Origin of the sequence: Verrucosispora sp. NA02020, assembly GCF_013364215.1 — a bacterium.
Lineage (GTDB): Bacteria > Actinomycetota > Actinomycetes > Mycobacteriales > Micromonosporaceae > Micromonospora.
On record NZ_CP054923.1, the window covers coordinates 6,812,171 to 6,869,841 of the forward strand.

Consider the following 57,671-nt stretch of genomic DNA (forward strand, 5'->3'; position numbering starts at 1 on the left):
CCGGCGGCTCGATCCGTCCGGGGCGCCACGAACGCGGCGGCGGCGGCCAGGGCGAGCGAGTCGGCTCCGCCGGAGCAGGCCACCAGCACCGGTCCAGGCCCGAGGTCGGCCAGCGCACGACGGACCGCGACCCGGATCGCGGCGACCGCCGGGGCGAGTGGGGCCATGCTCAGTCGGCGGGGGGCTTCGGCCCGACCGGACCGTGCACCCGGGCCACCCAGGCGTCCGGTTCGCTCAGCTCGGAGAGGCGGGGCAGGGTCAGCGGCGACTCGAAGATCCGGTTGAAGCCGGCCATCCCGACCCGGTCCACCACCGCGTGGACGAACTTGCGGCCCTCCGCGTACTGCCGCAGTTTGACGTCGAGGCCGATCAGGCGGCGGACCGCCTTCTCCACCGGGTTGCCGGCCTCCCGGCGCCGGTCGAACCCGGCCCGGATCCGCTCGACACTCGGGATGACCTGCGGCCCGACGCCGTCCATCACGAACTCGGCGTGCCCTTCCAGCAGCGTCATCAGCGCGGTCAGCCGGTCCAGCACGGCGCGCTGCCCCGGGGTCTGCACGATGTCCAGCACGCTGGACCGGCTCTCCGGGTTACGGACCACGTCGGCGAGCGTGCCCACGCCCCGGCGCAGCCGCTCGGCGAGGTGCTCACCCCCCTGCGAGGCGTCCACGAAGGCCTGCACCTCACCCAGGAAGTACCCGCGCATCCACGGCACCGCGGTGAACTGCGTCCGGTGGGTCACCTCGTGCAGGCACACCCAGAGCCGGAAGTCACGCGGCTCGGCGCCCAGCTTCCGCTCCACCTCGACGATGTTCGGCGCGACGAGCAGGAGCTGACCCGGATCGGCGGAGAAGACCTCGTACTGGCCGAGCACCCGACCGGACAGGTACGCCAGCACGGTTCCCGCCTGGACCCCGGTGACCCGCGACCCGATCGCCTCGGTGAACGCGCCGGGCTGCTTGTCCTCGGCGAGCCGGCCGACGAGCGGAGTGATCACCTCGCGCAGGCCGGCGATGTTGGTCGCCGCCCAGTCGCGCCGGTCGACCACCCGCACCGGCGGATGGGCCACCTGCGACGTCAACCCGGTGTAGTCGGCCACGTGCCCGGCCGCCTCGTCGGTCAACCGGCGCAGCTCGGCGACCACCTCGGTGGCCTCGGCGTACGACACCCGGGGGCCCGACTTGCCCAGCGCCCCCGCAGTAGCGGCGGCCAGATCCCAGTCCACGAACTGCGCCATGCCACCCACCGTACCCGCGCCGCGACACCCGTCCCCGGATCGCGCCGGGCGCACCGGCCGTCCTGGTCAGCGGCAACCGCAGGTGGCGAGCGCCGAGGCGATCCGGTCCAGCGCCACCCGGGCGGGTTCCATGCCGTCCGGCGACACCTGGTCGGTGAGCACCGCGAAGGTGAGCAACCGTCCCTCGACGGTGGTCACCACACCGGCGATCGCGTGCACCCGGGTCAGCGTGCCCGTCTTGGCGCGGACCACCCCCATACCGGCGTCCGTGCCCGGTGCCGAACCGTAGCGGTCGCGCAGCGTGCCGGACCAGCCGCCGACCGGCAGCCCACCGAAGATGCCGCCGAGTTCGGGCCGGTCCGGACCGGCCGCGAGCGCCAGCAGCTCGGTCAGCAGCGCGGGGCTGATCAGGTTCTTCCGGGACAGGCCGCTGCCGTCGGCGAGCGTCAACCCGTCCACCGGCAGGCCGAGTTCGGGCACCATCTCGGCCATCGCCGTGGCGGCACCGGCGAACGACGCGGGCTGGCCGCGGGCCAGCGCGACCTGACGGGCCAGTGCCTCGGCCACGATGTTGTCGCTCTCGCTGATCATGACGTCGACCAGGCGGATCAGCGGTGGCGAGTGCACCACGCCCAGCTCCGCGCCGGGCTCGGTGCCGCCGGTCGCGTCGACCGGGGCCACCGGGGCGGTGCCCTTGCTCACCGCACCGGCCGGTACGCCGAGCAGCCTGGCGAAGGCCCGTCCGGCGGTGAGGTCGGGTTCGGGTACCCGCTCGGCCCAGCTCCGACCCGCCTTGGGGTCCTTGCGGGCGCCGTCGAGCATCAGCGCGGTGATCGCGCCGCCGTAGCCGCCGGTGGGGATGTCGTCGTCCCAGCCCGGCCCGAAGACCGGCCCGGGATACAGCGAGGAGTCGACCACGACGCGGGTCGGCGGGGTGCCGCCCAGGGCGGTACGCACCTGCTCGGCGAGATTCTCCAGGCTCGCGGCACCGGTGTAGAAACCCTTGGCACCGGCGGTCAGGGTGGGATCCCCGCCACCGACGACGACCACCTCACCGGGCTGGGCGCCGGCCACCACCCGGGTCGGGATCCGGTAGCCGGGGCCCCGGGCGGTCAGCACGGTGACCGCGGTCAGCAACTTCGTCACCGAGGCCGGCACGGTGGCCTCGGCACCGCCCCGGTCGAAGAGCAACTGCCCGGTCAGGGCGTCGGCCACGGCGAGGTGGACCCGGTCACCGAGCGCGGGATCACCGATCAGCGGGTCGAGCACCGCACCCATCCCGTCGGCGCTGGGCACGGGCGCGCCGACGTCGGCGGCAGCCAGCACCGCGACCGGCGCGGGCTCCGGTGAGCCGGCGACCGTCGAGGTGTCGGGATCCTCGCCCAGCCACTGACCGACCGGTCCGGGGCGTACCACGGCCACGCCCACCCCGACCAGCACGAGCGCCAGCACGGCGGCGAGCACCAGCGGCAGTCGGCGGCGGACGGCGGACGGTGGCGCGGGAGGCGGCCCCTGGTCGGCGGGCGCGGCGGTGTTCCCGGGTGGGCCCGGCGGCACCGCGCCGGGGTCCGCCTGCGGACCGGCCGGCGCGTCGGCGGCACCGGACGCCGCTGCGGCCGCGACCGCCCCGGAACCGCCCGGGACGCTCACCCGCCCGGACGCGGTGCCGGACGGCACGGACGCGCTGCCGGACGGCACAGGTGACACCGAGGCAGTGCCCGGCGGTACGGACGCGGTGCCGGTGGCGGGCGGGGTCGGGCCGGGAGCCGGGCTCGTCGGAGCGGGGTCGGCGGATGTCGGTGACGGTGTCCGGAGCAGGTGCGCGTCGGGTACCACCACACGCCCGGTCGCCGGTGTGACCGGCGGTGTCGCGGGACCGCCCTCGGCGGCACCCTCCGGACGGTAGTGTGAATCTTCCCTCCCCACGACCCCCTCCTCCCCCACCGGAAACCGGCCTGGGTGACACTACTTCGGTCCGAAGACTATGCGGCGGCCGGACTCGGTGGGCGGGCAATCGCCCGTCCGGGCTGGTCGCCGGTTCCGTCAGGCCAGCGTGGGCGAACGAGGGAGCGTGCGAATGGATTTCGACGTCACGGTTGAGATCCCCAAGGGTCACCGCAACAAGTACGAGGTGGACCACGTGACCGGCCGGATCCGGCTGGACCGCACGCTCTTCACCTCCACGCAGTACCCGGCCGACTACGGCTTCATCGAGGGCACCCTCGGCGCGGACGGCGACCCCCTGGACGCCCTGGTGCTGGTGCCCGAGCCCACCTTCCCCGGCTGCCTGATCCGGTGCCGCACCATCGGCATGTTCCGGATGACGGACGAGAAGGGCGGCGACGACAAGGTCCTCTGCGTGCCGTACGAGGACCCCCGGCAGGAGCACCTGCGCGACATCCACCACCTCGGCGAGTTCGACCGGCTGGAGATCCAGCACTTCTTCGAGGTCTACAAGGACCTGGAGCCGGGCAAGTCGGTCGAGGGCGCGACCTGGGTGGGGCGTACCGAGGCCGAGGCCGAGATCCTGATCTCCTACCAGCGGGCCAAGGACGCCGAGGAGCGTGGCGAGACCATCCACTGACGCGGCCTCGCGACGGGCCCGCCGGACCGCTCAGCCGAGCAGTCCCCGGGCCCGTTCGTAGAGTCCGAGCACCGCGCAGGCGATCGGCACCACGGAGATCACCAGAGCGGTGTCGGTGAGGTCGGCGAGCCGCCCGACGTACGGCGAGACCGGCCGGTGGGCGTGACCGGTGCCGGCCGCCGCGACCGCAAGGCCGACCAGCACACCGCCGACCGCCAGGATCAGTGGTCCGGTCGCGGGGTCGACGGCGAGCACCGTGCCGAGGGCCGCGTACCCGGCCAGACCCGCGAGCACCGGCGGCACCCGGTGGCGTACCGCCGCGAAGAGCCGGGCGCGCAGCAGGAACACCGTCGAGGTCACCCCGACCAGCAGCCGACCGGTGACGCCGCCGGTGACGGCGAGGACCAGACCGGCCACGCCGCCCAGCACCGCGTGCCCGATCAGCATCCCGGTGAGCATCTCCTCGGTGCGCGCCACCGCCGCGTACACCCGGCCGCGATCGGGCAGGTCACGGGCCTGGTCCAGGTCGTGGTCGGCACCGGTCGGCAGGGTGGTCGGCGGCAGCGGCACCCGGCCCAGCCGGATCGCCAGCAGCGGGACCGCACCGATCGCGAAGGCCAGCACGCAGAGCAGGACGGCCGTCGCGCCGGCCGGGCCGAGCAGCATGTCGCCGAGGGCAGCCGGGACGCCGACCGCACCGACCGCCACCCCGGCCACGAAGACCCGTTGCCGGGTGGCCACGCCGAGCAGCCCGAGCACCGACACCAGCAGCAGCGCCACCGCCCCGGCCAGCGCCTCCTCCGCGCCGACCCAGCGCAGCGGACCGAGCGGCCCGACCGGGTCGCCCGAGCTGACCGCGAGGGCACCGGCCACGGCGGCGTACGGCAGCGCGTACCCGCCGAGGACGGCACCGGACGCGCCGTCGCCCCGGGCCCGCGAGAACACCGTGCCGGCGAGCACCAGCAGGACCGCGAGCAGGGTCGCCACCGGCCACACGGCCCGGTCGACGGGGCCGGTGGCGAGCAGGGCGACCAGGCCGACGCCGAGCGGCACTCCGGCACCGGCCAGCGCGGCGACCCGGGTGGCCTCGGGTGACCAGGCGGCACCCCGCCGTCGTGCGCCGTCGGCGATGGCCTCCACCACGTCGTCGTACTCGGGTTCGGGCCACTCGGCACGGCCCGGCACCAGGTGCAGCACCTCACCGTCACGGACGCCCTGGGCGAGCAACGCCTGCCCGGTGGCGAGCATGCTGCCGTCGGCCCGCCGCAGCAGCCAGCCGCCGTGCCGTTCACCGTCGTCGGCGAGCCCGACACCGGCGTGCCGGAGCACCTCGGGCAGCAGCTCGACGAGCGGGACCTGCTCGGGCAGGGCCACGTCGACCCGGCGCAGCGGCGAGCTGACGGTGACCCGGGCCAGCCCGATCGTCATCGACTGATCTCCCTATCGAGCGGGGTGCGGGCCTGCGCGGACGGAAGGACTTTACCTACCATGAGCCAGGCTCGGGTCACCGTGCGTCGTCGGGAGGTCGAGTGTCCACTGTCGTCGTCCGGCGGGCGGCCCGACGTCCGGCACCGGAGATCCCCGTCGGCGAGGTGCCGGTGCAGGCCCCGCCGGAGATCCCGGCCGTCACCGGTGGCCGCTGGCAGCAGATGCTGATGGTGCTGCCGATGCTCGGCGGTACGGTCGCGATGGCGATGATGTTCGGTCGGGGCGGCGGCGCGTACGCGTACGTGGTCGGCGCGATGTTCGGCCTCTCCACGCTGGCGATGCTGGTCACCTCGTGGGGCAGCGCCTCGGGCAGTCCCCGCAAGTCCGAGATGATGGCCGCCCGACGCGAGTACCTGCGACACCTGGCGACGTTGCGGCGGCAGGTCCGGCAGACCGCGGCACGACAGCGCAGCGGCCTCTGTTACCGGCACCCGGATCCGCAGGGCCTCTGGTCGACGGTGGAGAGCCACCGGGTCTGGGAACGTCGTCCCACCGATGCCGACTTCGCCGTGGTGCGGGTCGCCGTCGGGCCGCAGACGCTTGCGACTCCGCTGGTCCCACCGGTCACCCGGCCGTTGGAGGAGTTGGAGCCGATGACCGCCGGGGCGCTGCGCCGCTTCCTGGACGCGTACTCGGTGGTGCCGGAGCTGCCGGTGGCGGTGTCGCTGCGGAGCTTCGCCCGGGTGTTCGTCCGGGCCGCGCCGGCCGGTCCCGCCGGGTCACCGGCCGCGCAGTCGCTGGTCCGGGCGATGCTCACCCAGCTCGCGGTCTTCCACTCCCCCGACGAACTGCTGATCGCGGTCTGCGCCGGGCCGGAACGGCGGGCGACCTGGGAGTGGGTGAAGTGGTTGCCGCACACCGGTCATCCGTCCCGGGTCGACGCCCTCGGCCCGGTCCGGCTGGTCGCGAGCGCGGCGGTGGACCTGGAGAAGCTGCTCGACGAGGTGCTGGACAGCCGGTCCCGGTTCAGCCCGGCCGGGCCGGTCACCGAAGGGCCGCATCTGGTGGTGGTGCTCGACGGCGGCGACCTGACCGGCGCCACCGAGCTGGCCGGGGACGGCGGTATCGACGCGGTCACCCTGATCGACCTGAGTTCCCCGCCGCCCCGCCTGCTGGACCGCTTCGCCCTGCTGCTGGAGGTGCGGGGCGGCCGGCTGCACTCGCACTCGGCGGACGGGCCGGCCGAGGTCGGCACGGCCGATGCGCTCAGGATCGCCGAGGCCGAGGCGGTGGCCCGCCGGTTGGCCCCGTTACGCCCGGCCGCCGTGCGTGGTCCGGACGCCGCGACCGGTGCCGAGCCGGGCCTGCCGGAGCTGCTCGGCATCGGCGACCCGGAGGGCTTCAGCACCGAGCAGGGCTGGGCGCCCCGGTCGGCCCGTGACCGGCTGCGGGTGCCGATCGGCGTCGGGGTGGACGGTATCGCCGTCGAGCTGGACCTGAAGGAGTCGGCGCAGGACGGCATGGGTCCGCACGGGCTGTTGATCGGCGCCACCGGCTCAGGCAAGTCCGAGCTGCTACGGACCCTGGTGGTGGGGCTGGCCGCCACGCACTCCTCCGAGCAGCTCAACTTCGTCCTGGTCGACTTCAAGGGCGGGGCCACCTTCGCCTCGTTCGACCGGCTGCCGCACACCGCCGCCGTCATCACCAACCTGGCCGACGCGTTGCCGCTGGTGGACCGCATGGTCGACGCGATCAACGGCGAGTTGGTACGCCGGCAGGAACTGCTGCGTCGCGCCGGCAACTTCGCCAGCCTGCGCGACTACGAGCGGGCCCGGGCGGCCGGCACCGCGCTGGCCCCGCTGCCGTCGCTGCTGCTGGTCTGCGACGAGTTCTCCGAGCTGCTGTCGGCCAAGCCCGACTTCGTCGACCTCTTCGTGCAGATCGGCCGGTTGGGGCGGTCCCTCGGGGTGCACCTGCTGCTGGCCAGCCAGCGGTTGGAGGAGGGGCGGCTGCGCGGGTTGGACACCCACCTGTCGTACCGGATCGGTCTGCGTACCTTCTCGTCGCTGGAGTCGCGCACGGTGCTCGGCGTGCCGGACGCGTACGAGCTGCCCCGCTCGCCGGGTCACGGCTACCTGCGCTTCGGCACCGAGCCGCTGGTGCGTTTCAAGACCGCGTACGTCTCGGGGGCGGTCCGTCGACGCCTTGTGGCGGCCGGTGCGGCCGGGTCCGAGCGCCCGCGCCTGCTCACCTTCTCCACCCATTTCACACCCGAACCGGAGCCGCCCGCCCCGCCCGTCGAGGAGGACGAGGAGCCGGGCCAGGAGACCCTGCTGGACCTGCTGATCACGCGCCTCGCCGACCAGGGGCCGCCGGCACATCGGGTGTGGTTGCCGCCGTTGGACGGCGCGCCGGGGCTGGACGAGGTGGTCGGGCCGTTGACCGTGCACCCCTCCCGGGGGCTGACCTCCGGCAATCCGGAGCTGCACGGGGCGTTGCAGGTGCCGGTGGCGCTCGTCGACAAGCCGTACGAGCAGCGGCGCGATCTGCTCTGGCTGGCCCTGGACGGCGCCGCCGGGCACGTGGCCGTGGTCGGCGGTACGCAGAGCGGCAAGTCCACCGCGCTGCGGACGTTGATCTGCGCGCTGGCGCTCACCCACACTCCTGCCGAGGTGCAGGTCTACGGTCTGGACTTCGGTGGCGGCGGATTGGCCGCGCTGCGCGACCTGCCGCACGTCGGTGGGATCACCGGTCGCGCCGACCCGACCGGCGTGCGACGCACCGTGGGTGAGATGGCCACCCTGCTGGCGGACCGGGAGCGCGCCTTCGCCGAACTCGGCGTCGAGTCCATGGCGGTCTGGCGGCGTCGGCGTGTCGAGCAGGCCGCCGCCGGTACGCCGGACACCGACCGGTTCGGAGACGTCTTCCTCGTCGTCGACGGCTGGACCACGCTGCGCGGCGAGTACGACGACCTGGAGCCGCTGATCACCGACCTCGCCACCCGGGGACTCTCCTACGGCGTGCACGTGGTGGCCACGGCGGTGCGTTGGCTGGACTTCCGACCGGCCATCCGGGACCTCTTCGGTTCGCGACTGGAGTTGCGGCTCGGTGACCCGTCGGACTCGGTGATCGCCCGGCGGGCGGCGGCGGACGTACCGGAGCGAACGCCGGGTCGCGGCATCACCGCCGGGAGCCTGCACTTCCTCACCGCCCTGCCGCAGGTCGCCGACGCGGACACCGCCGCTCTGGTGCGGCGGGCGGCGGAGAGCTGGTCCGGTCCGCCGGCACCCCGGGTACGGCTGCTCCCGGCGGTGCTGCCGTACTCGGAGATCGACCTGACCGGCACCGCCGGGTTGCGGATCCCGGTCGGGATCGCCGAAGCGGACCTGCGGCCGGTGGTGCTCGACTTCGCCACCGAGCCGCACTTCGTGGTCTACGGCGACGCCGAGTGCGGCAAGTCGTCGTTCCTCCGCGCGCTGGCCCAGTCGATCGTCACCCGGTTCACCCCGGAGCAGGCGCGGGTGATCCTGGTCGACTACCGCCGCAGCCTGCTCGGCGCGATCGAGACCGAACACCTGATCGGGTACGGCACCGCCGCCGCGCACACCGCCGACCTGGTGGAGTCCGCGGCCGGTTACCTGCAGGGCCGTACGCCCGGTCCCGAGGTCGGGCCGGCGCAGTTGCGCGACCGTTCGTGGTGGACCGGCCCGGAGTTGTTCGTGCTGGTCGACGACTACGACCTGGTGGCGAGCGGGCCGGCGAACCCACTGCGGGCGCTGGAGGAACACCTGCCGCACGCCCGCGACGTCGGGTTGCACCTGGTGCTGGTCCGCCGCTGCGGCGGTGCCGGCCGGGCCCAGTACGAGCCGGTCGTGCAGCGGCTGCGTGAACTGTCCACCTCGGGCCTGGTGATGTCGGGCAGCCCCGAGGAGGGCGCGTTGGTGGGTGCGGTCCGGCCCGGCCCGCTGCCGCCCGGACGCGGTCGACTGTCCACCCGGCGGGAGGGTGTCCGCCTGGTGCAGTTGGCATACCTGCCGCCACAGTGACGTCGAGTCCACGGAACGTCCCGTAAAGGGGAGGCGAACCGGTAATCTCCGATCGTCATGTGTCCCTGCGACGAATGGCGGAGGATGTGACCAGGGTGCGGCAGAGCGGCCCGCCGGGGCCGCGACGGTTCGCGCATCGGGCGCTGCTGGCGGCGGCCACGACGCTGGCAGCCGCGGTCGTGGCCGTTCCGGCCGCTGCCGTGCCGGTCGCCCCGACCTCCTTCGGCGTGCCGGTGGCCTACGCCCCGGACACCGCCGAACGCGCCGACCAGGTTCGTGACGAGCAGTGGCAGCTCGACAAGCTGGGCGCGCAGATCGCCTGGCGTACCTCGACCGGGCGTGGCGTGATCGTCGCGGTGATCGACTCCGGGGTGGACGGTTCGCACCCGGACCTGGCCGGTCAGGTGCTCCCCGGTCTCGACCTGGTCGCACCGGACGGAGCCGCCGAACCCGATCCGGTCGGGCACGGCACCACGGTCGCCGGACTGATCGCCGGGCGCCGGGACGACCGCCGGGGCGTGGTGGGGCTGGCCCCCGACTCCCGCATCCTGCCGGTCCGCGTACTCGACGAGGAGAACCGGTACGACGACGCGTTGATCGTCGCCAAGGGCGTCCGGTGGGCGGTCGACAACGGCGCCAAAGTGATCAACCTGTCGCTCGGCGGCAACGGCGACAGCCCCGCCCTGGCCGCCGCCATCGACTACGCCTTCGCCAAGGACGTGGTGGTGGTCGCCTGCACCGGCAATCTCGCCACGTCACCGGAGGCGAAGGTGTGGTATCCGGCCCGGGAGCCGGGCGTCATCGCCGTCTCCGGGCTGGAGCGCAACAGCGACAACCTGTGGAGCGGCGCGATCACCGGTCGCGCCACCGTCCTCACCGCCCCGGCCAGCGGCCTGGTCGGCGCCCGGCCGCCGCAGGGGTACTGGCGGGTGCAGGGCACCAGCTTCGCGGCCCCGCTGGTCGCCGCCACCGCCGCCCTGGTCCGGGCCCGCTACCCGCAGATGTCCGCCGGGGACGTGGTGAACCGGCTGCTGGTCACCGCGAAGGACATCGGGCCCACCGGCCGCGACGACCGGTTCGGGTACGGCCTGGTCGACCCGATCGCGGCACTGACCACGGACGTACCCCCGGTCGGCGACAACCCGCTGGACGACAACGACTCGCCCGGGGTGACCGGCTTCGGCCCGGCACCCGGCTCGGTGCCGGTCGGCGACCGCGACGCCGAGCAGCTCGGTCTGACCGGATCGCCGCAGGAGACCCGGTGGCGGGCCCGCGCCGCCGGGGCGGCGGAGGACACCGGTCCGGTACGCCTCTGGGCCGGCTCGGCGATCCTCGTCGCCCTGGTCACCGGTGCGGCGCTGATGGTGCGTCGGCTGCGGCGACGCTGAGCGGCACCGCCGGGCAATCCGGCGATCCCGGGTCTTCGATCCTGCTCGGCGGGGTACAACCATCGGCGTGAGTGCCTCTGGCCGGCGCACGACGGCGCCCCCGTCGGTCCGCGACCCGTTCGGTCCTGCGGACGGTCCGTCGGGCCTGCGCCCCGGCCCCACCGCCTCCGGCCTGTCGATGCTCGTGCCGTTCGCGCTGCTCGCCACGCTGGTGATGGGCGACTGGTCGCCGCTGCGGCGGCTGGACGCGGCGATCACCGCCGACCTGCACGCTGTCGCCCACGACCATCCGGCCTGGGTGTCGGTGATGCGCCTCTGGACGGACGTGTTCGCACCGATGCCGCTGCGCGCCGGGGCGCTGTGTCTGGTGGTCTGGCTGGCCTACCGGGGTGCGCGGCGGCTGGCCGTCTGGGTCGCCACGACCATGATCCTCGGCGGTCTGCTCGGGCCGCTGCTCAAGCTCGTGGTGGGCCGTCCGCGACCGGATCTGCCCGAACCGGTGGCACTTGCCCCCGGCCTCTCCTTCCCGTCCGGCCACGCGCTGAACGCGGCGTTGGCCGCCGGGGTGCTGCTCGTGGTGTTCCTGCCCCGGACCAGGGCCCGATCGGCGGCCCGGGTGGCGGTCTGGGCCGCCGCGCTGGCCATCGCCCTGGTCACCGGGTTCAGTCGGGTCGCGCTCGGGGTGCACTGGTCCAGCGACGTGGTCGCCGGATGGCTGCTCGGCACGGCGGTGGTCACCGCGACCACTGCGGTCTTCGCACTCCGGGCCCGGCGGTCACCGTCGGCCGGGTGACCGTCAGGTGCACTCGCCGGTGCCCACCTCCCGGGTGCGTTCCGCACCGGCCAGCGCCACCGGCCGGGCCTCGGCGGCGGTCACCGCGAAGCCGGTGTTCGGGTCGTACGCGGCCGCTGCGAAGATCACCCCGAGCACCAGGCCGTTCGAGGAGACCAGCGGCCCGCCGGAGTTGCCGCTGCGCACCAGGGCCCGGATCGTGTAGATCTCCCGGGTCACGTCCCCCGACGAGTAGATGTCCGGGCCGGTGATCCGGTCGACGTCGCGGATCCGCGCCGACTGGGCGTTGTACGGCCCGTCCAGCGGGAAGCCGAGCACGATGGCGTCCGCGCCGCTGGTGGTGTTGCCGGCGGCGAACCGCATGGAGGGGCCGGGCAGGTTGGGCACGTAGAGCACGGCCAGGTCGCGGTCCGGGTCGTAGACGACGACGACGCCCTCGTACCGCTCGCCGCGCAGTTCCACCGCGACCGAGTCGGTGCCGGCGACCACGTGCGCGTTGGTCATCACCCGGTCGTCGGCGTACACGAAGCCGGAGCCCTCGATGCGGCGGGAGCAGCTCTTCGCCGAGCCGAGCACCTTGACCACCGACTGTTGGCCGTTCGCGACCACCGGCGATCCGGCCAGCGCCGGGTCGGGCGGCTCGACCTGCCGTGCCTGGGAACGGCGCAGGCCGTCGAAGACGTCCGGGAAGCCGTTGGTGTCGACGGTGTCGCGCAGTGCGGTGGAGAGCTGCTGGGCCTGGTCCGGCAGCACCTGGTCGACCACGTTGAGCAGCGCGCTGCTGCGGACCGAATTGGCGAGCCAGGGCAGCGAGGAGGAGCCGAGCGGCACCGCCACCAGCCAGGCGACCAGGAGCACCGCGAAGAGCGAGACGAAGGCGCCGCCGATGTCGTCGAGCCGCCTACCCGTGTCGCTGGCGATGGTGCGGCGCAGGTGGGAGCCGAGCCATCCGGCGAGCGCCTGGCCGATCACCGCCAGGCCGAAGATGGCGACGAGCGAGATCAGCACGCGGGTGCCGCTGTCCACGAACTGCTGGGCGAACATCGGCCCGATCTGGAGCCCGATCAGCGCACCGAGGAAGAACCCGGAGAACGAGAGCACCCCGATGACGAACCCCTGCCGGTATCCGCTGATCGCGAACACGAGCATGAGCAACAGCAGAACGAGATCAACGGCCGACACGGGTCAAGCGTACGGGCCGGGGGCTCGTGGGATGACGACCGCTTGCGGAAGGTGACCGCGCGGTCAGCGGATCGCGCTCTCGTCCACCTCGTCGGTGCCGGCCGAGGGGGCGGGCGACGCACCGGACGGGGGCAGGTCGATCACCCGGCCGTGCGGCCACGGTCGGCTCCAGCCGCCCATCTCCAGCAGCGCGGCCAGCACCCCGGCGGTGAAGCCCCAGACCAGCATGCCGCGTACCGAGAAGGCGGGGCCGACCCAGCCGCTGGAGTGGCGTACCCGGACGCGGTTCTCCGGGTCGACCAGCTCGGTGACCGGCAGCCGGGCCACATGCGCCACCTCGGCCGGTTCCCGGGGGTGCACCCAGTGCGGCGTGTGCCACCAGGCGAGCACCGGCGTCACCACGAACTCGCTGACGGGGATCCACAGCCTCGGTAGTTGCGCCAGTACGGTGACGCTCGCCGGGTCGAGGCCGACCTCCTCGTTGGCCTCACGCAACGCGGTGGCGGCGGCGTCGGCGTCGCCCGGGTCGGCGGCACCGCCCGGGAACGCCGGCTGACCGGCGTGGTTACGCAGCGTCGCGGCACGTTGGAGCACCAGCACGTCCGGACCGGTCTCGGGGTCCTCACCGAGCAGCACGAGTACGGCGCTCTCCCGGCCGCCCTGCTCCGGCGTGCGTACCTGGGTGAAGTCCTCGATGCGGGCGGTGCCGAGCCGGACCAGCAGCGGGTCCAGCCAGTCCGGCACCGGCCGTGGCGCGTCGGACGTCCCCGGGCCCGAGGTCATCCTGGCGGGCACCTCGCTCACGCCGGTACCACGATGTCGAGGTGCTGCCGGACGAGGTCGGCGAGGCCGGCGTCGTCCAGGGCACCGGAGGTGTCGATGTGCCGGACACCGCCGTCGGCGCCGACGAACACCGTCATCGGGAACGCGGTGCGTTCCAGCGCCCGCTGGAACGCCTTACCCTGGTCGAACAGCATCGGGAACCGCACGCCGAAGTCCTCGCCGACGGACTGCGCGGCGCTGCGACTGTCCTGGGTGTTCACCCCGACGACCCGCAGTCGTCCCTCGGTCTGCTCGCTGAGCCGCTGGAAGGCGGGCAGTTCCTTGCGGCAGGGCGGGCACCAGGAGGCCCAGATGTTGATCACGGCCGGGCCGGGGATGTCGCGCAGCGCGACCGGGGTGCCACCGGTGAAGCAGGTGAGGGTCAGCTCGGGCAGCCGATCACCCTGCGGGGTGCCGGTGTCCACCGCGCCGGGCTCGGCGACGAGGGAGGTGCACTCCTCGAACGGCGACGGCCGGCTGGTGCTCGTGTCCGCCCCGGTGGCGGCGGGCCGGTCGGTCTCGGGCGTACACGCCACGGTGCCGAGCAGCAGCAGCGGCAGGGACATCAGGGCCAGTCGGCGGATCACGGCGCCTCCGCCCGGACCGCCTGCACCGGCACCAGGTCGGGGTCGACTCCGGCGGCGACGGCCAGGTCACGGGCCCGGGGGCCCTTGAGCAGCTTCGCGGCGGCGGCTGCCTCGGTCGGGCCGGTGCCGTACGACGGGCAGAGCTTCGCCAGCGTGCACGCGCCGCAGGCGGGCTTGCGGGCATGGCAGACCCGTCGGCCGTGGAAGATGATCCGGTGCGACAGCATGGTCCAGTCGCGCTTGGGATACATCGCCCCGATGGCGTGCTCGATCTTGACCGGGTCGGTCTCGGCGGTCAGTCGCCAGCGCTGGACCAACCGCTGGAAGTGCGTGTCGACGGTGATGCCGGGCACGTCGAAGGCGTTGCCGAGGATGACGTTGGCGGTCTTGCGGCCGATCCCGGGCAGGGTCACCAGGTCGGCCAACCGCCCCGGGACCTGGCCGTCGTACCGCTCGACGAGGGCCTGACCGAGGTGGATCAGCGAGCTGGTCTTGTTGCGGTAGAAGCCGGTCGGCCGGATCAGCTCCTCCATCTCGTCCCGGTTCGCCCCGGCGTAGTCGGAGGCGCTCGGATACCGGGCGAAGAGCTTCGGCGTGACCTCGTTGACCTTCTTGTCGGTGCACTGGGCCGAGAGGATGGTGGCGACGGCCAACTCCAGCGCGTTGCCGTGGTTCAGCTCACAGTGGGCGTCGGGATGTGTCTCGGTCAGCACGCGGCCGATCCGCCGCGCCCGACGCGTACGACCGAGGTCGGTCTCGGTGGCGCTTCTGGTCACGACGGCCAGCCTACGTCGCCGCGCCGACGCTCCGGTCGGCCCACACGTCTCGGACCGGCGATCAGCCCTCGTCCGGCGGACTGATCTTGCCCGCCTTGGTGAACTGGGCGCCGGTCTCCGGGAAGTCGAGCTTGGTGAGTTCACGGAGCAGGCCGAGGCCCCGGTCGTCCGGGTCCGTGGTCGGCTTGCCGATGCCGTTCATGTACGTCGAGACGAACGACCCGCCGGACCAGGTGCCGTCCGGTTCGAGGGTCACCTTGAGCACCCCGCCCCAGCCGAGGCGGCCGTTGTTGCTGAGCATGCCGCCGCCCCCGGCGAAGTTGCCCAGGCTGTACGCGATCAGTCGGCCCTTGTAGAACTCCATGCCCCGCAGCACGTGCGGGCCGTGGCCGACGATCAGGTCGGCGCCGGAGTCGATCATCGCGCGGGAGAACTTGATCGGGTCGCCCCGGTTCTCGCCGAGGAACATCTCGGTGCCCGGGCGGGTACGGGTCATCTCCGAACCCTCGGCCCCCATGTGCACCTGCACCACGACGATGTCGGCCATCGTGGCGGCCTTCTCGACGACCTTCTTCGCGGACGGGATGTCGACCAGGCTGTTCGACCAGCGGTACGACGAGAAGCCGGCCACCGCGACCTTGACGCCGTCGGCCTCGACCACCGTGATCTGGTCGGGCGCGCCGGTGTGCGCCAGGTCGTGCTCCTCCAGCGCCTTCTGGGTGTTCTCGTACCCCTTGGGCCCGAAGTCGTAGCCGTGGTTGTTGGCCTGGTTGAGCAGGTCGAACCCGGCGTCGGCGAGGTGCGCGGCGTACTCCGGCGGCGCGCGGAACTGGAAGCACCGGGTGGAGTCGGCCCCGCACTTGCCGGTGCCGGTGTCCACCGTCAACGGCTCTTCCAGGTTGCCCATCGCCACGTCGGCGGAGATCGCCTTCTTGACCGAGTCGAAGAAGCCCTTCCCGCCGTCGGGCGGCAGCCGGTTGGGCGCGTTGCCCATCACGATGTCACCGGTGGCGGAGAGCGAAATGGTCTTGACCTTGGGCGGGGTCGACTCGACCGGCCCACCGGTCCCACCGCCCGCGCCCGGCTGCCAGACCGGCTCCTGACCGAGATCGGCACAACCGGCGAACAGCAGCATGGCGAGCAGCGCACCGAGCGCGGCCAGGGAACGGCGTGGACGCGCCGCGAGAGCGGCGTGGGGGCGCGGACGCGACGCCGTGGAGGCACGGCGGCGTGGACGCGACGCGAGGGGGGCGCGAGCATACATCGGGGGCGACCATACCGGGCGGGAAACGCCGCGACGACGGCCGATCGGGTGGAGGATTCAGCCCTGGAGCCGATCCGACCATGGGACGACGGTGTCGGTGCCGACCGCCGACACCGCGGCGTGCACCGCGCGGGCCAGCGGCGCTCCCCAGGTCGAGCGCGGGCCGCCGTACGCACTGACCGGCCCGTCCGGTGGGCAGAGCACGGTGACCGCGTCCGTCGGGGTGCCGGTGCCGGGCAGCCCGAGGTCCGCGATCGCCTGCGCCTTCGCCTCGGTCGCCGTGGCCACCGCGTTGACCAGGGCCGCGTCGCCGAGCCGGGCCGGGACGTACACCACGATGTTGACCGTGCCGACCCGCTGGGCCGGGGCCGCCACGTCGGGTGCCGCCGCCGGCACCGGGGTACCCAGGCCGACGGTGGCCCAGACCTGCACGCCGGTGTCGACCCGAGCGATCACCTCGGTCACGTCGACACCGGTCAGCAACCCCACCCCGGGTCCGTCGAGGCCGAGCCGCCGGGCCATGCCGGCCAGGTGGTCGGCGGGGTCGTCCCGGTCGTACGACATCGGCACGGTCGCGTTCAACACCCACCGCCGTACGCCGAGCCCGCCGCCGAGCGGGCCGGTGCCGACCGTCCGCAACGGCCGCACGGCGCGCCACACGAGTAGCGGAATGTCCCTTCCGTCCTCGTGTCGGGTGGTCACCTGCGGCTCACTCAACACGCCGTGACCCTACGGCCGACGGCCCTGCCGGTCGTCGGCGGCCCGCGCGGGCGAGCGATGGTACCGGGCGACCGACACGGGAAGGTTACGCCCAACGATCAAGATTCCAGGGGTGCACCTCTGATTCCTGCTCACGTGCGCCTAGACTGGGCGGCGCGCGAGGGATCAGCGGACGGCGGCCCGGCCGACAGACGGCACGCGCAACCGGAGGTGCGCGATGGACGAGGTACTGGCCCGCAGCGGGATCTTCCAGGGAGTCGACCCGGAGGCTGCCGAGGCGCTCGCCAAGGAGATGGAGACGATCGAGGTCCGCAAGGGCGAGGTCGTGTTCAACGAGGGCGAGCCCGGCGACAGTCTCTACATCCTGCTGTCCGGCAAGATCAAGGTGGGTCGCCGAGCGGCGGACGGCCGGCAGAACCTGATCGCGGTGATGGGGCCGTCGGACATGGTCGGCGAGCTGTCGCTCTTCGACCCGGGTCCGCGTACGGCGACCGCCACCGCGGTGACCGACAGCCGCCTGGCCCGACTGCGCAAGCAGGCGCTGCGTCCGTGGCTGAACAACCGGCCGGAGATCGCCGAGCAGCTGCTGCGCGTGCTCGCCCGCCGGCTGCGCCGGACCAACGACGCCCTCGCCGACCTGATCTTCACCGACGTACCCGGCCGGGTCGCCAAGAACCTGCTCCAGATGGCGGGCCGCTTCGGCACCCGGGACGGTGGCGTGCTGCGGGTGACGCACGACCTGACCCAGGAGGAGATCGCCCAGCTCGTCGGCGCCTCCCGCGAGACGGTCAACAAGGCGTTGGCCGACTTCGCCTCGCGGGGCTGGCTCCGGTTGGACGGCAAGAGCATCATCATCCTCGACCCGGAGCGCCTGGCACGCCGCGCCCGGGTCTGACACCCCTGCTCCCGACACCGCCCGGCCGCCACTCGCGGCCGGGCGGTGTCGTGTCCGGGCGGCCGTGTCCAGGCGGCATCGTGGCCGGACGGGGCCTTGTCCGGGCAGAGTCGTGTCCGGCCGGGCGGGGTCGGGTTCGGGTTCGGTGACCGACTCGTGCGGCACAGCGTCCTGAAAAAAGTCAGTCTTGACTGTTTGTTTTCCGGGCGGCAGGCTGTGCCCGTGCCTCCCGCATCGACCCGCGTCCCTCAGCAACAGCGCAGCCGTGCCACCCGGGCTCGGCTGCTGGAGGCGACCGTCGAGTGCCTGGTCGAGCATGGCTGGTCCGGCACCACGACCACGGTCGTGGCGGCCCGGGCCGGAGTCTCCCGAGGCGCCCAACTGCACCACTACCCGACCCGGGCCGCCCTGGTCACCGCCGCCGTGGCACACCTCACCGAACGCCGGGCGGCCGAGCTGCGGGCCGAGGCGGAGGCACTGCCGGCCGGCCCCCGCCGGCTGGACCGGGTGGTCGACCTGCTCGCCGCCGCCTTCACCGGGCCGCTCTTCGCGGCCGCCCTCGAACTCTGGGTGGCCGCCCGCACCGACGCCGAACTGCGTGCCGCGTTGCTGCCGCTGGAGACCCGGGTCGGGCGCGAGATGCACCGCCTGACCGTCGAGCTGCTCGGCGTGGACGAGCGACGGCCGGGCGTACGCGAGGCGGTGCAGGCCACCCTCGACCTGCTCCGGGGCCTCGGGGTGGCCAACCTGCTCAGCGACGACTCGGCCCGCCGGGCCGCCCTGCTCCACGCCTGGAAACACCAGTTCACCACCCTGCTCACCCCCGCCGACGACCTGCCGGAAGGCGAGCGGGACTGATTCCCACCGGAGGCACCATGGTCGACCTGGCCGTACTCCTCACGGATCTGGCCGCCGAGTCCGCGCAGCTCGACGCGCTCGTCGCGACCCTGCCCGCGACGGAGTGGGAGCGCCCCACCCCGGCAGCGGGCTGGACCGTCGCCCACCAGATCGCCCACCTGGCCTGGACCGACCACGTGTCCCACCTGGCCGCGACCGACCCGGACGCGTTCCACGCCTCGGTCGCCGCCGCGCCGGACCCGGCCCGTCTGGTCGACGCCGGGGCGGAAGCGTTCCTCGCCCCGCCGGACGCGCTGCTGAACCGCTGGCGGGACGGCCGCCGCACGCTCGCGGCGTCGCTCGCCGCCGCACCGGCCGGACAGAAGCTGCCCTGGTACGGCACCCGGATGTCGCCCGCCTCGATGGCCACCGCACGGATCATGGAGACCTGGGCGCACGGCGAGGACGTGGCCGACGCGCTGGGTGTGTCCCGGCCCGCCACCGCCCGGCTACGGCACATCGCGTACCTGGGCTCCCGGACAGTCGGGCACAGCTTCGCCGCGCACGGCCGGGCGGTGCCGACGGCGCCGGTCCGGGTCGAGCTGCTGGCGCCTACCGGCGACACCTGGGCCTTCGGCCCGCCGGACGCGGGCGACCGGGTCACCGGCGCGGCGCGCGACTTCTGCCTGCTGGTGACCCGACGCCGGCACCGGGCCGACACCGCCCTGGTGGCCGACGGACCGGTGGCCGACGCGTGGCTGGACGTGGCGCAGGCGTTCGCCGGCCCACCCGGCCCGGCCCCCACGCCCCGGTCGCCGGGCGACGACCGTGCCGGAGCCCGCGCGTGAGCGCGCCCGACCGGCGGCCACGCACGGATGACGTGCTGCGGGTAGGCAACGCGTCCGGCTTCTACGGTGACCGGTTCTCCGCCTGGAGGGAGATGCTCGACGGCGGCGAACTGGACGTACTGACCGGCGACTACCTGGCCGAGTTGACCATGCTGATCCTCGGCCGGGACCGGATGCGCGACCCCGACCTCGGGTACGCGAAGACGTTCCTGCGGCAGCTCGAAGGATGCCTCGGCACCGCGCTGGACCGCCGGGTCGCGCTGGTCACCAACGCCGGTGGACTCCACCCGGCGGGGCTGGCCGCCGCGATCCGTGCCCTCGCGGAGCGACTCGGGCTGCCCGTGCGGGTCGGGTACGTCGAGGGCGACACCCTGGCCCGCCCGGACGCGCTCACCGCGAACGCGTACCTCGGGGCGTTCGGTATCGCCGCCTGCCTCGACGCCGGGGCGGACGTGGTGGTGACCGGCCGGGTCACCGACGCCTCCCTGGTGGTCGGCCCGGCCGTGGCCCACTTCGGCTGGACGCACGACGACCTGGACGCGCTGGCCGGCGCCACCGTCGCCGGGCACCTGATCGAGTGCGGGGCCCAGGTCACCGGCGGCAACTACAGCTTCTTCACCGAGCTGCCCGACGGCGGCCACCGGCCCGGCTTCCCCGTCACCGAGCTGCGCCGCGACGGTTCGTCGGTGCTCACCAAGCATCCCGGCACCGGCGGCGCGGTCACCGTGGAGACGGTCACCGCCCAACTGTTGTACGAGGTGGCCGGGCCCGCGTACCTCGGGCCGGACGTGGTGACCCGGCTGGACACGGTCGCGCTGCGCCAGGACGGGCCGGACCGGGTACGCGTCTCCGGTGTCCGGGGCACGCCACCGCCGGAGACGCTCAAGGTGGGCGTCAACAACCTCGGCGGCTTCCGCAACTCGATGACGTTCGTGCTCTGCGGGCTGGACATCGAGGCGAAGGCGGCCCTGGTCCGGACGCAACTGGAGGCGGCGGTCGGCACCGACGGGCTGGAGTTCCAGGTGGCCCGTACCGACCACCCGGACGCGACCGACACCGAGGTGGCGAGTGCGCTGCTGCACGTACACCTGCGGGACGGTGACAGGACGCGGGCCGGACGGGCGTTCTCGGCGGCGGCGGTGGAGCTGGCACTGGCCTCCTATCCCGGCTGCACGCTGACCACGCTGCCCGGCGACGCCACCCCGTACGGCGTCTTCACCACCGACACCGTGCCCCAGGACGCGGTCACCCACGTCGCCGTACTGCCCGACGGCACCCGACGCACCATCCCCCCACCCCCGGTGCGACGTAAGGAGGGGTCCCCTGTACGACACCAGGCGATAGCAGGGGACCCTTCCTTACACCTGAGGGCGGGGACGCGGCGGGCACCGCTCGGGGAGTTGGTCGGGGCGCGCTCGGGCGACAAGGGCGGGGACGCGAACCTCGGCGTGTGGGCGCGTACCGACGCGACGTGGGCCTGGCTGCGCGGGTGGCTGACCGTGGCCCGGCTCGCCGAGTTGCTGCCGGAGACCGCCCCGCTGACCGTGCGGCGCTACGAACTGCCGAACCTGCGGGCGGTCAACTTCGTGATCGAGGGGCTGCTCGGACCAGGGGTGGCCGGTTCGACCCGTTTCGACCCACAGGCCAAGGCGCTCGGTGAGCTGCTCCGCGCCCGGCTGGTCGACCTGCCGGCGGAGTTGCCCACGGGTCCGGCCCCCACCGGGAGGTCGGCGGGATGACCATCGTGGACACGCCGGAGCGGCGTCAGTTGCGCGAACTGACCCGGGCCTTCGTGACCCGGGAGGTGCTGCCGTACCTGGCCGACTGGGAGAGGGCCGGCGAGGTGCCCCGCGCGCTGCACGTCACCGCCGCGCGGACCGGGCTGCTCGGCGTCGGCTTTCCGGAGTCGGTCGGCGGCAGCGGCGGCGACCTGCTCGACTCGATCGTCGTCACCGAGGAGATCATCCGCGCCGGCGGCTCGTCGGGGCTGGTCGCGGCCCTGTTCACACACGGCATCGCGCTGCCGCACATGGTCGCCGCAGCCGGCGGTCGGCTCGGCGGCACGCTCCCGGGCGCGGCCGGGCCACCGGTGCCGCGCACGCCGGCCGATGACGACCTGGTCGACCGGTACGTCCGACCGACGCTCGCCGGCACCACGATCGGCGCGCTCGCCGTCACCGAGCCGGAGACCGGTTCCGACGTCGCCGGGATCCGCACCCACGCCCGCCGCGACGGCGACCAGTACGTCGTCAACGGTGCGAAGACGTACATCACCAGCGGTGTCCGGGCGGACTTCGTGACCACGGCGGTCCGCACCGGCCCACCGGGCGGCGGCGAGTTGAGCCTGCTGGTGATCGAGAAGGGCGCGCCCGGGTTCACCGTGGGGCGTCGGCTGGAGAAGCTCGGCTGGCACTGCTCGGACACCGCCGAACTCTCCTTCGTCGACGTACGCGTCCCGGTGACGAACCGGATCGGTGAGGAGGGCACCGCCTTTCTCGCGATCATGCAGCATTTCGCCGCCGAGCGGCTCTCCCTGGCCACCCAGGCGTACGCGATCGCGCAGCGCTGCGTCGAGTTGAGCGTGCGCTGGTGCCGGGACCGGTCCACGTTCGGTCGTCCGCTGGTCGGTCGACAGGTGGTCCGGCACCGGCTGGCCGAGATGCACACCCGCGCCGAGGCCGCCCGCGCGTACGTGCACGAGGTGGCCGCCCGGGTCGTCGCCGGGGAGCCGGTGGTGACCGAGGTGGCGATGGCCAAGAACGTGGCCGTGGCGGCGAGCGACTGGGTGGTCGACCAGGCCCTGCAACTGCACGGCGGGTTCGGCTACCTGCGCGACGCCGAGGTGGAGCGGCACTACCGGGACGCCCGGATCCTCGGCATCGGGGGCGGCACCACCGAGATCATGAACGAGATCGTCGCGAAGGGCATCGGTCTATGACCACGTTGGAGAGCACGGTCGACCTCACCTCACCGCCCCACCGGGCCAACCGGGAGGCGTTGCGGGACCGGATCGCCGAGCTGGACGCCGCGCTCGACCAGGCACGTGCCGGTGGTGGCGAGAAGTACGTGACCCGCCACCGCGCACGCGGGAAGCTGCTGCCGCGCGAGCGCATCGAGCTGCTGCTGGACCGGGACGGCCCGTTCCTGGAGCTGTCGCCGGTGGCCGCGTACGGCACGGACTTCCCGGTCGGGGCCAGCGTGGTGACCGGGATCGGGGTGGTCGAGGGCGTCGAGTGCATGATCGTGGCGAACGACCCGACCGTACGCGGCGGTGCGGTGAACCCGTGGTCGCTGGCGAAGACCCGGCGGGCCGGGGAGATCGCGCTGGCCAATCGGCTGCCGATGGTCAACCTGGTCGAGTCGGCCGGCGCGGACCTGCCCACCCAGGCGGAGATCTTCATCCCGGGCGGCCGGGTGTTCCGTGACCTGACCCGACTCTCGGCCGAGAAGATCCCGACGGTCAGCGTGGTCTTCGGCAACGCCACCGCCGGTGGCGCGTACGTGCCCGGGATGTCGGACTTCACCATCATGATCCGGGAGCGTTCGCAGGTCTATCTGGCCGGGCCGCCGCTGGTGAAGATGGCCACCGGGGAGGACGCCGACGACGAGTCGCTCGGTGGTGCGGCGATGCACGCCACCCGTAGCGGCCTGGCCGACTTCCTCGCCGCCGACGAGCGGGACGGCATCCGGCTGGCCCGGCAGTGTGTCCGCCGGCTGAACTGGCGCAAGCAGGGGCCGGGGCCGCGTACGCCGCACCCGCGCCCGCCCCGGCACGACCCGGAGGAGTTGCTCGGCATCGTCAGCGCCGACCTGAAGGTGCCGTTCGATCCACGTGAGGTGCTCGCCCGGCTGCTCGACGGCAGCGAGTTCGACGAGTTCAAACCGGCGTACGGCACGGCCCTGGTCACCGGGTGGGGCGAGCTGCACGGGTTCCCGGTCGGCGTGCTGGCGAACGCCCGGGGGGTGCTGTTCAGCGAGGAGGCGCAGAAGGCGACGCAGTTCATCCAGCTCGCCAACGCCGCCGACACACCGTTGATCTTCCTGCAGAACACCACCGGCTACATGGTCGGCACCGAGTACGAGCAGCGCGGCATCATCAAGCACGGCGCGCTGATGATCAATGCGGTGTCGAACTCGACGGTGCCGCACCTGACGGTCAACCTGGGCGCCTCGTACGGGGCCGGAAACTACGGCATGTGCGGCCGGGCGTACGAGCCGAGGTTCCTGTTCACCTGGCCGAACGCGAAGTCCGCGGTGATGGGCCCGGCCCAGTTGGCCGGCGTGCTCTCCATCGTGGCCCGGCAGGCCGCCGCCGCCCGGGGCCAGGAGTTCGACGAGGACTCCGACGCCGCCATGCGGATGATGGTCGAGCAGCAGATCGAGTCCCAGTCCGGCGCGCTGTTCCTCTCCGGACGGCTCTACGACGACGGGGTGATCGACCCCCGGGACACCCGTACCGTCCTCGGGCTCTGCCTGTCGGCCGTGCACAACGCGCCGGTACGCGGTGCCGCCGGCTTCGGCGTCTTCCGGATGTGAACCCCCGTGAGCGCGAGGAACGCAGCGCAGCGGAGTCCCGCAGTCGCGAACGAAAGACCAGCCCGATGAGCGCGAGAAAGGCTCTGCTGCCATGATCACCAGGCTTCTGGTCGCCAACCGGGGCGAGATCGCCCGCCGGATCATCGCCACCTGTCGGGTGCTCGGCGTCGAGACGGTCGCCGTGCACTCCGACGCGGACGCCGACGCGCCCTTCGTCACCGAGGCCGATCGGGCGGTACGCCTGCCGGGGAACACGCCCGCCGAGACGTACCTGCGGATCGACCTGATCCTGGCGGCGGCCCGGCGGTCCGGCGCGGACGCCGTGCACCCGGGCTACGGTTTCCTCGCCGAGAACGCCGACGTCGCGGCGGCGGTGACCGACGCCGGGTTGACCTGGGTCGGCCCGTCGGCGAAGGCGATCGCCGCGATGGGCGACAAGCTGGCCGCCAAGGCGTTGCTCGCCGAGGCGGGCGTGCCGATGCTGCCCTCCTGGACCGACGCCGCCCAGGTCACCGACTTCCCGGTGCTGGTGAAGGCGTCCGCCGGTGGTGGCGGTCGCGGCATGCGGATCGTCCGGGACGCCGACGGTCTCGCCGAGGCGGTGGCGGGCGCGGGCCGCGAGGCGGCGTCGGCGTTCGGCGACGGCACGGTCTTCATCGAGCGGTACGTCGAGCGGGGCCGCCACGTCGAGGTGCAGATCGTCGGGGACCGGCACGGCACCGTGCTGGCGCTCGGGGAACGGGACTGTTCGATCCAGCGCCGGCACCAGAAGATCGTCGAGGAGGCTCCGGCGGTGCTCGCCCCGGAGCTGCGGGACCGGCTGCACGCGGCGGCGGTGGCCGCCGGCCGGGCCGTCGACTACGTCGGCGCGGGCACGGTGGAGTTCCTGCTCGCCCCGGAGGGCGACTTCCACTTCCTGGAGATGAACACCCGTCTCCAGGTGGAACATCCGGTCACCGAGGCGGTCACCGGGCTGGACCTGGTCCGGCTGCAACTGCTGGTCGCCGAGGGCGAGCCGCTGCCGCTGACGGTGACGCCGCCGGCCGAGGGCCACGCGATCGAGGTACGGCTCTGCGCCGAGGATCCGGCCCAGGGTTTCCTGCCGGCCACCGGCACCCTGCACCGGTTCACGGTCCCCGAGGTGGTCGGCGAGTTCGTTCCGACGCGTGGGCTGCGGCTCGACTCGGGCGTGCGGGACGGCTCGGCGGTGCAGGTGCACTACGACTCGATGCTGGCCAAGGTGATCGCCTGGGCGCCCACCCGCGCCGAGGCGGCCCGTACGCTGGCCGCCGCGCTGGCGCGGGCCGAGTTGCACGGCGTGGCCACCAACCGGGACCTGCTGGTCCGGGTGCTGCGGAGTCGGGAGTTCGGCGCGACGGAGGTCGACACCGGCTTCCTGGACCGGCATCCCGGGGTCTTCGCCCCGCTGCTGCCGCCCGGCGAGGTGCCCCTGGTCGCGCTCGCCGCCGCGCTCGCCTCCGCGGCGGCCCGCCGTGCCGCCGCGCCGGTGCTGGCCGGGCTGCCCTCGGGGTGGCGCAACGTGCCCGCCTTCCCGCAAGTCGCCCACTTCTCCGGCCCGGACGGGGAGGTCGAGGTCCGGTACCGGCTGGACCGCGACGGCGGCATCGCCGAGTGGTCGACGTCGCCGGAGAGCGAGTCGCCGGAGGTCACGCTGGTCGAGGCGGGCCCGGAACGGGTGGTGCTCGACGTCGACGGGGTGCGCCGGGCGTACCGGGTGCACCTGGTCGGTGCGTCGATCTTCGTGGACGGCCCGGACGGCGCGGCGAGCCTGACCGAGCTGCCGCGCTTCCCGGCGCCCGGTGCGGAGCTGACCGCCGGGTCGCTGCTCGCCCCGCTGCCCGGGGCGGTGGCCCGGGTCCACGTGGAGGTCGGCCGGCGGGTGGCCGCCGGTGACCTGCTGCTGACCCTGGAAGCGATGAAGTTGGAACACCCCGTGCTCGCCCCGACCGACGGCGTGGTCACCGAGCTGCCGGTCGCGGCCGGCGGCCAAGTCGACACGGGTGCGGTGCTGGCCGTGGTCACCCCCACCGAGGAGGCATCGTCATGAACTTCGACCTCAGCCCGGAACAGGAGCAGCTCCGCGACGCGGTCCGGTCGCTGGGCCGGCGGTACGGCCACCGCTACTTCGTGGATAAGGCCAAGGCCGGCGAGCACACCACCGAGCTGTGGCACGAGGCCGGCCGGCTCGGCTACCTCGGCGTCAACATCCCCACCGAGTACGGCGGCGGGGGCGGCGGCATCACCGATCTGGCCATCGTCTGCGAGGAACTGGCCGCCGCCGGCTGCCCGTTGCTGCTGCTGGTGGTCTCCCCCGCCATCGCGGCCACCATCATCGCCCGGCACGGCACCGAGGACCAGCGCAAACGCCATCTGCCCGGTCTGGCCGACGGCTCCCAGAAGATCGTCTTCGCGATCACCGAGCCGGAGGCCGGGTCCAACTTCCACCGCCTCGGCACCGTCGCCCGTCGCGACGGCGACGACTGGGTCCTCTCCGGTCGCAAGTGCTACATCTCCGGCGTCGACGAGGCCGGGCACGTCCTCGTGGTGGCCCGCGCCGGGGACGACACCACCACCGACGGTGCCGGGCAGCGGCTGAAGCCGGCCCTGTTCATCGTGCCGACCGACGCGCCCGGGTTGACCCGGTCCAAGCTGGACATGGAGATCCTCTCCCCGGAGAACCAGTTCCTGCTCTACCTGGACGAGGTCCGGCTGCCCGCCGACGCGCTGGTCGGCGAGTCGCTCGACGCCGGACTGCCGGCGTTGTTCTCCGGGCTCAACCCGGAACGCATCACCGTCGCCGCGATGGGCGCCGGCACCGGCCGGTACGCCATCGAGCGCGCCTCGGAGTACACCGCGACCCGCACGGTCTGGGGCGGTCGGACCATCGGCACGCACCAGGGCGTGTCGCATCCCCTGGCCCATGCGGCGGTGCAGGTGGAGCTGGCCCGGTTGATGATCCAGAAGGCGGCGACGCTCTACGACGCGGGACGTGACCTGGAGGCCGGCATCTCCGCCAACATGGCCAAGTACGCCTCCGGTGAGGCCGCCGCGCTCGCGGTCGACACCGCCGTGCAGGCGCTCGGCGGTGCCGGCATGACCACCGAGTACGGCGTGGCCACGCTGCTCGGGGCGGTACGGGCCGGTCGTATCGCCCCGGTCAGCCGCGAGATGATCCTCAACTTCGTCGCCCAGCACGTGCTCGGCCAGGACAAGTCGTACTGAGCCCGGGGCGGGTGGGCGCTCACCGGCAGGCGGCGTCCACCCGGTGCACCGGGCGTACCCGCCGGCCCAGCCCTTCCAGCAGTGAGTCCTCGATGTGGAAGTCGTGGATCCAGAGCCGGTAGCGGGGCAGCTCCTCCTCGGAGGGGCAGAGCACCTGTTCGCGTACGTGGTCGACGGGCACGTACCGGACGCCGCCCCGGTCCTGGAGGATCACCGTGTGCACGTCGTCGGTGGTCACCACGTGCCCCCGGATCTCCTCGGTGGCCTCGGCGGAGTCGCCGACGGTGGTCACGGTGAGCGGCAGTACCGGTGTGCTGATCACCGGCAGCGCCGCCCAGACCAGCACCACCAGCACGGCGGCCTGACTCAGCGGGGCGAAGGCCCGGAGCACCACCCGGGGCAGCGGCCCGGCGACGAAGATCGCCAGCAGCGGCGGCACCACCAGCAGCGCGATCGGCAGCGGCTCGGCCTGCCGCCACGCGTCGCGCAGCGTCGGCAGGAGCAGCCACAGGTAGCCCGCGTACGCCGCAGTGATCATCAGGATGCGGACCGCCGGGCGCTCGTGCAGCCGGACCGCCGTGAGCCCGAACGCCGCCGCCAGGGTGGGCAGCAGCAGCGGGAGGTACAGCAGCGGCCAGGTGAGCAGGGCCATCAGGAAGCTCGCCGCGATGAACCAGCTCGGTGTGACGTCCATCCAGCGGGCGAAGAGCGAGCGGCGGGCGGTGGCCTCCCGGCTGGCCGCGAGCACTCCGCCGAGCGCGAAGACCGCGACCAGCGCGGTGCAGAGCAGGCGGGCCGCCGTGGTGAGGAAGCCGGCCAGCATGTTGACCGGTCCCACGTTCGCCACCAGCAGCAACGTGGTCTGCAACTCGCCGCCGGCCTCGACGCCGAGGCGGAGCACCGAGAAGATCGCCGGTACGCCGACCACCGCCGTCCAGAACGACTGGCTGGACCGCGCTCGGCGCTCGGTCCGGTCCCCGCCGACGTCCGCGGGCCCCTCCGACGTGGCAGGCCCGTCCTGCCTGGCGGGAGCGTCCCGTGGCGGCACCGCCGGCTCGGAGGGCGTCACCTGGGACGGCACCGGCCGGTCGGCGTCCGGGGCGTTGCCGGTGGTCGCCGCCGGCGTGCTCATCGGCCCGGCACCTTGTCGTCGAAGTCGACCAGTCGGGGCACGTCGAGGGGCTGCGGTTGCCGCTTCTCCGTCCGCAGCCACGGACCGAGCGTCCGGTTGTACGCGACCTGCCACGGGCTGATCTCCCCGTTGCGACCCTGGCGGTAGCTCTTGTCGAGGAAGTACGCCACCAGGTCGCGCAGCGCGGGGTCGCCGATGGGCACGCCGATGCCGAGCAGTTCGCTGGTGCCGAAGGGCATGTCGACGATCTCGAACTCCGTCGGATACCGGGCCACGAAGCCGGCGAGGATCGTCTCGTCCGAGCTGACGGCGTCGTACCGGCCGTCCAGGATGCCCTCGACGCAGTCGCCGACGTCCTTCACCACCACCGCGCGTACCTGGTGCTGTTCCAGCTCCGCCTCGGTGGTGGAGCCACCGCTGGTGCAGATCTGGAACTTCGGGTTCCGCAGGTCCTCGATGGTCCGGATGGTGTCCCGGTGCCGGCTCGGGACCATCACCTCCTGTGTGGTCACCAGGTACGGCCCGGCGAAGCTGACCTCCTTCTTGCGCTCCTCGGTGATGGAGAAGCTGGACACCACCAGGTCGACTATGCCGCCCTGGAGGGCGGGGATCCGGTCCTCGGTGGAGACCGACACGAACTCGATCCGCTGGTCGCCCTCGAAGCCGAGCGAGGCGGCGACGTAGCGGGCGATCTCGACGTCGAAGCCGACGTGTCCGCCGTCGCGTACGTCGCCCATCAGCGGCTCGTTGACCGCCACACCGATCCGCAGCACGTTCTGTTCCCAGACGTGCGACTCGCGGAGCTTCTCCTGCACCGAGGGCAGTTCCGGCTCCTTCTGACTGTCACAACCGGCCGCTGCGCCCAGGAACAGCGTCAGGGCGACCGCGAGGGTGGTGGCCACCGAGCGGAACCGGGTGGTGGAGAACCGACTGACCATGGATCACCTCGCTACCTTCCGAAGTTGTCATGACACTGAAAGTAGCGAGTGTCTGCCAGTCGGTACCGTCGTGAAACGCACCGGGGTGCGGCGGGCATCCGACTGCCCGCCGCACCCCGAGGGTGTGTCGCGACCTCAGCGCGCCGTCAGCGCGCCGATCCCCGGCATCGGCACGACCACCGGCGGGAGCTGCTTGGGCGCACCGCGGCGCGGTGCACCCTTGGCCGCAAGGTCCTCCTTGGAGGTGTCGACCCGGGCGCCTGCCGCCGACTCCGGCAGTTCCTCGAACGGCTGGATGTCGCCGTGGCAGACGGTGCCCTTCTTCGGCAGCGTCAACCGCAGCAGGTAGGCGTCGATGGCGCCGGTCGCGCAGGCCGAGGTGCCGTACGCGGTGTGACCCCAGTTGTCGCTGGAGAGCAGGCGGCTGTTCGGCAGCAGCTTCGCGGAGGCGACAGCGCCGTTGTAGTTGGTCGCCGGGTCCCAGTGGTTGCCGACGACCAGGACCGGGTTGACGGTCCGCCGGTCGAACGGGCCGGTGAAGCGGTCCTCGTCCCGCACCGTCCAGGTGTCCCGGGCACAGGGTGCGGTGACCCAGGTCCAGTACCGACCGAAGTACGGGTCGCGCTTGTCGGCCTTGGCGGCCCGAGCCGCCCAGGAGGCCGGGTCCTTCGGGTGGTTGGCGTCGGTGCAGTCCACCCCGAGGAAGGTCTCCAGCCCGTTCTCGTACGGGAAGTCGTAGGCGCGTGCCTGCTCCCGTGCCTTCTCGGCCCGCTGGAGCAGCGAGGTACGTGCCTGCGTCCGTGACGCGGTCGCCGCCGACGGGTCGGTCAGGACCAACAGCTCCTGGGTGAGGTAGGCGACGTCCAGGTAGCCGAACGGGCCGTAGAGGGAGCCCGCGATGATGGCGACGAAGTCGGCGTAGGTGAAGGTGTACTCGCCCAGGTCCGGGTCCTCCAGCACCAGCGGCGTGGCCTTGAGTCGCTTCGCCACCAGCTCGAACAGCGCGGCCGGGTCACCCGAGGCCAGCGGGCAGGCGTCCACCCCGGCGGTCTTGCAGCGCTTGAGGATCTCGCGGAGCGCCAGGTACGCGCCCTGCGCGCTGCGCATCCGGTCCTCCTGGCCCAGGTTGCCGGCGGCGCCCGCGCCTAACCACGCGGTCGGGTCCAGTACGCCGTCGATCGCCAGGGCGCGCACCCGGTCCGGGAACATGTTCGCGTAGTACTGCCCGAGCACGCTGCCGTAGCTGAAGCCCACGTAGGACAGCAACTTGTCGCCGACCGCCCGCCGCAGCACGTCCATGTCGCGGGCGACCTCGGCGGTCGACATCGCGCCACTGAGCGGCTTACCGGTGGTCGAACAGCCCTTGCCGATCCGGATCGCGGCGGCGACGTACGCCTTCTCCTCGGCCTTCGTGTACGGGAAGGCGACGTTCGCCCCCTCGTACGCCCGGGTCTGGTCCTTCACCGACCGGAAACACCGGAGCTGCTCGCCGGAGCCCACCCCGCGCGGGTCCACGCCGACGATGTCGAACCGGTCGAGCACGTCGTCACCGAAGACGTACGGCGCGGCGAGGGCGAAGCTGGTGCTCGAACCACCGGGGCCACCCGGGTTCACGAAGAGGCTGCCGATCTTGCGCTTCTGGTCCCGCGCCTTGACCCGCAGCACCGCGATCTCGGTCGTCGCACCCCTCGGCTGGTCGTAGTCCAGCGGCAGGTCGACGGTGGCGCACTCGGCGTAGTCGTAGCACTCGTACCAGTCCAGCTTGGGCGTGGGCACACGGTCGACGCGCAGCCGCTCCAGCGGGCTGGTGCGGTGCGAGACCGTGGCGGTGCCCCCGCCGATCGTGGTGGGTGCGGCGCTGGCGGGCACGACCGCCGCTCCGGCGAGGAGCGCGCCGATCAGCCCGGCGGCGGCGAGGTTCCGGATTGGTCGTGGCATGTGGACGCCTTCCGGTGGGAGACGGGACACGTCGAGTCGGGCTCGACCTCCGTCACTCTAGAGACGTCGGACGATGCATGCGGTCCGATGAACAGCAACATGTCCGACAATGCAGGCGTCAAGGTCGTGCTTTCGGCATCCCGTAAGGTGGAGTTGTCAGATGTTACGCAGGCGCTCGACCGTCTGCTGTTGACAGATCGGCAATCTCCGACATTCTGGACGCGTGAGACGCATCCCCGGACCTGACGCGCGCACCGTGGCGGTGCTCGCCGCACTCGGATCGCTGTGGCTGCTGGTGGCACTGATCGTCGGGCCCCGGCAGGACCTGCTGGGGGTCGCGATGGCCCTGGGCTGCGTCCTGCTCGCCATCGTCACCGGGGTGGCGGTCACCGCCGCCCGGCAGGCCGCCCCGGTCGACACGCCACCTCCACCCCCACCGGTCCACCCGATGGCACAGGCGCCCGGCATCGACGCGGACACCCTGGAGACGCTCGGCGACCGGGAAGCCGTCCGGGCGATGCGGGACCGCTACCGCCGCGACGCGAGCCACTGACCCCGGTCAGCTCCCGGTGAGGGTGGGGGACGCCAGCCCGTCCAGCCCGCGCCCGGCCAGGCAGCGGTAGGTCGCGTCGTTCTGCGCGTCGGCCGGCGGCAGCACCTCCAGGTTCCACCCGGTGGGCTTGTCGATGCCGCTGACCAGGCGGAACGTCTCCGTGTTGCAGATCTTGCGGACGGCCGGATCCGCCACGATCTCGTCGTGGTCGGCGTCGCGCAGCGTGGGGGGCAACTCCCCCGCGGCGTAGCTCTCCCAGGTGTGCCGGGTGTCGCACGGCACCTGGCTGGCCTCGGCCCGCTGGGCGCGCACCTGCACCGGGCCGAAGCACTCCAGTTCCTCCGCGCAGCGGGCGCCCTCCGGCAGCGCCTCGGGCAGGGCGGCGCAGCCGGGACGGTGCACGCCGGTCGTGATCTGCCGGGTCGGGGCGGTGGGCTGGCCGGACTGAAGCCCACCGGCGGCCCAGGCACCGACGCCCGCCGAGGCGGCCAGCGCCACCACGCCGGTGGCACCCAGGAACCAGCGCCGTCCCCGGCCGCGCTCGGTGGAGGCGCCGGTGTCCCCGGCGTCAGGTGTCGCACCCGCCGCCCGGACACCGCCGTGGTATCCGCCGCCGAGCAGGCCGATAGGCGGACTCGGCGGGCCGAAACCCTCCAGTTGCAGGCCGACGAGCATGTCGTGCAACTGGACGACGGAGGGGCGGTCCGCCGGGTCGTTGGCCATCCCGGCGCGGAGCACGTCGAGCAGCTCCTCCGGGATCCCGGGGATGCCGGGGACCGGCTGGTGGAACATCTCCAGCACGGTGACCAGGCTCGGGTTGCGTTCGGTCTGCCAGCGTGGCGGCCGACCGTGCATCACCGCGTAGAGCGTGGCGCAGAGCGCGTAGACGTCCACCGCCGGTGAGGGCGGACTGTGGCTGAACATCTCCGGCGGGGCGTACGCCGGGGTGAGCACCTCCAGGGCGACCGTGGCGTCACGCATCTCGGCGACCACGGCCAGCCCGAAGTCGGCCAGCACCGCCGAGTTGAAGTGCGAGTAGAGGATGTTGGCCGGCTTGACGTCGCGGTGCAGCACCCCGGCCGCGTGCGAGTGGGCGAGCGCGTCCGCGATCTTGATGCCCAGGTCCCGCGCCTCGGCGGCGCCCAGCGGCGAGGTACGCATCCGTTCGGCGTACGACCCGTCGCAGAGCTCCATGATCAGGTAGGGGTGCTGGTCGATGGTGACCCCGACGTCGAAGAGGTCGACCACGTGCGGGTGCGACGACATCCGACCGGCCGCACGCGCCTCGCGCAGGAAGCGGGCCTGGTCCCGGTCGCTGGCGAGAGTGCGGTTCTCGACCTTGACCGCGACCTCGCGGTCCACCGAGATCTGGGTGGCCCGGTAGACGGTCGCATAGCCCCCTCGGGCAAAGACCCGCAAATCAGTCAGACCAGGCACGATGGGCGTCGGCAGGGCGCCGGGCGGGGTGTCGGTCACGGTTTCGAAAATACCCAACTGGACCGGCGGCTCAGTGAACCGCATCGGCGGGCGACGGCTCCGGCGCGGTCTGCGCGGCGCGCCGGGAGTCCCACCACAGGCCGGCGGCGGTGGCCAGAGCGCCCACACCCTCCCAGGCCGCCACGCCGAAGAACCGGCCGGGCGCCACGTCGGCCAGCACCGCGAGAGTGAACACGGTGAACGTGACCAACCGGAACACCACCGTGAAGCGGAAGAACGCGCGCCACTCGGTGGCGGTGGCGAGCAGGTAGTAGACCCCCATGTTGAACGAGGCCATCGACGAGGCGGTCACGAACACGCCCGTGTAGTCGCCGGGCGCCCGGGTCGCCGGGATCTCGAAGCCGAGCATCCCGAGCAGCACCTCCGGCCAGATCAGCCCGACCGCACCCATCACCAGCGCCAACACGCCGAACACCGCGACCGTCCAGCCGGCGACCGAGCGCGGCAGCCTCATCTGAGCCCTCCCCCTTGACGGCACGACCGCCCATGTTGACCGCCGCGTGCACCGTGCACGCTATCGGTCGGCCCCGACAGCCCACATCACCGGAACCGACATACCCGGCCCCACCGCACCACGTCGGCAGGCCGACGGGTCGGCTCAGCGACCGTCGCGCAACCGGGTGTACAGCGCCTCGGCGTCGGCGCGCTCGCTGCGCTGCTCGGTGGCGAACGACAGACGGACCGCCTCCTCGGCACTGGTCAACGCCTCCGCCGGCCGGCCGCAGGCAGCCAGCGCCTCGGCGCGTACCCGGGCCGCGACCACCTGGCTGCGGACGTCCTCGGCCGGCGTGCCCGCCGCCCGACGGGCCCAGTCCAGCGCCTGCTCGTACTGCCCGTGCGCGAGCAGTGCCGAGGCGTAACGCGCCATCGACTGCCGACGGGAGAACAACAGCGACGGCGAGGTGGCGGCGGCGGTGGCCACCGGGGCCAGCAGGCCGACCGCGGTGCCGGAGTCACCGGCTGCCAACCGGGCCGTCGCCAGCAGCACCCGAGGCCCCACCTGCGCGGGCGCCTGCGGATTGTGCGGCTCCACACTGGTCAGCACCGCTCGCGCGTACCGCTCGGCACCGGCCACGTCGCCCATGTCCAGCGCCACGAAGCCGCGCAGCGTGCCGGCCATGCCGGTGAGCAGCGGATGGGCGGTCCGACCGGCGTACTCCAGGGCGTCGGTGAGCAGGTCGGCGGCGTGTTCCGGCTCGCCCAGGCCACGGGCCACCACACCTCGGACGACAAGCGCGAAACCCTGCCCCCACTCGTCGGAGGCCGCGGCGAACTCGCGGTACGCCCGACGGGCCTCCCGGTCCGCGTCGAGCAGTTCGCCCAGCTCCGCGTTGGCGTACGCGTCGACCGCCCGGAGCGTGCCCACCGCCCACGCCTCGCCGACCCGCTCCCCGAAGGGCAGGAAGATCCGGGCCAGCCGACGCGCCTCGCTCAGTCGACCGGCCAGCAGCCGGGCGAAGGCGGTGGTGCCCCGCAGCCACGCCCGCCCGTACGGGTCCTTGAGTTCGGCGAAGAGTCGGGCGGCCCGGCCGAGCACCGCGTCCGTACCCGCGAAGTCGCCCCGGGTGGTGGTCACCCAGGCCAGGTTCTGCAACGACCACGCCTGCCCCCGACGGTCCTGCACCGCCAGGCTGACCTGGTACGCGGCGGCCAACCGGCTGCTCGCCTCGCCGAGCCGGCCGGCCAGGAAGTCGGCCATGCCCAGCCGACGCATCGCCGAGGCCCGCAGGCTCGGCAGGTCCGCGTCGGTGGCCACCTGCAACGCCTCCCGCCAGCAGGTCTCGGCCCGCCGCAGGTCACCCATGGCCTGCTGGGCCTGCCCTGCGAGCAGCAGCGCGCTGATCCGGGTGGTCGCCTGGTCCCCGGCGTTGGCGGCGATCTTCTCGGCCGACGCCAGCGCGTCGGCCACCCGCCCGACCTGGAGCAGCGCCCGCGCGTGCACCACCCGGTCCTGCGCCGGTACGCCGTCGACGCGGGCCAGTTCGGCCGCGCGTTCGGCGTACTCGACGGCGAGGGCCGGCTCGCCCTCGTGCAGCGCGCGCCGGGTGGCCCGGCCGAGCGCGGCGACCCCCAGCGGGGCGACCGCCCGGGCCGGCGCGTCCGGACGCAACGTGACCGCGTCGGCCAACGCGGTGGCCCGCTCGACGTGCTGCGCCACGAAGTCGTCCCGGGCCGCCTCGGTGAAGCCGCCCGGACCGACCGTGGTGCCGGTCGCGACCAGGTCGGGGCCGCCCAGGCCGCTGGTGACGCTGGCCGCCGGGCTCGCCCACCGGGCCAGCGCGGCGTGCCGTTCGGCCAACTCCGCCTTGCTGACCCCGGCGTACGCGGCCTCCCGCATCAGCGGGGTGGCGAAGGCGTACCCGGTGCGCGTGCGGTGCAGCATGCGGCGTTGCAGCAGTTCCTCCACGGCCCGGTCCAGTTCGAGCGCGACCACGGCGGCGGGTCGACCGTCGCGCCCGGCCCGCTGGTCGCGCAACGCCTGCAACGCACCGTCGGGCACCGTGTCGCCGACCACCGCCGCGTCCCGCAGCACCGAGCGGGCCTCGGCGGGCAGCGCGTCGATCCGGGCCGCGAGCACGGCCGCCAGGTCACGGGAGAGCAGCCGGCTGCCGAGCGAACCGGGGGCCAGCCGCCAGTCGTTGCGCGCCCCGGCGGTCAGCGCGCCGCGCTCCATCAGCAGGGTGATCAGCTCGGCCAGATAGAACGGGTTGCCCTGGGCGGTGGCGAGCAGCCGGTCGGCGTCGGCCTGCGGCAGCCGCCCGCCGCCGAGGTAGCTGGTGAGCAGGCGGGACGCGTCGGCACCGCGCAGCGGCGGCAACGGCTGCACCTCGGCGTCCGCGACCCGGGCCAGGGTGCCCGCGGTACGCACCAGTTCCGGCCGCCCGAGCAGCAGCACCAGGACCGGCCCGTCGAGCCGGGACAGGGTGATCTCCAGCGCGCCGATGGTCTCCGCGGTGGCGTCGTGCAGGTCGTCCACCACCACCATCAGCGGCGCCTCCTCGGCGAGCGCGCTCAGCAGGGCGGCCACCGCGTTCGGCACCGCCTCGGCGTCGGGTGGCGGTTGCGCGGCGGTCCACTCGCTCTGGTCGGTGTGCGCGGCGGCGGGCAGCTCGGCGTACCCGAGCAGGGCCAGCAACTGGTCGACGGCGACCGGGGCGGGCGCGGTGCGGGAGCGGCTGAGGCGCTGCCCGAGGCGGCGCAGCCGCTCCTCGACGGCGGCCCGGGTGACCGCCGTGGCCGTGTCGTTGGGCAGGCCGGCGGCGGCGCGCACCAGGTCGGCCAGGGGGGCGAGCCGACGGCGCTCGCCGAACGCGGCGCAGCGTACGGAGAGGACCCGGGCACCGGTGTGTGCCGCGTACCGTCCGGCTCCCACGTCGTAACCGGCGGCCAGGCGCTCCACCTCGGCGGCGAACCGGGACTTGCCGATCCCCGCCTCGGCGGTCATCAGCAGCACCCGGGGCTCGCCCCGGTCGATCACCTCGGCCAGCCGGCCGGCGACCCGGCCGATCTCGGTCTCCCGGCCCACGAAGGGCGCCTCGTCGCCGAGGCCGGAACGGGTGCCCGGCGCATCCAGCAGGCCGAGCAGCTCGTACGCCTCGACCGGCTCGCGCTTGCCCTTGAGCCGCAACGGCCGCAGCGCCCGCCAGCTGGCGACGTGGCGGGTGGCCGCCGCGGTCCGCGCCCCGCCGTAGACCGCGCCGACGGCGGCGGCGTCGGCCAGCCGTGCGGCGGTGTTCACGGTGTCGCCGATGACGGTGTACTCGATGGCGGCCTGGATGCCGGCGATCACGTCACCGGTGTTCAGCCCGACTCGCAGCCCCAGCGGCGCACCGCCGCCGCGCTCGTCGTCGAGCACCCGGCGGACCGCCCGCTGCATGGACAGGGCGGCCCGGACGGCGCGTTCGGCGTCGTCCTCGTGCGCGACCGGAGCGCCGAAGACCGCCATGATCCCGTCACCGGTGAGTTTGTCGACGTGCCCGCCGAAGGTCTTCACCGCGCCGGCCAGGGCGGCCAGCACGCGGTCGGTGACCGCGCCGACGCGTTCCGGGTCGAGGTCCTCGGACCAGGAGGTGAAGTCGGACAGGTCGCCGAAGAGCACGGTGACCACCCGCCGCTCGGCGGCGGGCAGGGTGGCGGCGGCCGGCAGCGCGGCGCCGCAGTTGTGGCAGAACCGGGCGCCGGGCACGGCGACGGTTCCGCACACCGGGCAGGTCACGGTCGGTCCAACCTCGCGGCGTCACCCTCGGATTCCCGGCCCAGGTACTCCAGTTGGGCGCGCACGGACCACTCCGCCGCCCACCAGAGCGACCGGTCCACGTCGGCGTAGACGACGGCGACCACCTCGGCCGGGGTCCGCGCCCCACCGTCGCGCGCCGCCCGGACCTGGTCCAGGCGGGCCCGCCGGTGGGCCAGGTAGAAGTCGGCGGCGGCGCCGCAGTCGGCCAGCGCCGGCCCGTGGCCCGGCAACGCCGGGATCCCCCGGTACGTGGCGAGCAGTTCCAGGCTGGCCAGGTAGTCGCCGAGGTGGCCGTCCGGATGAGCGACCACGGTGGTGCCCCGCCCGAGAATGGTGTCGCCGGTCAGGACCACCTGCCGGCCATCGTGCTCGACCAGGAAGCAGACCGAGTCGGCGGTGTGCCCGGGGGTGGGTACGAGCCGGATCGTCAGCCCGTGCCCGTCCACGTCTCCGGCGGGATCGAGTGCCGGACCGCCGATGCTGTGCGCCGGGTCGGCGGCGCGTACCGGTGCACCGCCGAGCATCTCGTGCAGGCGCGGCGAGGCTTCGGTGTGGTCCGGATGCCCGTGGGTGATCAGCACCAGGCCGACCGGTCCCCACTGCGCGATCGCGGCCAGGTGGTCCTCGTCGGCCGGCCCCGGGTCGACCACGACGCCGTACGCCGCGCCCGGGGCGCGCAGCAGCCAGGTGTTGGTGCCGTCCAGCGTCATCGGCCCCGGATTTGGTGCCCGCAGCAGCGTCACCCACTCCGGCAACTCGCTGGCGAGGGCGCTCACCGCCCCCGTCACATGCCCTCCCATGGCTGCGATCGTACGACCCCGGGCACGCACCTCCGCGATCTTGCAGTTCTGGTCCCCGATTCGCCCTCGTTAGGGGCCTTCGTCCGGCCGGAACCACAAGATCGCGACGGTGCGGTCAGGCGACCTCGACGATGACCTCGACCTCGACCGGCGCGTCCAGCGGCAGCTCGGCCACGCCGACGGCCGACCGGGCGTGCCGACCGGCCTCACCGAACACGGCGCCGAACAGGTCGGACGCTCCGTTGATGACGCCGGGCTGACCGGTGAAGCCGGGGGCGCTGGCCACGAAGCCGGTCAACTTGACGATCTTGACGACGTTCTCCAGGCCGACCAGCGAGTCGATCGCGGCGAGCGCGTTGAGGGCGCACCGCTCGGCGAGCTGCTTGGCCTGGTCGGCGGAGACGCCGGCACCGACCTTGCCGGTGGCCAGCAGCTTGCCCTCGGCCATCGGGAGTTGCCCGGAGACGTACACGTGCTGGCCGGACTGCACCGCCGGGACGTAGCTCGCCACCGGCGGGACCACCTCCGGCAGCTCCAGCCCGAGTTCCGCCAACTTCCCGTGCGGTCCGTTGCTCACGGCCTTATGCCTTCGGGCGCTTGAGGTAGGCGACGAGCTGCTCCGGGTTCGGCCCGGGTACGACGGAGACCAGTTCCCAGCCGTCCTCACCCCAGTTGTCGAGGATCTGCTTGGTCGCGTGGACCAGCAGCGGGACCGTGGCGTATTCCCACTTCTGCATCGGTGGAGAGCTCCCTCGGTGGCATGGACACTTCGGGGCACAGCCTACGGTCCGCCGGCCGGTCAGGACGCGGGACGCTGCTCCGAGGTCGGCCACTGCTCCGTGGCGGGACGCTGCTCGGGGGCGATCGACACGTCCCCGCAGAGCCCCTTGTGGTCGTACGGCTGGGGGCACCGGGTGCGGTCGGGCAGCAGCAGGTCGCAGAAGACCCGGTGCCGGTTGTTCTGGTCGTCGGCGGTGGACACCTCGGTCTCCCCCGCGTCCAGCTCGGGCAGGAAGTTCAGCGAGGTCGCCACCCGGGCCGCCAGCGCGGTCGCGGCGGCCAGGTCGGCCACCCGGACGGGCAGGTGGATGACGTAGCCCGGAACCTCGTCGTCCCGCCCACCGGCCGGCTCGACCATGCCGACCGGGTCGGCGGGACGCCGGTACGACCGCTCGTTGACCGGCAACCGGCCGGAGGGGTCGCCGCCGGCCGTCCGGCTGCCCCGCCGCCCCCCGACGGAGAACTGGGCTCGGGGGGTGTTGTCGATGTCGCGCATGCACTGCCTCCGGGCGTCGTACCTGGTCACGGCGCCGCCGGCCGGTCCGGCACCGCTGCGGCCAGCCCAGTCAGGGCGTGCCGGAGCGACGGTAGGGCGGCGGCGGCGGTCCCATCAACAGGACGCGCACGCCCGGCGGCCTTTCGTCACATTTGCGACACCCCACCAGCAGGAAACTGATGGCGCCGTCCGCACAGGTGACACCGGGACCCCCGCACCCCACCGATGGACCGCTACCCTTCCCGTCTGGACGGGCGCACGGCCCGGCCGCCCCAATCCCACGCCCGTCGCTGTCGCGCGACGGTGCGCCGCACCCGGGGGTACGCGATGACCCAGCCACCCGCAGGCGGCCCGACCGGCCCCACCGACCCGCTGCCGGCCGGCCCACCGGTCGCCCCCTCCTCGCCGGCCGGTCCGGAACCGGTCACGGCGTCGCCCGGCAGCCGTCCGCCGTACCCGCCACCGACCGCGCCACCCCGCAAACGGGGTGGCGCCATGGTGGCCTCGATCGCCCTGGCCGTGGTGCTGCTGCTCTGCGCGGGCGGCGGCGTGGTGGCGTTCCTGACCGTGCGCAACGCCGAGTCCGGCGAGGGTGCCCAGGATCCGTCGGTCGCGGTCGACGAGTTCCTCACCGCCGTTTACCAGGAGCGGGACGCGGCCAAGGCGGCCCGACTGGTCTGCACCGGCGCACGCGACCAGGACCGGATCCGGGCCAAGGTCACCGAGGTCGAGCAGTACGTGGCGGCCCACCAGAGCCCCCGCTTCCGCTGGGACACCCCGACGGTGGACAACGAGACCGGGGACCGCGCCACCGTCACCACCACCGTGACGGTGACCACCGCCGACGAGAAGATCGCCGACCAGGACCTGCGCTTCACCGTGATCCGGAAGAGCGGCTGGTGGGTCTGCGAGGTCGCCTGAGCCGGCCGGCTGGATAGGCTCGGCCGGTGGGAGCAGCGCAGCGCCCGGCCGACCGGGCCGGCACGGAGTGGCCCGCCCGACTGCACGTGGTGACCGGCAAGGGCGGCACGGGCAAGACCAGCGTGGCCGCCGCCCTGGCCCTGGCCCTGGCCGCCGGTGGGCGGCGCACACTGCTGGTCGAGGTGGAGGGGCGGCAGGGCATCGCCCAGCTCTTCGGCACCGACCCGTTGCCGTACGCCGAGCGGCGTCTGGCCGACGCGGCGGACGGCGGTGAGATGTGGGCGCTCACGGTGGACGCCGAGGAGGCCCTGCTGGAGTACCTGGACATGTTCTACAAGCTGGGTGCCGCCGGCCGGGCGCTGCGCAAGCTCGGCGCGATCGACTTCGCCACCACCATCGCCCCCGGCCTGCGCGACGTGCTGCTCACCGGCAAGGTCAAGGAGGCCACCACCCGCAGGGTCGAGCAACGGCGGGTGTACGACGCGGTGGTGCTGGACGCCCCGCCGACCGGCCGGATCGCGCGCTTCCTGAACGTGACCGCGGAGACCGCCCGGCTGGCCAAGGTCGGCCCGATCAAGACCCAGAGCGAGGGGGTCTCGGTGCTGCTGCGGTCGCCGATGACCGCCGTGCACGTGGTGACGCTGTTGGAGGAGATGCCGGTCCAGGAGACCGTCGACGCGATCGCCGAGCTGGCCTCGCTCGGTTTCGGGGTGGGCCGGTTGATCGTCAACGGGACCCGGCCGCCGCTGCCGGCGGGACGGATGGTCACCGAGGCGGAACTGGAGCGGGGGCTGCGCGCCGCCGGGTTGTCCGCCGACCGGCGCGTCCTCGCCGGGTTGCGCGACGAGGCACGTGACCAGGCCGTCCGCCGGGATCTGGAGGACTCGCTCCGCGCCGATCTGGCGGAACTCGACGTGCCCCTGGTGGAGCTGCCCCTGCTGCCCGACGGGGTGGACCGCGCCGGCCTGGACGTGCTCGCCGCAGCCCTGGTGAAGGGCGATTGACTCACACCTGACGTCGGCCCGCCGCGCGGACCGGGTCGGGCCGATACGCTCGAATGGTGCCTTCCGACAACGCCGCACCGCCGCTGGACGTCGACCGGATCCTGGCCGATTCCGGCGTACGGATCGTGGTCTGCTGCGGTGCGGGCGGGGTGGGTAAGACGACCACGGCCGCCGCGCTCGCACTCCGTGCGGCCGAGCGACACGGTCGCCGTACGGTGGTGCTCACCATCGACCCGGCCCGCCGGCTGGCCCAGTCGCTCGGCCTGACCGAGCTGGACAACACGCCCCGGCAGGTGAAGGGGATCGACGTCGAGGAGAGCGGCGGCGAGTTGCACGCCATGATGCTCGACATGAAGCGCACCTTCGACGACGTGGTGCTCGCGCACACCGACCCGACGAAGGCCGCCGAGATCTTCGCGAACCCCTTCTACCAGGCGATGAGTTCCACCTTCGCCGGTACGCAGGAGTACATGGCGATGGAGAAGCTGGGCCAGTTGCACGCACGGGGCGACTGGGACCTGATCGTGGTGGACACCCCACCGTCGCGGTCGGCGCTGGACTTCCTGGACGCGCCGGCCCGACTGTCCCGGTTCCTCGACGGACGGATGCTGCGCCTGTTGCTGGCCCCGGCGCGGACCGGCGGGCGCAGCATGTTCAGCCTGGTCACCGCCTCGTTCGGGATGTTCTCCCGAGTGGTGCAGAAGATCCTCGGCGCGCAGTTGCTGACCGACCTGTCCGGCTTCGTGGCCGCGCTCGACTCGATGTTCGGCGGGTTCCGGCAGCGGGCGGAGCAGACGTACCGCATCCTCCAGGCGAACGAGACGGCGTTCCTGCTGGTCGCGGCCCCGGAGCCGGACGCGGTCCGGGAGGCCGCCTACTTCGCCGGACGCCTGCGGGAGGAGAACATGCCGCTGGCCGGTCTCGTGCTCAACCGAGTGCACCGCCCGGCCGACACCGGGTTGGACGCGTCGGCCAGCCGGGCCGCCGCCGACCGGCTGGCCTCGACCGGGGGCCACGAGGGCGTCGTCGAGGTGTTGCGGGCCCACGCGGCCCTGTCCGAGCAGGCGGTTCGCGAGAAGCGTGTGGCGGCACGGTTCACCGAGGCGTTTCCGCAGGTGCCGGCGGTCTCGGTGACGGCACAGCCCGCCGACGTGCACGACGTCGACGGGCTGCGGACGATCGGTGCGGCGATCGGCCGCTCCTGACCGTGCCGGTCAGGTGGTGGCGAGAATCTTGTCCTTGCCGACCTTGTCCTTGGCGTTCTTCTTCATCGCCGCCTCGAACATCTTGCGCCAGCTGGTGACCTGCGGGTGCCGACGCAGCAGTGCCCGGCGTTCGCGTTCGGTCATGCCGCCCCAGACGCCGAACTCGATGCGGTTGTCCAGCGCGTCGGCCAGGCACTCGTAGCGGACTGGGCAACTCCGGCAGATCCGCTTGGCCACGTTCTGTTCGGCGCCCTGTACGAACAACGCGTCCGGGTCCCCGTTCTGACATGCCGCCAACGACGGCCAGTCAGTGATCATGCCCATCTGTACTCGTCCCCCCTTGCAGTACTACCGACGCCGTCGCGGGTCAGCCGGCAATTCCCCCCGGTCATCCGGCACGCCTTACCCCAAGGCGGCACAGACGACATGTGGCGCTGTCGCCGCAACCATCATGCTCTGTAGTCACCCGATTACGCAACGTTGTCGGCTAAATCCATCATTCCGGACACTCCCGGCTTCTCGGGCTCGGGGCCCCCGCTTACCCCGCCCGAGTCCGCGAAAACGCTGCGCGCCACCCCCCACGCGGAGGAAACTCGGCACGGATCACACGCAACCAGATCTCCGGTGCCACGCGTCTAGCACAACGAGGACGGCGCGCGCAGGAAATGGGGAAAAGACGCCCCAGCGCCCCTCGTTACCTGTTCGCGTACCCTGTCGAGGTGACCTGGATGCGGAAACGTGACCACAACATTCTGACCAACGCCGCATCGCTGCTCATCTGTGGGTTGTTGGCCGGCGTAGTGGTCGCCGCAGCGGCATTCCCCGCGGTGGCGATGTCTGGCCTGGCCGCCAAGGCCGGCGCGGAGACCTTCGGCGCGCTGCCGAAGGAACTGACGGTGTCCCGCGCCCCCCAGATCAGCTACCTGCTGGCGTCCGACAAGAAGACACCACTGGCCACGATGTACGACGAGAACCGGCGGGACATCAAGTTCGCCGACATCGGCGAGAACATGCGCAACGCGATCATCGCGGCCGAGGACCACGACTTCTACAACCACAACGGGGTCGACCTCAACGGCGTCGCCCGCGCCTTCGTCAACAACAGCGCCGCCGGCAACGACCGGCAGGGCGCCTCGACGCTGACCATGCAGTACGTCCGGATGGGCATCGCGTACTCGGCGACGCACCCGGCCGACGTGGTCGCCGCGACTGAGGACACCAGCGCCCGCAAGCTGCGCGAGATGAACTACGCGTTGCAGATCGAGAAGACGCTCACCAAGGACCAGATCCTGGAGAGCTACCTCAACCTCGCCGCGTTCGGCAACGGCGCGTACGGCGTCTACGCCGCCAGCCAGGTCTACTTCAGCAAGCCGCCGAAGGACCTGACGGTCGACGAGGCCGCCATGCTGGCCGGCCTCGTGAAGGCGCCGACCTCGTTCGACCCGACCACCAAGAGCGGCTACCCGCAGGCGGTCGCCCGGCGCGACTACGTGATCGACAACATGGTCAAGACCGGTGCCGTCACCCAGGAGGACGCCGACAAGGCCAAGGCCGTCAAGCTGGTGGTCAAGGGCAAGCGGGCGCCGAACGGCTGCGTCGCGACGAACAAGAACGCCTGGGGCTTCTTCTGCGACTACTTCTACCGCTGGTGGATGTCGCAGGAGACGTTCGGCTCGACCACGTACGACCGGGAGCGGCGGCTCAAGAGCGGCGGCTACACGATCATCACCACCCTGGACAAGCAGGCCCAGGAGGGCGCCGACAGGGCGGTCCGCAAGGCCAAGTCGGTGAAGTCCAAGGAAGCCGCGATGATCGCGGTGGTCGAGCCCGGCACCGGCCGGGTCCGTGCCCTCTCGGTCAACCGCAACTTCAAGCTGGACAACCCGAACAAGCCGAAGAACCTGCCGCACAGCGACCCCAAGCAACGCGGGAACGGCAAGCTCGGCAACTATCCGAACACGGTCAACCCGCTGCTGACCGGCGGTGACGGGATCACCGGCTACCAGGCCGGCTCGGTCTTCAAGATCTTCACGATCGTGGCCGCGCTGGAGAAGGGCATCCCGCTCAGCTACACCATCAACGCGCCGCAGCAGTTCAAGTCGGAGTACATCATCAGCCCCAGCAGCCCGGCCGCCTGCGAGGGTACGCACTTCTACTGTCCGACCAACTCGAACCTTCAGCCCGGTGGCGTGAAGGACATGTGGAGCGCCTTCTCGGCCTCGACCAACACGTACTTCGTCCCGCTGCAACAGCAGGTGGGCGCGGCGAACGTGGTGGACGTGGCCAAGCGCCTGGGCATCCAGTTCCGGGAGCGCGAGGACGCGGACCTCGCGCGCACCAAGGAGTCGGCGAACCAGTGGGGCGCCTTCACGCTCGGCGTCTCGCAGGTCACCCCGCTGGAGTTGGCCAACTCCTACGCCACGCTGGCCGCCGACGGCAAGTACTGCGAGCCGACCCCGGTGCAGGAGATCCGCGATCTCGACAAGAACAAGCTGGACGTGGCGAACCCGCGCTGCGAGAAGCGGATCAGCACGGACGTGGCCCGGGCGGCCGTGGACGCGGCCCGCTGCCCGGTCGGCGACAACTCCCCCACCACCAAGTGTGGTAGCAGCCGGACGTCCCCGCAGACCAAGGTCGTCGTCAACGCTCCGGTCGCCGGCAAGTCCGGCACCACCGACTCCGAGAAGACCGCCTCCCTGGTCGCGATGACCAAGCAGTACGCGGTCGCCGGCATCATGGCCGACCCGGACTGGCCGCAGACCAACGTCAAGATGAGGCACAACGCGGCGGACGGCATCAACCCGCCGGTCAACGAGACGCTGCGGGACGCCATGAAGGGCAAGAAGAGGATCAACTTCGACCCACCCGGCAAGAAGATCTCCGAGGGCGACCAGCGCAGCATCCCCGGCGTCAAGTGCCTCTCCGTCGACGAGGCCAGATCACGCATCTCCGGTGCCGGGTTCCAGCCGGTCGTCTCCAGCAACCGGGTCACCTCGGAATGCGCGGCGGGCACCGCGGCCGGCACCAGCCCTGACGGTCGCACCATCAAGAACGGGATCGTGACGATCCTGGTCAGCGCCGGTGGTGGCGGAAGCAACGCCGGTAACGGCCCTCCGGGTGGTACGCCGAGCAGTCCCGGTCGACCGCCGGGCAGACCTGGCGGCTGATCACCGCTGAGACCGCACGCGAACGGGCGGGCAACCCTGGAGAGGGATGCCCGCCCGTTCCGCGTCGTCGGGAGTGATCAGCGGTAGCGCCGCGTCCGGGGCGTACCGGCCGGTGACGTGTCAGAGACCGAGCTGTCGGCGTACCTCGGCGGCAACCCGACCGCCCTCGGCCCGGCCGGCCGTCGCAGCCTGGGCCGCCTTCATGGCCGGGCCCATCTGTGCCTTGCCGGTGAACCCGCCCCCGGCGAGTGCCCCCGCGACAAGCTCGGTCAGCTCGGCGTCGGAGAGCTGCTTCGGCAGGTAGCGCTCCAGCACCTCGCCCTCGGCGGTCTCCTTGGCGGACTGCTCGGCGCGACCCGCGTCGGCGAAGGCGGTGGCCGCCTCGCGGCGCTTCTTGGCCTCCTTGGTCAGCACGCCCAGCACCTCGTCGTCGCTGAGCTCACGCTTGGCCTTGCCGGAGACCTCGGCCGTGCCCACGGCGGCCAGAGCCATCCGCAGGGTGGAGGTGGTCAGCTCGTCGCGGGCCTTGAGGGCGGCGCGCATGTCGGCGGTGAGGCGGTCCTTCAGCGTGCTCATGGTCGCCCAAACTACCCTGATCGGCATGCGAAAGCGCACACTATTCCGGCTCGCGACCGCCACCGTCGCGACGGGCGCCGCCGCCCTGGCGTACGCGTCCCTCGTCGAGCGCAACATGTTCACCCTCCGGCGCTTCGACGTCCCGGTGCTGCCGACCGGCACCGAGCCGCTGCGCGTCCTGCACCTCTCCGACCTGCACATGACCCCCAACCAGGTACGCAAGCAGAACTGGGTGGCCTCGTTGGCCGCCCTCGACCCCGACCTGGTCGTGGTCACCGGTGACAACATGGCCCACCCGGGGGCGGTGCCGGGTGTCCTGCGGGCGCTGCAACCGCTGCTCGACTACCCGGGTGCCTTCGTCTTCGGCTCCAACGACTACACCGGGCCGGTGCTGAAGAACCCGTTCAGCTACTTCCTGCCCGACCGGGAGTACACCGAGGGCGTCGAGCTGCCCTACGAGGAGCTGCGCGACGTCTTCAGCGGGGCGGGCTGGACCGACCTGAACAACCGGCGGGTGACGCTCAAGGCCGGTGGCCGGACGATCGACATGGCCGGCGTGGACGACCCGCACATCGAACGCGACGACTACCCCTCGGTGGCCGGTCCGGTCTCCGCCTCGGCCGATCTCTCCATCGCCCTGACCCACTCCCCCGAACCGGCGCTGCTCGACGAGATGGCCGCCGACGGCTTCGGGCTGCTGCTCGCCGGGCACACCCACGGCGGCCAGGTGTGCGTACCGGGTGTGGGCGCGCTGGTGACCAACTGCGGGCTGCCCCGGTCGATGGCCAAGGGCCTGCACCGCTGGCCCGGCTCGGACTCCTGGCTGCACGTCTCCGCCGGCCTCGGTACCCATCCGACCGCCCCGGTCCGGTTCGCCTGCCCGCCCGAGGCCACCCTGCTCACCCTCATCCCCCGCTGACCCTCCGGCCCCGGGGGTACCGAGTTTGACCCCCGGGGCGGGTGGGCTAGTATTTGTCCGCACGCCTCGGGGTGTGGCGCAGCTTGGTAGCGCGCTTCGTTCGGGACGAAGAGGTCGTCGGTTCGAATCCGGCCACCCCGACAGATGTGAGGCCCTGACCGGCATTCTCGCCGGTCAGGGCCTCACTCGTGTGCAGGGCAGCGGTCCTGCACGGGGGCGCACCCGTGGGCCGGCCGGTCGGACAGTGCACACCATTCGGTCGAACGCTCCGGGCCTCGCATCGCCCCCCCCGCGTCCCACCCCCCGAGAACGGGCGTGGTGCACTACAGTCCGAGAACGCCCAAAAGGCCGCCTGACCTCACTCGGCACGGCCGCCACCACAATCTGGGCACCTCGTTCGAACACAAATACCTACGCGCAAAGTCGCTGAGATCAGTTCAATGTTTGCTGGTTCGGTAATCCTCCACTCAAGCCAGGATAAACCAGACAGGCGATAATTCCTGGGGTCGACCCTTTTTCCTCCACCACTGAGCGTGTTACCGTACTCACGCAACAACGGCCGTAGATGGTTTGGGGACCCCGGCTGATAATTTCCAATGGGGGGAACAGTGCGTTGTCCAAGCTCGGCGCGCTCCGAGTTGACCCCGCAGATGCTTGTTTACGATGATTTCGACCAGCGCGGCCAGGCTCGCTGGATGTCCTATGTGATGCATTTTCACCGCGTGCACTACCGCTCTCCCGTCATCAATACGGATCGTCTCGGTTTTCGCATCTCGCACGGCGCCGACGGGTACGCCTCGGCGGGCGGGGAGCCGGCCGACGGCCCGATCCGGTTGTTGGCCGGCAGTTCCATGGCGATGGGCATCGGAGCCACCTGCGACCAGGCGACACTCGCCTCGCGACTGTGGACCGCCCACGCACCGTCGCTGCCCTGGTTGAACTTCGCGGGACGCAGCCATTCCTCGGCCCAGGAGCTGCTGCTCTTCCTCTTCTACCGGCATCTGCTGCCGCCGGTGGAGGAGATCGTGATCGTGTCCGGGCTCAACAACCTGGCCCTGGCGCGCCTACCCGCCGCCCAGCGCGGCGACGACGGCGCGTTCTTCAACTGCGGTGACTTCTTCGGCCAGATGGACAAGCTCAGGTCCCAGCACCGGACGCATCCCTTCGGCTCCGGCACCTCGTCGAACGGCGGCGACGAACCGGTCCGCCCGCTGGAGGTACGCATCGCGGACGCCGCCGCGCTGACCGTGCGGCACCTGGAGTCGTGGAAGCAACTCGCCGCCGCGACCGACACCAGGATCACGTTCGTGCTGCAACCGCTGGCAACCTGGGTACGCGAGACGGCCGCGCCACCGGAGAAGTGCCTCTTCGACGAGCTGGACAAGATCTCGAACTTCTGGGAGTTGTTCGGCGACATCGCCACCCGGGAATCGGTCCGCAGATATGCGGAGCTGCTGCAACTGGGCTGCGAGAAGATCGACGTCGGGTTTCTGGACATCAACCCCCTCCTCGCGACCAGCGTCAAGGACGACAGCTGGCTGTTTGTCAACCGGGCCCACATGACCGACCACGGGTTAGACCTGGTGGCCCGGCTGTTGGCCGAACAGTTGAATTTCTCGTCCTAGGACCGACACGGGTCCGACTCAGGTGAGGGCAGAAAGATGAACGTGGTGCGCAGAATTCTTAACAAGATCTTCGGTCGCAAGAAGAAGCCGAAGAACGACGCCTCGATCTACCCCATGTTCTAGCTTCTGCGAAGACGGCGACACCTTTCCCGTCACGACGAATGGCACGTTCGTCGCGCGGGCCATCCGTGCCGTCCAGATTCCGCACACATTTGGTTACCACATTGTTTCGGGATACCAGACACGAATAGAGCCAGGAGCTGGCAGTGTCAACGAAAGAAGTCGGTCAGTCAGGTCGACATACGGCCCGACCGCTTGATCAGCAGGCCCGGTCCCGCGAGCTCTTCGTCATCGCGGTCGACCCCGAGACCTCCTTTCCCGGCGACCCGTTCGTGACACGGCTGCGGGCCGAGATCAGTGACGTGGCAGATCGCGAGTCGTCGCCGACCCCGTTGGACGTGCTCCGGGACGAGGCGGTGCGCTGGTCGACCGCCGAGTCCCGCCGGTTCGAGGAGTTGGGCGCGACGGCCTCGGCTCCACCGGCCACCGAGTCCCTCGTCCGCCGCACCGCGCTCGCGGTGGCACCGCTCGCGCTGCGGTCGGGCGCCTGGTTGCAGTGGCAGAGTGCGCCGGGCAACGCGGACGACGCGACCACACTGCGCATCCTGACCCTGTACGCGTCGGACGTCGGCGTCGGCCGGCCGCAGGACTCCCGGGGCAGCGTCTACCTGACCCTGCTCCGGCACCTGCACCTCTCCGAGCACGCGGTGCCGGTGGCCCGGCTGGTGCACGACCCTCGGGTGGCCGACCACCACTTCTATCTGCCCGCGATGCTGCTGGCCATGAGCAGGAGACCGGCCGACTTCCGCCCCGAGATCATCGGCGCCGACCTGTGCCTGCGGACGGTCGGGCTACTGCCCGCGTTGCGGCTGGTACGTCAGGCGCATCCGCAGCTCGTGGAGTGGAGCGCGATCGATCCGTCCGCCGGCCGGGACGGCGCGGCGCGTACCGGGTTGGAGCTCTGCCTGGACGTCGTCGAGCACGGGTTCGACGACGGGGAGCTGGCCCGGGTACGCGACGGTTTCCGGTGGGCGCTCACCGTGCTGGACAGGTGGAGCAGGAGCCTCTTCGCCGAGTTGGAGGAGGCCCTCGACCCGGCGTACGAGATGGCCGAGCTGCTCCGCCATCGGGCCCGCGAGGGCGCCGTCTACCACCGGGACTTCACCGTCGGGGACCGTTCGCTGTCGAACTGGTTGGAGGAGGCTCGGACGGATCCGCGCGGGTTGCTGGCCGAGCTGGCCGCCAGCCGTCTGGTCAAACCGGGCCGCTCCGCACAGAGTCCGCTGGTCAACGGCCTCGTCGGGGAACGGGGCCCGATGTTCCGGGTGTTCTCCCCGGCCGATCTGGTCGTCATCCGCCGGTGGATCGACTCGCTCCCCACCGGGCAGCCGGTGCGCGATCACCCCGGACCGGTCCACGACGTGCACACGGTCTCCCCGGAGCTGCTGGCCCCGGTCACGGCCGGTCCGGTCGCGAACGACCGGGAGCCCGTCGACGTCCGGGAGGCGTACCACCTCCTCCAGCAGCGGACGGACACCCCTGCCGTCCGCCGGTTCGCCGTCGACTACGTGCGGGGCTGGCTGGCGCGGTCCCGGCACAACATGGCCTCCGACCCGCAGCGCCTGCCCGACGTGTGGGGCCGGGAGGGGCTGCGGCCCTGGCTCGTCGAGCAGCACGACCGGCAGGGGCGTGACTTCGAGGAGTCGGCCGGCGCGCCGATGCCGTCCCGGGAGGATCTCGTCGACTCCACCGTGCAGCTGGCCCCGTTGACGTTGATCGACGGTGCCTGGCTCCAGGGGTTCACCGACTACGAGCACGCGGCGTCGGAGCAGGGCTACTTCCTGTTCGAGACCTACTGGGACGAGCTCGGCAACGGCGTGCCACGGATGAACCACCCGTTGATCTATCGGGAAGTGCTCGCCGAGATGGACGTCCGGGTGCCGCCGACCGCGTCGCGGGAGTTCGCCGAGTGGGACGGATTCCGGGACGAGTCCTTCGAGCTGCCGGTGTACTGGCTCAGCATCGGGCGCTTTCCGCGTACGTTCCTGCCGGAGATCCTCGGGTTGAACCTGGCCATGGAGCTGTCCGGCGTGGGCGGGACGTACCGCCGGGCACGTCAGGCGTTGAAGAGCTACGGCTTCTCCACGAAGTTCGTGGACATCCACAACACCATCGACAACGTCGCCACCGGGCATTCCGCCTGGGCCGCCGACGCCGTCGACACCTATCTCGCCTCGCTGCCGGTGTCCCACGGCGCGCAGGCGGTCACCGAGGTCTGGGACCGGGTACGCACCGGCTTCCGCTCGCTCAACCCGCCGACGGGTCTGCTGGCTCGACGGGCGTTTCGCCGCGCCCGCAGGGCCAGCAGGTCACTCGCCGCCATCTGACCGTCCACCCGCCCACACCCACAACCGAGGGGAACGCCCGTGGGAAAGCTGGTTCTGGGGTTGTCCGCCTACTACCACGACAGCGCGGCGGTGCTGGTGCGGGACGGCACGCCCATCGCGGCCGCCCAGGAGGAGCGGTTCACCCGTAAGCGCCACGACCCGGCCTTTCCGGCCGAGGCCGTCCGGTACTGCCTGGCCGAGGGCGGCGTCACGCTGCGCGACGTGGACGCCGTCGCCTACTACGAGGACCCGGAGCTGAAGTTCGGCCGGGTGCTGACGAGTTTCGCCGGATCGGCTCCGTTCTCGCTGGAGGCGTTCACCAGGGTCCTGCCGGAGTGGATGTCCTGGAAGCGCGACACGATCGGAGAGGTACGCCGGTCGTTGGCCGCGCTGGGGTCGGCCGAGGTGCCGGAGATCAGCGTACGACGGCACCACGAGTCGCACGCCGCCTCCGCGTTCCTGCCCAGCCCGTACGAGTCGGCGGCGGTGCTCTGCATCGACGGTGTCGGCGAGTGGGCGACCACCACCCTGTGGCACGGTCGGGGCAGCGAGCTGCGTCAGGTGGCGGAGATCCGGTACCCGCACTCGTTGGGCATGCTCTACTCGGCCTTCACCTACTTCTGCGGGTTCAAGGTCGACTCGGGCGAGTACAAGCTCATGGGGCTGGCCCCGTACGGTGTGCCGCGCTACGCGGACGTGATCCGGCAGCACCTGATCGACGTCAAGGACGACGGTTCGTTCCGGCTGAACATGCGCAACTTCGAGTTCCTGCGCGGTCGCGTGATGACCGGCCGGGGGTTCGAGCGGTTGTTCGGTGGCCCCCGGCGCGAGCCGGAGAGCCCGCTGACCGAGCGGGAGTTCGACCTGGCCGCCTCCGTGCAGCTGGTGACCGAGGAGGTGGTGACCCGGCTGGCGCGGACCGCCCGCGAGCTGACCGGGGAGACCAACCTGTGTCTGGCCGGCGGCGTGGCACTGAACTGCGTGGCCAACGGCAAGGTCGTCCGGGAGCGCCTCTTCGACTCGGTGTGGGTGCAACCCGCCGCCGGTGACGCCGGTGGCGCGTTGGGTGCCGCCCTGATGGTGGCGACGGAGTGGGGTGCGCCGCGCGCGCACCTCGCCGAGGGCGGCGACGGCATGTCCTCCGCCCTGCTCGGTCCCGCGTTCGACGACGAGGAGATCGCCCGTTTCCTGGACGGTCTGGGTGTGCCGTACACCCGGCTGGCCGAGGACGCCATCGCCAAAAACGTGGCGGAGGAGTTGGCCTCCGGCAAGATCGTCGGCTGGTTCCAGGGCCGGATGGAGTTCGGCCCCCGGGCTCTGGGCGCCAGGTCGATCATCGGTGACCCGCGCGACGTCGACATGCAGTCGACGATGAACTTGAAGATCAAGTTTCGGGAGTCGTTCCGGCCGTTCGCGCCGTCGGTCCTGGCCGAGGACGTCGAGGAGTACTTCGACCTGGCCCAGGAGAGCCCGTACATGCTGCTCGTGGCGCCGGTCGCCGGGCGGCAGCGCCGGGCGGTGTCGGAGTCGGCGTCGGCCACCGGCCTGGACCGGTTGAAGGTGCACCGTTCCACGATCCCGGCGGTGACCCACGTGGACCACTCGGCGCGGGTGCAGACGGTCACGGCACGGTCCAATCCGACCTACCACCGGCTGCTGACCTCGTTCAAGCAGATCACCGGCTGCCCGGTGCTGGTGAACACCTCGTTCAACGTCCGGGGCGAGCCGATCGTCGCCACTCCGCACGATGCCTACCAGTGCTTCATGCGGACCAACATCGACCTGCTCGCCATGGGCAACTTCCTCCTGCACAAGGCCGATCAGCCCGCATGGCGGGAGCAGGGCGACTGGCGCGACGAGATCGCCCTGGACTGACCGACCGATTCCGCACCGACGAGGGTTGATCATGAAACTTCTGTGGATCCTGGCCTATCTTCTGATATTCGTTCCGGTTGGTATATTCTTCCGGGTGTTTCGCGACCCGCTGCGCCGAAAACTGCAGCCGGAGCTGAGCACCTACTGGGATTTCCACGAACGGCCGCTGTGATTTCGGCTGCCCATTATCCGAAGCAGGAGAAAAGACGTGATCGACGTCAACGCAGGGCTCGGCATCGCCGCTGTCGCCCTGGCAATGGTGCTCACCCCGGGGCCGAACATGATCTATCTGGTGTCCCGGTCGATCACCCAGGGCCGCCCGGCCGGCCTGGTCTCCCTGCTCGGGGTCGCCGTCGGCTTCTTCGTCTACCTGCTTGCCGCGGTGACCGGTGTCTCGGCGGTGTTCGCGCTGGTGCCCGCGCTCTACACGACGATCAAGATCGCGGGCGCGTGCTACCTGCTGTGGCTCGCGTGGAACGCCCTCAAGCCCGGTGGCCAGTCGGCCTTCGCGCCCAAGGACCTGCCCGTCGACGGGACCCGGAAGCTGTTCACGATGGGCCTGATGACCAACCTGCTCAACCCCAAGATCGCAGTGCTGTACGTGTCACTCCTCCCGCAGTTCGTCGACCCGGCCAAGGGCGACATCGCGACGCAGAGCCTCTCCCTGGGGTTGATCCAGATCACGGTGGCACTGACCGTCAACTGCCTCATCGTGCTCACCGCGGGTTCGGTCGCCGCCTTCCTCGCCCGGAAGCCGGCCTGGCTGCGGGCACAGCGCTACATGATGGGCACCGTTCTGATCGGTCTCGCGGCGAGCATGGCCTTCGACCGGACGGAGGCATCGGTACCGCAATAGTCGATTCCGGCAACGTCGGGCAATTACTGCGTGCCGCCGAGCGACTTCCTGACTACGTGAACGGTGGCGAACTCGCCACCCATTCGAATCGTGGGATCGACGGAAAGGCGAGGAGCACGCCCCGATGAAGCCGCACATTCTGATCATTCACCGCTGGCGCGATCACTATGCGGGATACGCGGAATACCTCGACCACGACCTGCACCACGTCACGTACGTCTGCACCGAACTGGCCACGGCCGCCGTACCCGCGTCGGCCGCGGCCGTGGCGCTCGTCGCCGCCACCGACCGCCTGGATCTGGTGAGCGCCGCCGCCGACGGGTTGATCGCGCGATTCGGCGTCCCGGAACGGATCGTCGCCCTCAACGAGGGTGACCTGGACACGGCGGCCGAGCTACGCGCCCACCTGGGGGTGGCCGGTGACCGTCCCGACCGGCTGGCCCGGTTCCGCGACAAACTGGTCATGGCGGAGACCGTCGTGCGCGGCGGCGTCGCCATCCCGGCGTTCGCCGACGCACCGGACACCCAGGCCGTCGTACGCTTCGCCGACTCCCACGGCTGGCCGTTGATCGTCAAACCCCGTCGGGGCACGGCCAGCCGGGACGTGCTGCGGCTGAACTCGGTCGACGACCTGGTCACACTCGACCGGTTGCCACCCGAACCCCGGATGGTGCAGACCTTCTGCCCGGACCAGGTCTTCCACATCGACGGCCTGTGGACCGGTGCCGAACTGGGTCCCTGGCGGGCGTCGCGCTACGTGAACACCTGCATGGAGTTCGCCGCCGGGGACGTGCTCGGTTCGGTCGAGGTGGACGACGCCGACCTGCTCGGTCCGCTCGGCGGGTTCCTCGCCGACGCCTGCGCCGCCTTCGGTGACGCACCGTGGGTGTTCCACATGGAGGCGTTCGTCGGCACCGAGGCCGACGGCACCGTCCGGATCAACTTCCTGGAGGCGGGCTCCCGGGTGGGTGGCGCCGAGATCCCGTTCGTCTGGCGCGAGGTGCACGGCGTCGACCTGATGGAAGCGGCGATCCACATCCAGCTCGGCCGCAACCCGATCGTGCGGCAGATCAGCGATCAGCGGGTCGGCGGTTGGCTGCTGGTGCCGACGCCGGTGCCCGCGCCCTGCCGGATCACCGTCGCGGAACTCGACCTGCCGGCGGCCGAGTGGCCCTACGCCCGGGTGATCCCGGCCGTCGGCACCGAGATCCCCAAGGCCGGCGGCTACGAGCACGTCGGCGCGCGGTTCCGGTTCTCCGGTGCGGCCACCGACGACGTGGAGAAGGCCATCCGGCGTACGGCGGGCCAACTCTGGTTGGAGTGCGTGCCCAGCCGGTCGGACCTGCCGTCGGCACGCTGACGCCACGATGAGCACCTCCTTGTCCTACCTCCACCAGCAGCGTGGCCCCCTCGACAGCGTCGAGTCCGCCGCTTACGAACATGCGGTGCTGGGCAGTCGGCTGCACGCCGACCGCCCGCCGCCGGAGACCGGCATCAGCCGGGGCGAGTGGGCACACGCCTGCGAGAACCTGGTCCGACGCCGGCTGCTCTCCCGCGACGAGGACGGCGGCCTGACCGCAGTGCATCCCGATGTCGCCCTGAGCATCCTCAACGCACCGCTCACCGACGAGATCCGCGAGCGGGAACAGGCGATGGCCGCCAACAGCCGGGTGCTCCAGTCGATCGGCCGACGGCTGGCCGAGAACGGCAGGCAGCACGAGGGCGTGCGGGTCGTCCAGGGCGAGAAGGCGATCCGCGACGAGATCGACTCGGCGATCCTGCGCTGCGCCACCGAGATCCTCTCGCTGCGTCCGGGAGGTCCACGGTCGACGGACCAGTTCAGCGCCTCGGAGGCGTCGGTGACCTCGATCTTCGTACGCGGGCTCCGCTGCCAGTTCGTGTACCACCACACCGCCCGCGCGAACCCGGGTCTCACGGCCCGGGCAAAGGCGGTCGCGGCGTACGGCGGTGGCATCCGCACCACGGCGGCGAGTTTCGAACGTCTGATCATCTTCGACCGACGGGTGGCGTTCGTTCCGGTCGACGCACCGGGTGCGGATCACGCTGCCGCCGTCATCTCCGACGACCTGGTGGTGGAGTACCTGCACCGCACGTTCACGCACCTCTGGGCCAACGCGGTCCCGCTCGAACTCGCCGAGGACCAGATGGACGAGGTGTCGCTGGGCACCAGGATGGCGATCCTCCGACTGATGGCCGCCGGGCTCAAGGACGAGGCCATCGCCAACCGGCTGGGCATGGCGCTGCGGACCTGCCGACGGCACATCTCCTCGATCCTCAAGGGTCTCCAGGTGTCGAGCCGGTTCCAGGCCGGCATCAGGATCGCTCAGCTCGGGATCCTCGCCGACGAGGTGGCGGACTCCGACCAGTCCAGCCGGACCGACATCAGCCCGCTCTGGTGACCCCTCCGCCTCTCTCCACCCCCATCCGACAAGGAGAACCGACGACGTGAAACTCCAGCGCGAGATCCTGACGCCGCAGATGCTGCAGTACGACGACTTCGCGTCCCGTGGGGAGACGCAGTACCTCCCGTACCTGATGTACTTCAACCGGCCGGACTACCGGTCGGAGGCGATCAACACCGACCGGCTCGGCTTCCGTATCTCCCACGGTGTCGACGAGCAGGCCTCGGTCGGTAGCACCCTGCCCGAGGGGCCGGTCCGCCTGCTGGTCGGCGGTTCCGTCCCGCTCGGGTACGGCTCCACCAGCGACGCGACCACGATGGCGTCGCGGTTGTGGACGAAGCACGCATCGTCCCGCCCGTGGCTCACCTATGCCGGCCACTGCTACAACTCGACCCAGGAACTGCTGTTGTTCCTGCTCTACCGGCACCTGCTGCCGCCGGTCGAGGAGATCGTCATCCTGAGCGGGTTCAACACGCTGGTGATGTCCCGGCTGGTCGAGATGCACCGCGCCGACCAGGGTCCGTTCTATTTCTGCGGCGAGTTCTTCGAACAGATGGAGGAGGTCCGGGCCCGGCACCGCAAGACGTCGCGTGGTTTCGGTCGCCGGGCCAAGCCGACCGTCCCCTCGTGGCCGTCGCCGGACGAGGTCCGTCCGGAACTCGACGAGGCGATCGCCAGCGCGGTCGACCTGGTCGGCAGGCATCTCGCGAGCTGGCAGGTGCTCGCCGCCGCCACCGGCGCCCGGGTCTCCTTCGTGTTGCAGCCGATGGCCACCTGGCTGCGGGCCGAGCCCGCGCCGGAGGAGAAGCTGATCTTCGACGAGCTGGACCGGATCTCCAAGCTGGGCACCTGGGAGGCCCTCTACGGCGACGTCTCCTCGGTGGCGGCCGGGCAGCGGTACGCCGACGCGCTGGCACCGGCCTGCGAGCGGCAGGGCGTCCGCTTCGTGAACCTCAACCCGGTCCTGCGCGCGGCCGTGACCGACCGGTCCTGGCTGTACGTCGACCGGGCCCACCTGACCGACGAGGGCAACGACATCGTCGCCGCGCTGCTCGCCGAGCAGCTCGGCCTCTCCTGAGCCGGCTGCGATGACCGG

At 72.1% G+C, this 57,671-nt stretch carries 48 protein-coding genes and 1 tRNA gene (1 of these 49 cut by a window edge); 27 read left to right on the forward strand and 22 right to left on the reverse strand.

Annotated features, from left to right (window positions below; genetic code table 11):
* From tilS to dacB, 3 genes are all read right to left on the reverse strand, one after another.
* A protein-coding gene (gene tilS / locus HUT12_RS30465; RefSeq protein ID WP_176095430.1) for a tRNA lysidine(34) synthetase TilS crosses the window boundary here: on the reverse strand, window positions 1-167 show its start. 859 nt of this gene lie to the left of the window's left edge; only the first 167 of its 1,026 coding nucleotides appear in the window; its start codon is at window positions 165-167; its stop codon lies off the left edge, out of view.
* A gap of 2 nt (window positions 168-169) precedes the next feature.
* Window positions 170-1,237 carry a zinc-dependent metalloprotease gene (locus HUT12_RS30470; protein ID WP_131056231.1) on the reverse strand — a complete coding sequence of 356 codons (1,068 nt, stop codon included), beginning with the start codon at window positions 1,235-1,237 and terminating at the stop codon, window positions 170-172.
* Window positions 1,238-1,303: 66 nt separating this feature from the next.
* A complete protein-coding gene (dacB, locus tag HUT12_RS30475) occupies window positions 1,304-2,710 on the reverse strand; it encodes a D-alanyl-D-alanine carboxypeptidase/D-alanyl-D-alanine-endopeptidase (protein WP_254877092.1) in 1,407 nt (468 codons plus the stop codon).
* Window positions 2,711-3,314: 604 nt separating this feature from the next.
* Between dacB and HUT12_RS30480 the strand changes: the two genes are divergently transcribed.
* On the forward strand, window positions 3,315-3,821 hold the full coding sequence (locus HUT12_RS30480; protein ID WP_131055375.1) for an inorganic diphosphatase: 507 nt from the start codon (window positions 3,315-3,317) through the stop codon (window positions 3,819-3,821).
* A 30-nt stretch (window positions 3,822-3,851) separates the two neighbouring features.
* On the opposite strand, the gene eccD is transcribed toward HUT12_RS30480, so the two are convergent.
* Entirely contained in the window at window positions 3,852-5,249 is a 1,398-nt protein-coding gene (eccD, locus tag HUT12_RS30485) for a type VII secretion integral membrane protein EccD (protein ID WP_176095431.1), read from the reverse strand.
* A gap of 101 nt (window positions 5,250-5,350) precedes the next feature.
* Here eccD and eccCa point away from each other — a divergent pair, with 101 nt between their 5' ends.
* The 3 genes from eccCa (at window position 5,351) to HUT12_RS30500 (ending at window position 11,476) form a co-directional block, all read left to right on the forward strand.
* Window positions 5,351-9,295, forward strand: coding sequence for a type VII secretion protein EccCa (gene eccCa / locus HUT12_RS30490; protein ID WP_176095432.1), 3,945 nt, complete (start codon window positions 5,351-5,353; stop codon window positions 9,293-9,295).
* A 74-nt stretch (window positions 9,296-9,369) separates the two neighbouring features.
* Window positions 9,370-10,683 carry a type VII secretion-associated serine protease mycosin gene (gene mycP, locus HUT12_RS30495; protein WP_176095433.1) on the forward strand — a complete coding sequence of 438 codons (1,314 nt, stop codon included), beginning with the start codon at window positions 9,370-9,372 and terminating at the stop codon, window positions 10,681-10,683.
* Window positions 10,684-10,861: 178 nt separating this feature from the next.
* Window positions 10,862-11,476, forward strand: a complete 615-nt coding sequence (locus HUT12_RS30500; RefSeq protein ID WP_176096047.1) for a phosphatase PAP2 family protein — start codon at window positions 10,862-10,864, stop codon at window positions 11,474-11,476.
* Between the two features lie 3 nt (window positions 11,477-11,479).
* On the opposite strand, the gene HUT12_RS30505 is transcribed toward HUT12_RS30500, so the two are convergent.
* From HUT12_RS30505 to HUT12_RS30530, 6 genes are all read right to left on the reverse strand, one after another.
* On the reverse strand, window positions 11,480-12,658 hold the full coding sequence (locus HUT12_RS30505) for a MarP family serine protease (RefSeq protein ID WP_176095434.1): 1,179 nt from the start codon (window positions 12,656-12,658) through the stop codon (window positions 11,480-11,482).
* 63 nt (window positions 12,659-12,721) lie between these two features.
* Entirely contained in the window at window positions 12,722-13,441 is a 720-nt protein-coding gene (locus HUT12_RS30510; RefSeq protein ID WP_131054403.1) for a CoA pyrophosphatase, read from the reverse strand.
* A gap of 17 nt (window positions 13,442-13,458) precedes the next feature.
* Window positions 13,459-14,067: a TlpA disulfide reductase family protein gene (locus tag HUT12_RS30515; protein WP_254876997.1), complete on the reverse strand. Its 609-nt coding sequence runs from the start codon at window positions 14,065-14,067 to the stop codon at window positions 13,459-13,461.
* Window positions 14,064-14,843 carry an endonuclease III gene (gene nth / locus HUT12_RS30520; RefSeq protein ID WP_176095435.1) on the reverse strand — a complete coding sequence of 260 codons (780 nt, stop codon included), beginning with the start codon at window positions 14,841-14,843 and terminating at the stop codon, window positions 14,064-14,066. Before nth ends, HUT12_RS30515 begins: the two co-directional genes overlap by 4 nt.
* Before the next feature lie 61 nt (window positions 14,844-14,904).
* Complete coding sequence (locus HUT12_RS30525) at window positions 14,905-15,978, reverse strand: CapA family protein (RefSeq protein ID WP_254877093.1); 1,074 nt, start codon at window positions 15,976-15,978, stop codon at window positions 14,905-14,907.
* Between the two features lie 186 nt (window positions 15,979-16,164).
* Window positions 16,165-16,827: an adenosylcobinamide amidohydrolase gene (locus HUT12_RS30530; protein WP_176095437.1), complete on the reverse strand. Its 663-nt coding sequence runs from the start codon at window positions 16,825-16,827 to the stop codon at window positions 16,165-16,167.
* 217 nt (window positions 16,828-17,044) lie between these two features.
* Between HUT12_RS30530 and HUT12_RS30535 the strand changes: the two genes are divergently transcribed.
* The 8 genes from HUT12_RS30535 (at window position 17,045) to HUT12_RS30570 (ending at window position 27,186) form a co-directional block, all read left to right on the forward strand.
* On the forward strand, window positions 17,045-17,722 hold the full coding sequence (locus HUT12_RS30535) for a Crp/Fnr family transcriptional regulator (protein WP_013736306.1): 678 nt from the start codon (window positions 17,045-17,047) through the stop codon (window positions 17,720-17,722).
* Window positions 17,723-17,944: 222 nt separating this feature from the next.
* Complete coding sequence (locus HUT12_RS30540) at window positions 17,945-18,580, forward strand: TetR/AcrR family transcriptional regulator (RefSeq protein WP_176095438.1); 636 nt, start codon at window positions 17,945-17,947, stop codon at window positions 18,578-18,580.
* Window positions 18,581-18,597: 17 nt separating this feature from the next.
* A complete protein-coding gene (locus tag HUT12_RS30545; RefSeq protein WP_176095439.1) occupies window positions 18,598-19,407 on the forward strand; it encodes a TIGR03084 family metal-binding protein in 810 nt (269 codons plus the stop codon).
* A complete protein-coding gene (locus HUT12_RS30550; RefSeq protein ID WP_176095440.1) occupies window positions 19,404-21,146 on the forward strand; it encodes an acyclic terpene utilization AtuA family protein in 1,743 nt (580 codons plus the stop codon). The genes HUT12_RS30545 and HUT12_RS30550 overlap by 4 nt, the downstream gene beginning before the upstream one ends.
* Window positions 21,143-22,345 (forward strand): acyl-CoA dehydrogenase family protein, encoded by a 1,203-nt coding sequence (locus HUT12_RS30555; RefSeq protein ID WP_176095441.1) that lies wholly within the window; start codon window positions 21,143-21,145, stop codon window positions 22,343-22,345. The genes HUT12_RS30550 and HUT12_RS30555 overlap by 4 nt, the downstream gene beginning before the upstream one ends.
* Entirely contained in the window at window positions 22,342-23,943 is a 1,602-nt protein-coding gene (locus HUT12_RS30560; RefSeq protein WP_176095442.1) for an acyl-CoA carboxylase subunit beta, read from the forward strand. The genes HUT12_RS30555 and HUT12_RS30560 overlap by 4 nt, the downstream gene beginning before the upstream one ends.
* Before the next feature lie 91 nt (window positions 23,944-24,034).
* A complete protein-coding gene (locus HUT12_RS30565; RefSeq protein ID WP_176095443.1) occupies window positions 24,035-26,011 on the forward strand; it encodes a biotin carboxylase N-terminal domain-containing protein in 1,977 nt (658 codons plus the stop codon).
* Window positions 26,008-27,186 carry an acyl-CoA dehydrogenase family protein gene (locus tag HUT12_RS30570; protein ID WP_176095444.1) on the forward strand — a complete coding sequence of 393 codons (1,179 nt, stop codon included), beginning with the start codon at window positions 26,008-26,010 and terminating at the stop codon, window positions 27,184-27,186. The genes HUT12_RS30565 and HUT12_RS30570 overlap by 4 nt, the downstream gene beginning before the upstream one ends.
* A gap of 19 nt (window positions 27,187-27,205) precedes the next feature.
* Here the strand turns inward: HUT12_RS30570 and HUT12_RS30575 are convergent, their stop codons facing one another.
* The 3 genes from HUT12_RS30575 to HUT12_RS30585 form a co-directional block, all read right to left on the reverse strand.
* Entirely contained in the window at window positions 27,206-28,318 is a 1,113-nt protein-coding gene (locus tag HUT12_RS30575) for a hypothetical protein (protein WP_176095445.1), read from the reverse strand.
* Complete coding sequence (locus HUT12_RS30580; protein ID WP_131054424.1) at window positions 28,315-29,256, reverse strand: transporter substrate-binding domain-containing protein; 942 nt, start codon at window positions 29,254-29,256, stop codon at window positions 28,315-28,317. Before HUT12_RS30580 ends, HUT12_RS30575 begins: the two co-directional genes overlap by 4 nt.
* A 135-nt stretch (window positions 29,257-29,391) precedes the next feature.
* Entirely contained in the window at window positions 29,392-31,194 is a 1,803-nt protein-coding gene (locus HUT12_RS30585; RefSeq protein ID WP_176095446.1) for an alpha/beta hydrolase, read from the reverse strand.
* A 223-nt stretch (window positions 31,195-31,417) separates the two neighbouring features.
* Here HUT12_RS30585 and HUT12_RS30590 point away from each other — a divergent pair, with 223 nt between their 5' ends.
* On the forward strand, window positions 31,418-31,747 hold the full coding sequence (locus tag HUT12_RS30590; protein ID WP_131054422.1) for a hypothetical protein: 330 nt from the start codon (window positions 31,418-31,420) through the stop codon (window positions 31,745-31,747).
* A 6-nt stretch (window positions 31,748-31,753) separates the two neighbouring features.
* On the opposite strand, the gene HUT12_RS30595 is transcribed toward HUT12_RS30590, so the two are convergent.
* From HUT12_RS30595 to HUT12_RS30625, 7 genes are all read right to left on the reverse strand, one after another.
* The gene (locus HUT12_RS30595) at window positions 31,754-33,223 is read right to left on the reverse strand and encodes a serine/threonine-protein kinase (protein WP_176095447.1); all 1,470 of its coding nucleotides are present in this window, start codon (window positions 33,221-33,223) and stop codon (window positions 31,754-31,756) included.
* Window positions 33,224-33,254: 31 nt separating this feature from the next.
* A complete protein-coding gene (locus HUT12_RS30600) occupies window positions 33,255-33,698 on the reverse strand; it encodes a hypothetical protein (RefSeq protein WP_131054420.1) in 444 nt (147 codons plus the stop codon).
* 144 nt (window positions 33,699-33,842) lie between these two features.
* Window positions 33,843-37,460 carry an adenylate/guanylate cyclase domain-containing protein gene (locus tag HUT12_RS30605; protein WP_176095448.1) on the reverse strand — a complete coding sequence of 1,206 codons (3,618 nt, stop codon included), beginning with the start codon at window positions 37,458-37,460 and terminating at the stop codon, window positions 33,843-33,845.
* Window positions 37,457-38,281, reverse strand: a complete 825-nt coding sequence (locus HUT12_RS30610; RefSeq protein WP_176095449.1) for an MBL fold metallo-hydrolase — start codon at window positions 38,279-38,281, stop codon at window positions 37,457-37,459. The genes HUT12_RS30605 and HUT12_RS30610 overlap by 4 nt, the downstream gene beginning before the upstream one ends.
* A gap of 115 nt (window positions 38,282-38,396) precedes the next feature.
* Window positions 38,397-38,858, reverse strand: a complete 462-nt coding sequence (locus tag HUT12_RS30615; RefSeq protein ID WP_131051588.1) for a RidA family protein — start codon at window positions 38,856-38,858, stop codon at window positions 38,397-38,399.
* 4 nt (window positions 38,859-38,862) lie between these two features.
* The gene (locus HUT12_RS30620; RefSeq protein WP_013736319.1) at window positions 38,863-39,018 is read right to left on the reverse strand and encodes a DUF4177 domain-containing protein; all 156 of its coding nucleotides are present in this window, start codon (window positions 39,016-39,018) and stop codon (window positions 38,863-38,865) included.
* A 62-nt stretch (window positions 39,019-39,080) separates the two neighbouring features.
* Complete coding sequence (locus HUT12_RS30625; protein WP_131051589.1) at window positions 39,081-39,557, reverse strand: hypothetical protein; 477 nt, start codon at window positions 39,555-39,557, stop codon at window positions 39,081-39,083.
* 327 nt (window positions 39,558-39,884) lie between these two features.
* Here HUT12_RS30625 and HUT12_RS30630 point away from each other — a divergent pair, with 327 nt between their 5' ends.
* From HUT12_RS30630 to HUT12_RS30640, 3 genes are read left to right on the forward strand one after another with little or no spacing between them, the layout of a single operon-like run.
* A complete protein-coding gene (locus tag HUT12_RS30630; RefSeq protein ID WP_176095450.1) occupies window positions 39,885-40,478 on the forward strand; it encodes a hypothetical protein in 594 nt (197 codons plus the stop codon).
* A 26-nt stretch (window positions 40,479-40,504) separates the two neighbouring features.
* A complete protein-coding gene (locus tag HUT12_RS30635; protein WP_176095451.1) occupies window positions 40,505-41,482 on the forward strand; it encodes an ArsA-related P-loop ATPase in 978 nt (325 codons plus the stop codon).
* A 53-nt stretch (window positions 41,483-41,535) separates the two neighbouring features.
* Window positions 41,536-42,687 carry an ArsA-related P-loop ATPase gene (locus HUT12_RS30640; protein ID WP_176095452.1) on the forward strand — a complete coding sequence of 384 codons (1,152 nt, stop codon included), beginning with the start codon at window positions 41,536-41,538 and terminating at the stop codon, window positions 42,685-42,687.
* Window positions 42,688-42,696: 9 nt separating this feature from the next.
* Here HUT12_RS30640 and HUT12_RS30645 read toward each other — a convergent pair whose 3' ends face one another.
* Complete coding sequence (locus tag HUT12_RS30645) at window positions 42,697-43,011, reverse strand: WhiB family transcriptional regulator (RefSeq protein ID WP_131051593.1); 315 nt, start codon at window positions 43,009-43,011, stop codon at window positions 42,697-42,699.
* Window positions 43,012-43,415: 404 nt separating this feature from the next.
* Here HUT12_RS30645 and HUT12_RS30650 point away from each other — a divergent pair, with 404 nt between their 5' ends.
* Window positions 43,416-45,854 carry a transglycosylase domain-containing protein gene (locus tag HUT12_RS30650; protein WP_176095453.1) on the forward strand — a complete coding sequence of 813 codons (2,439 nt, stop codon included), beginning with the start codon at window positions 43,416-43,418 and terminating at the stop codon, window positions 45,852-45,854.
* Window positions 45,855-45,974: 120 nt separating this feature from the next.
* On the opposite strand, the gene HUT12_RS30655 is transcribed toward HUT12_RS30650, so the two are convergent.
* Window positions 45,975-46,430 (reverse strand): GatB/YqeY domain-containing protein, encoded by a 456-nt coding sequence (locus tag HUT12_RS30655; RefSeq protein WP_131051595.1) that lies wholly within the window; start codon window positions 46,428-46,430, stop codon window positions 45,975-45,977.
* 25 nt (window positions 46,431-46,455) lie between these two features.
* Here HUT12_RS30655 and HUT12_RS30660 point away from each other — a divergent pair, with 25 nt between their 5' ends.
* The 10 genes from HUT12_RS30660 (at window position 46,456) to HUT12_RS30705 (ending at window position 57,653) form a co-directional block, all read left to right on the forward strand.
* Entirely contained in the window at window positions 46,456-47,349 is an 894-nt protein-coding gene (locus HUT12_RS30660) for a metallophosphoesterase (protein WP_131051596.1), read from the forward strand.
* A gap of 67 nt (window positions 47,350-47,416) precedes the next feature.
* A tRNA-Pro gene (locus HUT12_RS30665) sits at window positions 47,417-47,490 on the forward strand.
* 554 nt (window positions 47,491-48,044) lie between these two features.
* The gene (locus HUT12_RS30670; RefSeq protein WP_254876998.1) at window positions 48,045-48,974 is read left to right on the forward strand and encodes an Inducer of phenazine A; all 930 of its coding nucleotides are present in this window, start codon (window positions 48,045-48,047) and stop codon (window positions 48,972-48,974) included.
* 266 nt (window positions 48,975-49,240) lie between these two features.
* Entirely contained in the window at window positions 49,241-51,421 is a 2,181-nt protein-coding gene (locus tag HUT12_RS30675; protein ID WP_176095455.1) for an iron-containing redox enzyme family protein, read from the forward strand.
* Between the two features lie 39 nt (window positions 51,422-51,460).
* On the forward strand, window positions 51,461-53,296 hold the full coding sequence (locus HUT12_RS30680; RefSeq protein ID WP_176095456.1) for a carbamoyltransferase: 1,836 nt from the start codon (window positions 51,461-51,463) through the stop codon (window positions 53,294-53,296).
* Window positions 53,297-53,327: 31 nt separating this feature from the next.
* A complete protein-coding gene (locus HUT12_RS30685) occupies window positions 53,328-53,468 on the forward strand; it encodes a hypothetical protein (RefSeq protein WP_161594902.1) in 141 nt (46 codons plus the stop codon).
* Between the two features lie 36 nt (window positions 53,469-53,504).
* Entirely contained in the window at window positions 53,505-54,152 is a 648-nt protein-coding gene (locus HUT12_RS30690; RefSeq protein ID WP_131051600.1) for a LysE family translocator, read from the forward strand.
* A gap of 124 nt (window positions 54,153-54,276) precedes the next feature.
* Window positions 54,277-55,512, forward strand: coding sequence for an acetyl-CoA carboxylase biotin carboxylase subunit family protein (locus HUT12_RS30695; RefSeq protein WP_176095457.1), 1,236 nt, complete (start codon window positions 54,277-54,279; stop codon window positions 55,510-55,512).
* A gap of 7 nt (window positions 55,513-55,519) precedes the next feature.
* Window positions 55,520-56,572 (forward strand): LuxR C-terminal-related transcriptional regulator, encoded by a 1,053-nt coding sequence (locus tag HUT12_RS30700; RefSeq protein WP_176095458.1) that lies wholly within the window; start codon window positions 55,520-55,522, stop codon window positions 56,570-56,572.
* Window positions 56,573-56,618: 46 nt separating this feature from the next.
* Complete coding sequence (locus HUT12_RS30705) at window positions 56,619-57,653, forward strand: Inducer of phenazine A (RefSeq protein ID WP_131051603.1); 1,035 nt, start codon at window positions 56,619-56,621, stop codon at window positions 57,651-57,653.
* Window positions 57,654-57,671 lie beyond the last annotated feature (18 nt).

Coding starts and splice junctions, on each gene's coding strand:
- HUT12_RS30470 (WP_131056231.1), bottom strand. CDS start 1,237: ATGGCGCAGTTCGTGGACTGGGATCTGGCCGCCGCTACTGCGGGGGCG.
- HUT12_RS30480 (WP_131055375.1), top strand. CDS start 3,315: ATGGATTTCGACGTCACGGTTGAGATCCCCAAGGGTCACCGCAACAAG.
- eccD (WP_176095431.1), bottom strand. CDS start 5,249: ATGACGATCGGGCTGGCCCGGGTCACCGTCAGCTCGCCGCTGCGCCGG.
- mycP (WP_176095433.1), top strand. CDS start 9,370: ATGGCGGAGGATGTGACCAGGGTGCGGCAGAGCGGCCCGCCGGGGCCG.
- HUT12_RS30500 (WP_176096047.1), top strand. CDS start 10,862: ATGCTCGTGCCGTTCGCGCTGCTCGCCACGCTGGTGATGGGCGACTGG.
- HUT12_RS30510 (WP_131054403.1), bottom strand. CDS start 13,441: ATGACCTCGGGCCCGGGGACGTCCGACGCGCCACGGCCGGTGCCGGAC.
- HUT12_RS30525 (WP_254877093.1), bottom strand. CDS start 15,978: ATGCTGCTGTTCGCCGGTTGTGCCGATCTCGGTCAGGAGCCGGTCTGG.
- HUT12_RS30535 (WP_013736306.1), top strand. CDS start 17,045: ATGGACGAGGTACTGGCCCGCAGCGGGATCTTCCAGGGAGTCGACCCG.
- HUT12_RS30545 (WP_176095439.1), top strand. CDS start 18,598: ATGGTCGACCTGGCCGTACTCCTCACGGATCTGGCCGCCGAGTCCGCG.
- HUT12_RS30555 (WP_176095441.1), top strand. CDS start 21,143: ATGACCATCGTGGACACGCCGGAGCGGCGTCAGTTGCGCGAACTGACC.
- HUT12_RS30560 (WP_176095442.1), top strand. CDS start 22,342: ATGACCACGTTGGAGAGCACGGTCGACCTCACCTCACCGCCCCACCGG.
- HUT12_RS30565 (WP_176095443.1), top strand. CDS start 24,035: ATGATCACCAGGCTTCTGGTCGCCAACCGGGGCGAGATCGCCCGCCGG.
- HUT12_RS30570 (WP_176095444.1), top strand. CDS start 26,008: ATGAACTTCGACCTCAGCCCGGAACAGGAGCAGCTCCGCGACGCGGTC.
- HUT12_RS30575 (WP_176095445.1), bottom strand. CDS start 28,318: ATGAGCACGCCGGCGGCGACCACCGGCAACGCCCCGGACGCCGACCGG.
- HUT12_RS30580 (WP_131054424.1), bottom strand. CDS start 29,256: ATGGTCAGTCGGTTCTCCACCACCCGGTTCCGCTCGGTGGCCACCACC.
- HUT12_RS30585 (WP_176095446.1), bottom strand. CDS start 31,194: ATGCCACGACCAATCCGGAACCTCGCCGCCGCCGGGCTGATCGGCGCG.
- HUT12_RS30600 (WP_131054420.1), bottom strand. CDS start 33,698: ATGAGGCTGCCGCGCTCGGTCGCCGGCTGGACGGTCGCGGTGTTCGGC.
- HUT12_RS30610 (WP_176095449.1), bottom strand. CDS start 38,281: ATGGGAGGGCATGTGACGGGGGCGGTGAGCGCCCTCGCCAGCGAGTTG.
- HUT12_RS30620 (WP_013736319.1), bottom strand. CDS start 39,018: ATGCAGAAGTGGGAATACGCCACGGTCCCGCTGCTGGTCCACGCGACC.
- HUT12_RS30625 (WP_131051589.1), bottom strand. CDS start 39,557: ATGCGCGACATCGACAACACCCCCCGAGCCCAGTTCTCCGTCGGGGGG.
- HUT12_RS30630 (WP_176095450.1), top strand. CDS start 39,885: ATGACCCAGCCACCCGCAGGCGGCCCGACCGGCCCCACCGACCCGCTG.
- HUT12_RS30640 (WP_176095452.1), top strand. CDS start 41,536: ATGGTGCCTTCCGACAACGCCGCACCGCCGCTGGACGTCGACCGGATC.
- HUT12_RS30645 (WP_131051593.1), bottom strand. CDS start 43,011: ATGGGCATGATCACTGACTGGCCGTCGTTGGCGGCATGTCAGAACGGG.
- HUT12_RS30650 (WP_176095453.1), top strand. CDS start 43,416: ATGCGGAAACGTGACCACAACATTCTGACCAACGCCGCATCGCTGCTC.
- HUT12_RS30655 (WP_131051595.1), bottom strand. CDS start 46,430: ATGAGCACGCTGAAGGACCGCCTCACCGCCGACATGCGCGCCGCCCTC.
- HUT12_RS30660 (WP_131051596.1), top strand. CDS start 46,456: ATGCGAAAGCGCACACTATTCCGGCTCGCGACCGCCACCGTCGCGACG.
- HUT12_RS30670 (WP_254876998.1), top strand. CDS start 48,045: ATGTCCTATGTGATGCATTTTCACCGCGTGCACTACCGCTCTCCCGTC.
- HUT12_RS30685 (WP_161594902.1), top strand. CDS start 53,328: ATGAAACTTCTGTGGATCCTGGCCTATCTTCTGATATTCGTTCCGGTT.
- HUT12_RS30695 (WP_176095457.1), top strand. CDS start 54,277: ATGAAGCCGCACATTCTGATCATTCACCGCTGGCGCGATCACTATGCG.
- HUT12_RS30700 (WP_176095458.1), top strand. CDS start 55,520: ATGAGCACCTCCTTGTCCTACCTCCACCAGCAGCGTGGCCCCCTCGAC.